Genomic DNA, 57,671 nt, shown 5'->3' on the forward strand with positions numbered 1-57,671 from the left:
ACTTAGTGAATCGGACGTTGAATCACTGTCTGAGATTGAATCACTTAGTGAGTCAGACGTTGAGTCACTATCCGAGATTGAGTCACTCATTGAATCGGATGTTGAATCACTATCCGAGATTGAATCACTTAATGAATCGGACGTTGAGTCGGAATCGCTGATTGAATCACTTAATGAATCTGATGTTGAGTCACTGTCTGAGATTGAATCACTCATTGAATCGGACGTTGAATCGCTGTCGGAGATTGAATCACTTGTTGATTCTGAATCACTTATTACATCTGATGTTGAGTCACTCAATGAGTCGGAGATTGAATCACTTAGTGAATCTGAAATTGAATCACTTGTTGATTCCGAATCACTTATTACATCTGATGTTGAATCACTATCACTGATTGAATCACTCAATGAATCACTGTCTGAAATTGAATCACTCATTGAATCTGATGTTGAGTCACTACCACTGATTGAGTCACTCATTGAATCGGACGTTGAGTCACTATCACTGATTGAATCACTCAACGAGTCGGACACTGAGTCACTATCACTGATTGAGTCACTCATTGAATCCGATATTGAATCACTTAATGAATCTGAGATTGAATCCGATATTGAATCACTTAATGAATCTGAGATTGAATCCGATGTTGAGTCACTGCCTGAATCTGGTAGTGAATCAGACGTTGAATCAGACGTTGAATCAGACATTGATTCACTATCTGACGTCGAGTCCATTTCTCCGTAAACCGCTAACGTACCACTTGCACCTGTTATGTTAGCTCCTTCAATATGATATCGGAACAGATAGTAGACACTGGTATCTGGGAATAATTTAGCTAATGCATCCTTAGATACATGGAATTCTGCAACTGAACCAGCAGGATTGCGTAGATAAGACGATGCATATGTGGTTGAGCCATCATCTTCCATACTAACAGCCGGCGTAATTGAAGCATGTACATCACTACCTACACGGCTAGTAAGCATAATTACGTCACTTGTATCTGATAGAACTCGACCATTCTTAACATTTGAAACAAGTAAGTAGTCTATTGAGCCATCATTATTCTTGGTCATTCCTAGAACTTTATAGCCCTGCTGCTGATAGTTGGATACCATTGTACCTATATCGCCAGGTGATGTTTTAACCGAATTAAAAATATCACTATCATTAATAGTATCTTTAAGAGATTGCGTATCTGCTGGAATCGTTGTTGATTTTTTGGTACTAAGCAGATTTTTGTCCGTTACCTCAACGGACTTACTTTCACTTGCAGTTCCTTGTGCATGTACCACAGTTGGTAGCGCAGCCCCACCACCAAAAATACCAGCCATACTGGTTATAGTTGCATAAATCCACGTTTTATTTGATTTATATGCTTTGTATCTTTGTTTAGGATCAGAACTTTGTAACTGTTTGATTTTATTTTTTTTTGACATCAATTGTTCTCTCTTTTTCTCAATATAATTAAACCATACTCATTACTTCCAAAAGTCTTAACTTTGTTTTTAAACTTATAATCATTAACCTTTATCAGAACTTTCACATTTTTTTGTAAAGATACTAGAATTCAACAATTAAAAAGTCTATTTCTTTACATCAAAGCCCCTTAATTATTACAAGCTATTTATGCTCATTACCTTTTTGAGATGTTCGCTATCCTCAAACTTTTTAATAAATTTTAAATACCGTAATAAATCAAAAGTTATTTGATAAAATATTTGTGAACAACCAATCAAGTGAGCTGAATTTTGCTTGGAATATTTAAAGGACTTATACTGATTTAAAGTTACCACCACAGTACTACGAGTCATCGACAAATGATTTTTCTTTTGCAACCCATTTGTAAACATATGTATCGACATTATTTCATTATTCATAGTCTTAAAAAAGATTTCTGCATTCATTAATACATCACCTACATTGTTATAAGCTGTCATTCCTTATTGGAATTTTAAAACAACATTCTATGTTTATATGTTGCTTTAAGCTGATAAAAAGTTTTAATTTATATAAACAAACAACAGTATCTGATATATAATTAAAACATCTTACCTAATTGTTAATTTTATAACAAATAGCCCAATGTAGTGTCTCAAAAAATTAACTTAAAAAGTTAAAATATAAGCAAGTTTTTATCCAGCAAATTCTTATACAAAGCAATACACTTATGTTTATTTAATAAGATATGGGGAGTATATAATGCTTGAAGAATTGAATGAGAATTTTGGGTCAGAATTATATGATAGAGATTCAAGAAGTATGACAAATATCTGTCGTATTATTTTTGATTATCAAAATCCAATTAGTATTAATTCACTGATGGAAAAAACAAAATTAACGAGGCAAACAATCTACAAATATATTCATGAAATTAATCAAATTTATAGAAATATTGGCCACGCTAATGAAATAATTTCTAATGTAAACGGCCAATATTATTTTAAAGGCAACAGTTTTGATTATGCTGAATTATTTTTAAGAATAATTTCTAATACCGTTCTTACAAAATTAGCAATTGCTCTTATAAATAATCCTTCTGTTGATTTCAAAGAGTTTTGTTTCGAAAATTTCATATCGCAAAGCACCGTAAGACGTTTAATTACAAATATAAATAACCGTATTAATACGTTTAACCTGGCGATAACCATTAAAAATAATTCAATTTCAGTTGTTGGCAGTGAAAATAAGATTAGATATGTCTTTGCGAGCTATTTTTGGCGTACTTTTCGTGGCTTATACTGGCCTTTCACTGCCGTAGATAAAGATAATATAATTAACCTCATTGACACACTCGGAAAAAAACTGCATTTTACAATAAAATCCGGACAAAAAATTGAATTAGCTTACATATTTGCCGTTAATATTTGTCGAGCAAAAAATAACCATTCGATTGGTCATATCACTCCGTTTGATAGTTTCCTCGTAACCAAACTTTTTTCACAATTAGCAGACAATTTTGAACAAGTTTCAAAAGAATTCTTTGCAATTGCTGAAATAGATATAAGATTCATATTCCTATGGCTAAGCACTTTACCGCAGTTTTATTCAATAACAGATACGAAAACACTTTTTCTTCAGACCCTAAAAGACAAAAAAATTCGAAATGAATCTACTAAATTCATTGAAATAATTACCAAAGCTGACCCTGAATCATTAAAGCTGATCCCAACACAATATAATCAGTTACTATTAGACTTAATTTGTGGCCGCCTTTCAGTTGAATTATTTGGTAACCTGCCCTTTACTGTTTCTGATTTAAACCTTAATAAATATACAAATATTTTAGCGCCTAGCTATATAAAACGAATAAGCATGATTATTTTAAAAACCCATCCTTCTATCAAGACTTCCGATATCAAGGCGCTTGCTATCAGGTATGGTTGGGCTTTAGCTTTATTTATGCCAATTCATAAATTTGAACGAACCATCAATATCTATCTTGATACTGATATTTTAATTGATCTTGAAAGTCAGATGAAAAATCAACTCAGAAATATTTTATGTAATTTCTTCAATATTGAAATTGAAACAGATATTAATAGGTTAAATCAGGCTGATCTAATTTTAACTACTAGTCTTCTAACTGATTATCTACCCTTAAGTACTCCCAAAATTCAAATTCATCCTCAATTAAGTTCAAAAGAACTAAACGTCATTATTAAGTTTTGTGAGGATTTAATTAAAGTTTAACTTACAGCCTTTTTAAAGATACACGAATATAAAGTCAAGTCTAAGGTACATCCTGAAAGTTAGTAACTTTCAGGATTTTATTATGCTTAAAATTTCAAAACAAATGAAATATTTATCCAAACAACTTAGCCTATTACTTATAACACAAGCATTATGCTTTTAATGTCGTCCTTGCCTTAACAACGATTGCATTCGATTTTCATATAAAATAACCCACTAGCCGCAAGCAAATCAACTACTACTTTTATCTATCGTAGTAATTAATTAGGCTATAATTTTAAAAGGATTCAACAACAAGCCCAAATTTAATTCAGTTATAGGGAGCCTAATAGGCTAAGGCCACCTGAAGTAATCAGTATATTTAAAGATAATCGTCAGTAGGCATAAATACTGATTTTCTTAAACAATTCCACCATCAGGTGTACAAAAAAACCGTTTGAAAAAAATTTCAAACGGTTAAATTATATTTAACTATTAAGATAAATATTAAGCTCGAATTAGCAAAATATAATCCTTTATTTTAGTTATTGGCCATTACAACGACAAGGGTTTGATCACTCTTTTCACCAGTACTATTGCTTTCAATAACCTGAATAATGTCATTTGGAGCCATAAATCCAGTAGGTACATTAAATGCCCATGATAAATCTTTTTGAACAACAGTTATACCACTTTTACCTGTCGTATAATTTGTGACTGTAATGATGTCACCTTCCTTAAAGCCAGTTCCTTTAATTGTTGTATCTTTAGCTAACACAGGTTGACTAACAACTGGCTTTGGAATCTGAACACCTTCATGTAGAACAGTTGTTGTTGCAGCTTCACTTTCACCAACTCCAGTATTTTGTGTAACTGAAATTGTTACACCTGCATTTTGTGCTGGAATTTTAATTTTGTATCCGCCACTCTGGTCAACTTTACCGTTACCAATGATTGTACCAGCTCCATTTTTAATGGTAATTTCAGCACCAGGCGTACCCTTTCCTGAAACTTCAGTAGCAGTATCGTAAACTGGTGTCTCAATCGTTGGCTTTACATTCAAAAGATCATAGCCTGGATCCAATTGTGCAACAGGAATCGTAGTTGTTCCTTCTGTATTACCTACAGCATGCCAATCAATCAATTCATCCTTTGTTGCAATTGTTGCACCTAGATGATATGCAGATCCGTCAGCCGCATTTGGAATTCGGATACCTGTCGCTGTTACCATTTGTCCCAAATCCATGGTCAACTTAACATCCATTGTTGAAGATAATCCAATACCGCTAATTGCTGGATTAGTTAATTCTAGAAGATAGTTATCACCATCTCTTACCACCTTCATGTCATCCTTAGTATAATTATACTCTTTACTAGTTAATCCAATTTGGTATGAAAATTGTGATGACGTAATGTAGTCTGGGAGCTTGCCGCTTGCTGCTAGTGCATTGAATTCTGAAGGTAATTTAATAACTGCAGTTGTATGATCGTTAAAGTCGACAGAAAGGAACGACTTAACCTTATAATCCAAATCCAGTGTACCGTAAGTTACGGTATTATTCGCTTCCAACTTTAAGCCGCTAATTGCTGAACCACTAGTTGTAAGCTTACCTTGTGTTTGAAAATCAGCACCTTTTGGTGTCACCTTTGAGTTAGCAGTTTGAGCATTGTTACCATTACCAACTGCTGCAGCTGATGCAGAAGCAATTCCAGTGCCACCAACAAGCCCTAAAATCATTGATGACATCAAAAGAACATTTCCCAGTTTAATAGACTTTCTCATAATAAACCCCACTCTTTTTGAAAAGTTTTTTAGAAAGGTCGGCCAACATTTCTAAATTCATAATAGCTTCACAATCTTCAAATGTAAAGCAATATGAATTAGATTTTTTTATTTGGTTTATGTATACTTTTTGCCTAGTAATATAAAAATATTAGCAATTCAACATTCTAATTCAGATTAGTTTGTAACGCTTACAATGCTTTAAACAAAGGGAATGCCCTTTTTATAACTATTCATTTACTAATTTCAATAAATGTTTGACCATTTCTAACCTATTAATAATTTATTGAAAATTTCTTTGCTCAAAATTTATTAAAATTTCCAATTTTAGTAAATTCATCTAAATTATCTTGGCAAAAATTAGCGATTTGCTTATATTTTAATAGTGTTCCAATACTTTATTTTATCTGAAGCAAATTTTTTAAATACATTCTATCAGGGGTTCATAATGACAATTCGCTAAGCGTTCTCTTAATATGGATGTGAGCTTAATAAATTATTTCAATTAGCAAATATAAAAGACGTATTATTAGTCCCAATATATTAAAGTAAAATAATACTTTCCTCATTTACTTATAATTCAATTTTTTATAAGCTATAAAATAAAAAAGATGGAGTTTTGGCTATGGCCAGATTCCATCTTTTTCTAAATTAGTGTTAAATTAAAGATTTTTATTATCCTTTATCAAAACATCATCAAAACCTAAATTAATATAACGTAACATTGCCATTAGTGAGCGCTTAACAAAAAATCCCCCACTAACTGCCGTCTGCCAAGGCTTAATTGCCTGCAACATTGCATCATAATCGGCTGGACTTACTTGAGCCAAAACTTGGTCAATCTCGTTCAAATCATCAACAACTAACCCAATGCCTGCTTTTTTAATCCATTCAGCATGAGCCGTCTTACTAGCAATAATCACTGGTAAACCAGCCGCTATATATAGGGAAAGCTTTGTTGGGTTATTGAATTGATTATAGTAAACGAAATTCATATTTGATTTTTCTTTAATGTTATCAGAAACAACCAAGCCAAATCCACCAGTTAGGTTTGCCACAATCATGTCACTAGGAAGTCGCCCTAAATAATTTACACTTGGATTTTTTTTAACATCTTCGCTCACCTCTCGCCCATAAAAGTTTATCGGCGTTGAAGCTACATAATCAAAATTAATTATATTGCGTCCTGCAACATAATATAGCTGTTTACGATAAGTTTTCTCTAAAAGCTGGCCATCATAAAAGTAGTCCCAAATATGCATCGCAATCATTGGAACATGCACGCCATCTTCCTGTAATTTCGCTCCAACTTTTTCATTGGCAACTAAAAGCAAATCAAATCTACGCAGTTGGCCAAGCCAAAAATCATTCTCACGGTCATAATTATCGTGTTCATCAGTAAACATCCAAGTAGGTACATCGTGTAGTAAGCCAACTATCTTAATGTCTTGAATCCTTTTAAGGTAATCGATAAATTCAGCCTGAAAGTTCATATTTGTCCAAAGTGGATACTGTACAACCACTAAATCATCTGGCTGTATTGGTCCTAAAAGAGCTTTTAAAAGCTGACTACGTCTACTAGGATTATTATCAAGGTTTGAATATGGTGAAAGATTTATTTCTTTAAAGCCTAATTGTTGAGCTGACCTAGCAACATTCTTACTCACAATATAAATTGCATCGTACTTTTGTGAGTAATCACTAGCATTAAAACGTACAATCCATTTTGTCATCTTCTACTCCTCCACATTAACTAGGCGATCCGTGAACCCAAGCTCTAAATACCGAACCGTCTCAATTGCTGCTTGCTTTGAGAAGAATCCTTGCGTTACAGCCATTTGCCATGGCTTAATATTTTCAAGCATTTGCTCATAATCTGTTTCCGTAAGTGCATCAATCTTCGCATCAATCTCCGCCAAAGAATTAACCACTATGCCCACTCCACGCTGTGCAATCCATTCTGCATGAGCTGAGTTGGCCATTACGATAACTGGCAACCCCGATGCTAAGTATAATGACAACTTCATTGGATTATTGTATTCACCATAATGATGCATCCCTTTATAGCCACTACCCTTAGCATAGTAAAGCAACCCAAATCCTCCCTCAAGCTGACTTGGAATATCTATGCTCTTCATTGGTCCTAATAATTTAATATAATCTGGAACTGCTTCTTTTTGATGTGGTCCAATGAAATTAATTGGTACTTTCGATGCATATTCAGCTAAAATTGCCGGATCAATTCCAGTTGCCACATAATAGAGCTCCTTAATGAATCGTTTCTCTTTTAATGGACCCTGATAAACAAAATCGGTTAAATCCATCGAAATTAAGGGCTTATTTACCCCGCCTTCACTAGCTAATCTACGAGCCATTTTAGGATTAGCAGCAATTACTAAATCATATCTATTTAGCATCCATAATGATGCATCACCGGTGTAGTCTCGCTCTCGATTATCATGAATCCACGATAAAATATCCCAAACCATCGCTACAATCTTAGCTTTTCGTACTGTAGACAAATAATCAATAAATTCTACTTCAAATTCCGTGTAATTAGTCCACAAGGGATATTGCACAATAACAATATCACCTGGTAAGACTGCAGATAATAGAGATTCCAATCTAACTTGCCGTGCTTCTTTGCCTTCTGTTCTCAATTCTTCAGCATACATTCGTGGATAATGTAAAATTCGAAAACCAATTTCATTAACCGATTCAGCTGCCATTCGATTTGCAATAATTCCAGACGCATGATTATTTGCATATTCATTATCATCAACTTCTGTAATCCAATAAGTCATATTTACCTCTTTCAATACTCTTCCAAATTCAATTTTCTTTAATTTAGTGAGTACTATCAGCTTCACTTGTCAGTCATTCGTGAATATAATTCTTCACGTAAATCAGTTGGAAAATATTCAAAATTTTTCCCAGGTAAAATTGACAAAGTACTTCCTGACTGATTTAAAAATTTATTTCCTAATTTATTCATCAACTCTAAAAAGTCTGGCCGATTCCCATCACTATAAGCAAATATTCTATTAATTTCCGAGTCATTAAAATTAAGCTCAGTCAATTGACCAAACGAAAAATTAACCACATATTTATTCGAATCTGGTTGGTTAGTCGAATCATTGACTGTTACCCAACCACTGTGCCGACTAAAATTTATATCAAGTTTATCTATCTTCGAGCTGTCGCTAAGAATTAAATATTTAAACTTAATCCACTGATGCTTAAGATTAAGCAAACTAATATCATAAGACACTGCTTCATTTGGTAACACGAAATCGACTTCTAAATCGGCAAAATTATCTGTTTCAATTAAATTGCCTCTTACATCAAAATATTTAATTTCCAATTGAACTGCCAGTGCCTGATCTGCTTCTAAAATAGCCGATAAATGATACTCACTATTTGCCTCTAATAACGGTAAACTAGGTGCACCACCAGACAACATATAATCAGTCTTTGAGTGCCAAGTACAAATCGGCATTCCAGGTGAAAAAAATACGTTTGAAAAATAGGTTGTACCATCTGGTAATAATTGAATTGTTGAGCCATGAACTGACACATCACTTAAATCATTTGGCCAACGAACAAAATAAACATTAGTCATCATCTACCTCCAATAAATCGAAGAAATCTGTCTTCTGATCATCATCTTGAAAATATTTACGATCAAAATCGGTCTGTAACAATGCCTTACATTGCTTTGTGAACCAAAGAACAATCCCTAAACCATCATCATTGTGTCGCCCTTCAAGTCCCTTGTGTAAAACTTTTGTCTTGGGATACTTTTCTTTCAAATAATTGAAAATTTTCTTAAAAGGGAGATCTGTATCTTGCAGCATATGCACAATATTAAAAGTAGTTTTAGAAAAATCCGCAGCAAAAAAACGCTCCCAGAATTCTTTATCTAATCTTTTAGCAGTATCTTTGGTTAGCTCCCCTGTCAAATCTATAATCGTATCTAAGGTCAAATCTCCATTATAAGGATCAAATATTCGCGAATTAAATGCTAGGCCACCAAGATTTGCCAAAGGCTTTCCTACTATAATTGCATGAGGTTCCAATACAGCACCATAGTAAAATGCTGCATAAGTTCCCATTGATATTCCAGATAAAATCAAATCATCTTTAGTAAAGCCTAATTGATCCAAGCAACCTTGAATTGCTTCAATAAGCTGCTTCTCTAAATTGTCCCCTCGATAAAACGAACCACCAACAATTCGTGGATCCTGAATCAACATAAAGGGTGCACCCATACTTCCCATCATCCAACGACCTTCATAATTTTCCGCCGCTCGATATCCTGAAAAATAAACATTTAGCGGTGGCTTTAAATCACCTGCATTGAAGTAATAGGCTAATTCTTGATCACGATGATCTTTATCAAGTAATCTTTTACCGCCCATAGCTAAGAAATTATCCGGTTCCAAATAAGAACGTAAATGTACATCACCAAGTTCAATTTGACCTTTTCCCTTAGCCATTACAGCAATATTAATCGCAAAATCCGGAAACCCAATGTCCCGGAACACCTTGTTGGCTTCTATATCACTTTTCGTAAAATCCCATGTCTTAGCAACTCCAGCCTGAATATAATATGCTCTAAAGAAATAATCGATATCATCGCCCTGAGCAGCGCTTTCCACATGAATTCTAATTTTTCCAGTTGGTACCCATCGATTTTTCCACAACAAAACTTGTTGGTAGTCAGTTCCAAAATCACCTGCTAAGCTCAAATAAGCAGCCCCTTTTTTTGTAACCGTCCCCGCAAAATTTTTTGAAATCTCAACCATACTATTATCAATGCTTGTTCCCCAGGAACCAGTATAATTTTCATTTATAAAAGCAATAAATTCACTGCCCCCATCAATTAAATTAACTTTTTTTGCACCCTTTAGCTTAAGAATTCTTTCCTGCTCGGGCGTGAGCGTGGCATAACCCTCATAAAAAATTTGATAGCTGGGGAATTTTGTTAAATCAAAATTTGTTAGATTATCCATTGCTTCAAAGCTAAACAAAAAAATATTTCCAGAATTATTTGGGTTTTCTACAGGTATCGCAGCCAAATCACTTAACTTTTGCGTTAAACTCTCATCCATCGGCAAATGATAATAACCATAATTCTCACTTAATAACTCAATATTGTTTAACTTTTTTCCACCAATATGAAAAATTTTGCTTTTTTCAGCCATATAAAACCTCCTGCCATCTTTCGATTGCTTGCGCTAGACCATTGATTTCAATCTGTTTGACTGATTCTACTAAAGCTTTATTCCAATTATTTTGCCCATTTAAATAAAAATCTAAGGCTGATAATAAATCAGTAGCTTTGCTTAAGTGTTTCCCATTAAGGTTATCAACAAAATAAATCGATGAATATTCACTAAGAATTGGTACACCGCTACTTAACACCATTGATTGCATAAAGGAATTAGTATCATTTCTAAAATTGACATAAAGTCGTAACTGCTTAAGGTCATTTTGGAAAGTCTCAGTATCTGGCTTAATTCGATATTGAATCACATGATAAAATTCATAGCTACGTTTAATTTCCTCAAATTTTTCACCAGAAGCTTTAAGTAATTCGAATTCTTCTTGCAAAGCTGCCGTTATCTGACCTCTTGCCATCGCTGTATAATACTTATCAAAAAGTTTATAATCTTCCGATTCAACATCAATATGTGAATTTTGCCAAATAAAGGTCGCCAGAATATCCTTCAAGCGAGTAATCTCATTTGCATCAGGTGTATCAATAATCAATCTAATCTTTGCTTCTTTTGACAAATAACTTAACACTTGCTTGTATAGTTGCTCAAATTCTGTATCAACCCGATTAATCCGCCAATAAATAAACTGTTCGGCAACCGTATTACTAGCACCCAAATTCAATTGACTTGTAAAAATCGGAATAACTTTACCCTTTAAAGCCAATAAGGGATTTAACAATTTTAATTGTTGATATTTGACTAAACTATCGGTTACCAGTGCCTTACCTGCTAATAAGCGTTCATAGTCAATTGCTTTTAGTTCAGTTAGCTGCGAATGATTATCCACGTAACTATAAACAATTGCTTCCTGATAAGGAAACGTTTGACTAACCTTCATCATTTGTCGACTATTACCATCCACAATTAATCGGTCGCTACGTGGATCAAAATGCTTTAAGTTTTTAAGGAGAAATTCACTATAAATGTCTTCCATATTTGCATAGAAAAGACGATTGAATTTATCCTGGTTAACTGCGTCAACACGAATACCATTGGAATTTTCTGTTAATACTACTTGACCCTTTTCATCAAAATAATCTCGTTCAATTAACTCGTTTGTTTGGTCTAAATACGTTGAGCTTAAGATAAATCCAAAATCTGAAAATAAATCTTTTTGGACATACTCACCTTTAAAATAATGAACTTCTTTAACATATCCAAAACGATTAAAATAAACTTCACCAAAACGTTGACCATTTTGTAACAATAAAACTTGATCACGCCCGTAAACCTTTTCAACATCACTTGGTAAGTTAAGATCATCCATTACCATTGGAATAACGTTAGCATCACTAATGTTTTGAATCTGCTTGTAAAATTTAATGAAATTATCATCTGCACTTTGCCTAAACTCAGCCAATAAATACCGTAAAAAAGGTACAAAATTTGGAACTAATACTCGCCATTCAAAGTTGCTTTGTTCAAAAGCTTCTATCATTTTAAGGGTTGAATCAGTTTCCAAATTCGTAATTTCAGGTTGCCAACCAGCTAATATATAAATCATTGTTTCCTCCGTCTTTGCTTACCAAAGAGGTTATAGTTATCTTTATAGAATAAAAAGTCGACATCTTCCCGTACCGTTTCGAAAATTGCGATTAATACGAATAGCATTGCGAAATAATTCGAAAAATTACTATAGGCAACCTTACCAGTCCAGCGGCCAACCAATAATGGTACAGTTACTACAACTGCTAATAGCAAACTACCAGTAAGCGCAAAAAATAGTACGCGTTTCGTAATATAGCGATGGGTTGCTTTTCCAGGTTCGACATTTAAAATGTAATCATTAGATTCTTGCAAACTTTTAGCAATTTGATCAGGCATAATATTAACAAAAGAGAATAAAACACCAAGAATATAAATAATCGCACCGTAGACTATAATTCCACGATAATAATGCATGTTAAACATCGATAATACCAGATCATTTCTCCTATTCGTTAATTGCATAACATAGGCCGGTAAATACATAAATGTATTAGCAAACATTAGGGGTAACGTTCCGGCAATCAGAATCTTAAAAGCAATATAAGCATCCTTTGATCGCCGATCAATACCAATTCTCTGTACGTCCAGATGATACTCCGCAGAATATAACGCACTAACTATAAATACAAAAAGAACAGTGACTAATATTAAAATTAATAGGCGCTCCAAATGCATAACCACTACTGCGTAGTTAGCTAATAAGCTACGTGTTAATCCACTAATAAGCCCTGGCACAATCATTATAAATGGTCCACCCAAACCAAAAATTGCATTTAAACTTGCTATCCAACTAATTAACATCGCTCCAGTAATAAGCGTCAATACAGTAATTAGAAATAGAGTAAATTCACTTATATTTTTTGCCGCTGGAGCAATTGAACTTTTAACACCAAAAGCAAGCAAAGTTGCTTGTAAGGTCGCCAAGATAAAAGTTGATTGCACTTGTATATTTCCACGCTGCCTTTTAGAAAGACCGGCAGCATTATCTGGATTAGCAAACGTTATAATTGATAGAATAATTGAGACTGTCATATATGGTCCCATTCCCAAAGAAAATAGGGTTGGACTAGAAAACACACCACCAGTCATTAGAGCCAATAAATTCTGGACACTCTCAACGCCATTCATCTGAAAATTCATGATGTGGCCGGGGATTGGTATGCTCTGCCCAAATGTATAGACTAATAGCAAGCCAATTGTACATAATCCTTTTTGAATTAAATCCTTATATTTTTTTATCATCGATTAATTCTTCTCTATCCATTTTTATATTTTGAACTTAAATTTTTTAGGGGAAAATCAAATTAATTGAGCCGTCTGGCTTCTTTTCAATTTCTGTTAGAACAATATTTTTAAATATATTCAGCCAAATTTGATCTTCCATTTCAAAAAAACTTCTACGAGCTTCTCGACCAAATTCATTAATTGGCTTACGCTGTGCAGTCCCACGTCCATCAACAACGGCTCTTAACTGTTGCAAGTAATCTAACTGATCAATCCATCCCATATCAATTGACTTTAAAATCACCAATTTCTTAAAATGGGCCAGTTGTTTTTCACTTTTAAAACGATTTAAGGCTGCTTCTAATAATTCTCCAGCCATTGTAGTTAAAAAGTGTTGAACATTTTTACTTGAATAATCATTATCCAAAGCCTGTTCAAGATCTTTCATTTGATATTGACTATCCATATTATTAAAAATAAAATCAGCAATCTCGTGTAGGCCAATTTCTTTCCGTTTACCAATAAAAGGACCCACTACTTTATATTGAGTATCCGCAATAATTTCATCTAAATATTTTTGATTTTCTGCTAATACTTTATCTCGAGCTTGATAAATTTTATCGCGTTGCCCGCCCAACACTAGTTCAAAAGCCAATGTTGTCTTACGACCTTCTTCTTGTTTATTTTCAGCCCGCTTTTGAGCTTTATCCATCAAACGCTTAGCACGAAAACTAGTTAGTTGTTTAGTAAATGCTACCTTGCCGCTCTCGGCTCGCTTTAACAACCGATTTCGATATTTTCGGATTCGGTCAGTTGAATTTTCAACAATAACTTTATCTTCTAGCGAAACAAAGAATTGACTTGAGCCTGGCTCACCTTGGCGTCCAGCACGGCCACGCAATTGATTATCAATTCGCTTACTAGTCATTCGCTCAGTTCCAACTACTAACAACCCCCCATTAGCTTTAGCAGTATCGGTCAATTTTATATCAGTTCCACGCCCAGCCATCGAAGTTGCTAAAGTCACTGAAATACTTGTACCAGCTTCTTTGATAATTTCTTTCTCTCGAGCTGCCGTTGTTGCATTCAATAAATTATGCGGAATTCCATGCTTTAACAACAATAATGAGTACAAATTCGACAGGGTAACTGAGCCAGTTTCAATTAAAACAGGCCGGTTATCATTAATACCTGCTTCAACCAATTTAAGTGAGCTTTCAAGCTTACTTTGGTTATCCAAATAGATTTGATCAGGTAAATCAATGCGTCGTACTGGTTCATTCGTTGGAATTTGAATTACTTCTAAATGATATGTATCAATAAACTCTTTCTCATCAGTTTTCGCAGTTCCGGTCATTCCAGATAATCGCTTGAATTTTTTAAACAAACTTTGGTAACTAATTGTTCCCAATGTCTTTGATTCTGTTGTAATTTCTACGCCTTCTTTTGCTTCAATTGCTTGATGGATACCACCACTTAATTTGACACCCTGCATTGCACGTCCGTTGACCTCATCCAACAAAACTACTTTTCCATCTTCAACTACGTAGTCTCGTCCCCTTTGCTTTAAATACTTTGCTTGTAAGGCCAAAATTAAGTGCCGATAGAGGTTAAAATATTTTGCTGATAAAATCTTTTCAATATCAAAATAATTTCGAATTTTATCTAGTCCATCTTTAGTAAACCAAACTTTCAACTCATCATCGCTTAGCTCATAATCATCAGGTGTTAGACCGTTTATGAACCATTGACTAATTTGAAAAAAGTTGGATTGAACCTTTGGCGCTCCAGAAATAACCAAAGCAGTTTGAGCACCATCAAGTAACACAGAATCGATTTCATCAATAATTGCAAAATTAAAACGTGTAACCATCTTATTTGCTATGTCGGAACCTAAATTATCAAATAAGTAATCAAAACCCAATTTAGAATGAGTGGAATATATAATATCTGAGGTATATAACACTTTCTCTTCAGCTTCATCCATATTACTTACACCAATTCCAACTGTTAGACCCAACCACTGATAGACACGCCCCATGTCATGACCATCTCGATCAGCCAAATAATCATTAGCTGTAATTAAGAAGTTTCCTTTATTGCCTAGCAATGCCCTAGCATAAAGTGGCATTGTTGCCACCAGAGTCTTTCCCTCACCAGTTTTTAATTCTGCAATATTACCATAAAACAAAGCCACTCCACCCAGAATCTGAACTTCATATGGTTCCATTCCTAAAACACGTCGGTCGGCCTCAATTACAACCGCAAAAACTGCTGGCAAAATGTGTTCAATTCTCTGTCCTGTTGCTAAAGCTTGTTTGAAAACCTGTGTCTGTTTTTGTAATTCGATATCTGACATTGCTTGATAAGTCGGTAAAACTTGATAAATTTGCTTAACAATTCGTCGATATTTTTTCACTCTCAACATCTTAACTCCCCTGTCCTAATGATTAAGAAAATACGCAATTACATCTTGCAACTTAGTAAATAAAGCAATCAATGTAACTATTAAAAGTATTAAAAATAAGGATGGTCGTAAATATTGCCACTTCGAAGCGGCACTCTTTTTAGTGTAAAGATGTTTTTGACTTTCAGCTTTAAACCCATCTTTGATTAATTTATCTAACCGGTTATCTTTATCTTCTTGGTCTGGCATCTACCTTCCCCCCTCTTACAAGTTAAAGCAAAAAGCGGCCTAACTAGGCCTCAATTTCAACCTTCGTTAAAGCCTGCTGATAATCAGCCACTGTTGATTGCTTTCCCCCTTGCTCAATTAATTGCTTGAGCATCTTACGCCAGTCTGCTTGCTTGTTTAATGCACTGGCAATCGCATCACAAATTGTTTTTGTGTCCTCAAAAACAAGGCTGCGATAATTATTTTGCTTAACTTTAGCCAATGATAGAATTAACATTTGAGATTGGTATGCTCGCTTCAAAATATCACCGACTTTATTTCCAGCATTAATGTCCAAATAAATATCAGCTTTTTCAAGTTCCTTTGTCAAATGTGCATCACTAATCGACGGAATTAAGTGTAAATTAGTGTATTTTTCACCAATATTCAACAACTTCTCACTCATATTTGTTTGCGCCGCCACCGTAACCATTAGCTCAGGGAACGTTGATAAGATTGTTTCCAAACCTGGCATATTATCACTATTAGTTAACACAAAAGCATTCTTACGATAAGCAGTCTGTCGCTTAAACACACCAATTGGTGACAAATAAGCTAATTCAATCGTAGTATCAGGATAAAGGCCCGTTACTTTTTCCAAATAGGCTTGCTTGTCAAAAACAATCTGTCGCAAAGCTCTAGGTTGCTTCAACTCATTTGCCATATTTCCAGGTACATTCTCACCCATTGGTTCTTGCCAAAATAGGGTTGCGTTAGGCTTCTGGGCAATTGCTTCGCTAATGAAAAGTGGATATGACAAAGAGTTAATATAGCTGCTGGTCACCGTAATATCTGCTGCTTTTAGAAAATATAGGAAAAATTGAGTCAAATTATCAAAAAAGTGAAGCTGATTTTGATAATTTAACTGAATCGTTTGTGTCTGCAAATTTTCAACAATTACAGCCACGCCATCGCGATAATATTCGGTGACATAGGCCTGACCAGCGTTATAAAAAGTAGTTGCATAGTGATCACCAGCGATGTTATACAGATCCTTTTTAATAAGTTCTTTATTATCAGGCTTACTATACCAATCAACGCTATCAACCAATCTGTAGCCTTTACGTCGATAATTAATCCGACCAACGGTTTGCCTTAAAAACTCAATGCTTGCCCCAAGGCCATCTGCATGTCGAATTTCATAAAACGTTGGGATGGTTACTTGGTTAAAGAACCGTCCTAACCGATTACTTTCACTTATTCCAGTAAAGTAAGTAAACGGATTCAGTGCGCCATCCGGTAACTCACCTCGATAATGCACAAACAATGAACTACGCTCTAAATTCGCCGTCTTCAAAGATTGAAGTAGTGTTTGTGTCTGTTCATTATAAAAATCAAAAATATTAACCTTCATCAGTTGCAACTCCCTTACCAAGCATTAATTCTTCCCAAACTTTAGCGACATTTTCTTTTAAGTATTTACGTGCCTGCCTACGTACAATTGGACGGGCTGTTTCAACCATATTTGTCGCATAGAAAGTTAGTAAGGCCTGTTCTAAGGAATTTACCATTTGGCTAAAATCACCTCGTGGATATAATAAGCCACTTTTACCATCAACGATAAACTCACGATTACCATAATCAACATCAGCACCAATAATCGGCAAAGATTCAGCCGTTGCTTCTAACAAAGACAAGCCAAATCCTTCTGAGGTGGAAGCCGATACGTATGCACCATATTGCTTATATACAGAAGTTAGCTTATGATGCCCCTTTAATTTAATGTAATCAGTAGCTTTCAATTCATTAATCAATTGCTCTAACTTACCACGTTCACCACCCTCACCATAAATATCAAGCTTAAGCTCTGGTATTTTACTTTTGGCAGCCACAACTGCTTTAATGATGATATCAATATGTTTTTCACTAGCTAAGCGACTGGCTGTTATCAAACTAAACGGTTGGTAATTAGTGCTTTCTACAATCTTTTCGATATAACCAACTGGAATCACAACAATTTTAGTTGGCTTTGCTAATTGAGCTTTCAAAACTTCTTTTTGTCGCTCAGTTGAAACAATAATAGCTTCAAAATAATTGGCATTATCAAAAACGTACTCATAATTGTTATTCCACAAAATATGGGTACCCGTAGAAAGATTTTCATTGTAATGTTCAGCATGTACAACAGAAAATAGACGAACTTTGCCAACTAAATCTGGTAACAAAATTTCTGCGGCATCAAGTGAACGATCAATAATTACCGCATCGTCGGCCTTTAAACCAAGCTTCTGCATAAAATAGGTAAAAAAGCCTGTGAGTCCATACAAAATTTGATTATCAATTAAAGTTACTGTAATTTCGCCATTTTCATAAAATTGTTCAAAAGCTTTCTCACCATTTAATTTAAAGAACACCCGTCGTGCTAGCTTACCTGCTTGATACTCTTCAAAATTATTTAATGAATGATCAAAATGCAGAATTTGTACAAGTTTATTTTTTTCGAATTGCCTAACAATGTTAAGCTTATCCGTATTTATTTTTGTGAGCTCATACCGCACATCCTCATGCTCTAATTGAACAGTTAAACGCTTATCGTCTTCAAATGTCACTTTATAGGGTGCAGCTAATGCATTTAAAAATTTTTCAATCGGATAATCAGAATCCTGTGCTGGTCGCCCACTTAAAACGTTATAAATCCAAAGTACTTGTTTACGTTCAAAATTCATCAAGTCGGTATAAATTGAGACGTTAGTTGATATATAATTCAAAAAAATATAATAATCATCAACTGGTCCAGCTTCAAATAATTCTTTTCGATATTTTTGGGCATACTCGACACCACTCGAAGCATAACCAATCCCTTTGTTAACATTAAAAACTCGCAAATTTCTATCTCCCCATCGTTCATTTATATCTGCACAATAAAAGATATAGTCATAATTTTGGTCATTAAAACTATTGTGTAAATATTTTCACTAATATAATTCTACACTACATATTCAAAAAAATGTGAACTTTTTGTGAAAGATAATTCCAAAAAAATAACTTCAACCGACTATTTCTTAGCCTATTTTAAAGTTACCAATCAAACAGAATAATTTATTTTCTTACCCATTCAAGCTACTTTCAGATAATTACTTAAAAACATTTCGATCAACTTTTAAAGCCAGTATTACAATATTGATTCATTATTCAAAAAAGTTTTAAGTACTCATAATTAAACTTTTAAAAAACACTTTCTTTTTTCTTTGCACACAGCATTTTCTTTAATAAATTCTATTGTTGGCAATCGATTTCACCCTACTGATTTGACCTTAACAAAATAAAACGGCCAATAATTGATATAATATCAATCATTAACCGTTTATTTGGATAAATATTTCACCAAAAATTCAACCCTTATTCTCTTCTAATTACTTACGAATCGCTCCCTTAGTCGCACCCGTTAACTTTATATAATAAACTATCGTTATTACGTAATAGATAAAATAGATTCCATACATACTAATCATGGCACTTAAGAGTCCTGCATATGGTTGATGCAAAATTAATTCGAACATCTTTAAACCAAATAATACATCTATCGTACCTATTAACAGCGGGATCATGAATAAGATACCAATATCTGTGGCAATTGTTCTTCTAATCACCTGTTTATTTGCACCAATCATTCTAAGAATCTCATAGCGATGTTTATCAGTTGAGACAGACGATAGAATTTTAAACATCAATGTCGAAGCCAACATCGCTAAGAATCCAATGCCTAAGAAAAAGCCCATAAACTCTAGACCACCACTGAAACTCTTTAACATATTAAAGGTAGAATAGTTACCCGCCATCACTTGGTCGTTTACGCCAGTTGCTTTAATTTCAATTGCCTGGTTTTTCTTTAATATATCTTGATTATTTATTAAATTATTAACCCTAATTAAAGTAACAGTTTTAACATCTCCTTGTTGACCTAAAGCCAGGTCGTCTGGTAAAAGTTTAGCCTTAAAGTCTGTATAAGTAGTTGGTGAATACTTAACTAATTGCCCAGCTACATCTCTCAAAGTATGTTCAGTCCCTGGATTTTCTAACATAGCATCCCCTGAGAGCCACTTGGTTCTTGGGTGATCACTTTCTGGGTTAATAATAGTTGGAACTTTATGTGTATTAATCTCTTTGACATTAAAATAAACAACATTATTACGAATTACATAGTGATATTCGTTTGACCAAGTTAGATCGTTAAGCTTCGACAAATCGACATTTTTACTAGTATAAGCTGCCGTAATAGGACTGCTTCCTTGCGCTTGTTGCGGTATAAGCACCTGAAAAGCTTGCCCGACCGAAACTGCACCCAAGGCTAATGCGAAAATCACTGAAATTGCTGTTAAGATTTTTTGGTAATCGCTTAACCTAAACAAAGTCTGTCCATTTATAAATGGGCGTAATGACTTTTTGATGAAGTTCGTTTCACGCAGCTTAAGCAATACTAACTTTAAAGTCCGACTAAGAAATAGATAGGTTCCCCAGATATTTAAAATAATAATTGTAACGAAGACAGCAAGATAAACCGAGCCAAAATCATTAATTTTTATCATGAGTACAAAACTCAAACTAAGAATTATCAACCCAAGGAGGCCAACTATAATGTCACTAAGCGGCTTAACTTTCGGTTGCTTAGCTGTATGATTTGCATTTAATAAGGTAATTGTGTCCACCCGACGCAATTTAACAGTATTAATAAAGCCATTTAAAATAAATAAGGCTATAAAGAAGAGACTTGTGTCTATTAGTGCTCCTAATGAAAATGAACTCCAATGTTGTACCTGAATATCCAAAAGGCCGAGTAAGAATGTGCTGCTAAGAGCTGTCAACCCAAGACCAAATGCCAACCCAATTACTAAGGCCACTAAGCCTAGCAAAATTGTTTCAATAAACAGTAGAGCTCCAATCTGAGATTTACGTGCCCCTAACATTGAAATTAGACCATATTCACTCTGCCGTATTTGCAACAAAAAGCTGTTCGCAAAATTCAGATAAACAAAAGTAATCACACCCAATAAAAACTCACCAACCGTAAAAACTGGTCCTAGCAAAGAAATTGATGAATTAGCATGTAAAAAGCTCTCATTGGTTGCTAAAGCTGTAAACATATAGAAGATGGCAATTGCTAATACTAATCCAACAAATAAGACCGTAAAATCTCGCCATCTTGATTTCAACGATTTTATCGCAACATTAAACATTTCATTTCCCCCTAATCGTTGAATGTACCCAATTGATTCAAAATATTCCGATAAAATGTCTCACGATCAGCTGAGCCCCGCTCTAAAGTATTGATAATTTCACCATCACTTAAAAATAGAATTCTTGAAGCAAATGAGGCTGAAAAAGCATCGTGCGTAACCATGACAATCGAAATTTCCTCATCAAGATTTATTTTACGTAAGTAGTACAACATTTCACGTGCATTTTCTGAATCCAAGGCACCGGTTGGTTCATCTCCAAAAATCAACGAAGGCTTATGTACTAAAGCACGGGCAACACCAACTCGCTGTTGCTGACCACCGGAAAGTTCTGCTGGGTATTTATTTAATAACGTTTCGATTCCCAATAATTTAACCACCATTTTCACGGCCTCTGCTATTTTAATTGGCTTAATTTTTTGTAAGGTTAATGGTAATTCAATATTTTCCCTGACGGTCAAACTATCGATCAAATTATAATTTTGAAAAATAAAGCCCATATCATGCCCACGAAAATCAGCAATCTGCCGATCATTCATTTTTAAAATATCTTTATTGTTGATTAAAACTTGCCCACTTGTTGGCTGCATTAATGTTGAAAGAATATTCAAAAGTGTTGATTTTCCTGAACCAGAAGGCCCCATAATTGCAACAAATTCACCTTGTGCAACTGCCAATGATAAATTTTTCAACACTTCCTGCTTAACGCCTTGTGAACTTTCATAAGTTTTGTTGATATGTTGTGCATCCAAAATTAATTCTGCTTTTGTCATAATTCCCCCCACTAAACGGCTCTATTTAATTTATTATCATAAGTTTACTGTATTTTTTTACGATGCTCTCTTACATTTATGTAAGGTTTATTTCTGCCCCACTTTTACGCTTATAAGCAAAGTAAAAAGACGCCCCTTTAATTAAGGAACGTCCTGATCTAATTAAAATTAATGTTTAATCAAACGGTCGACAAACTTGTCTAAAGTAAATTTGAATACCTTGGGATGATTACGTGCAGCCCACACCGCTAAACGGTCTCCGCTAGCATGGAAGTAGCGTCGCTTTGGTTTGCTTGCATTTGCAGCCCGATAAAAAAGCTGTGCCAATTGTTCACTAGTTGCACCAGGCATCCGATCACTAGTTAATAGGTTGCTAACAGCTGTCACTAGTGTCTTATATGGTGAATTATCATGCAAATTCTTCTTAGCATTATCCATAGCAATTTGCGCCCAAGCTGATGCTGTTCCTCCAGGTTGGATAACAATTGAATGCAGACCGAACTGACGAATTTCAGTATCTAAAACATCACTCCACTGTTGTAAGGCGGCTTTAGAAGCATGATAATGTGCCCCTAATGGCATATATAAATCTCCACCAATTGAAGAGATATTTACAATTAAGCCGGTCCCTTGTTGACGCATCGTTGGCAGAACTTGGTTGGCCAAATCAACCGCTGCAAAATAGTTTACGTCAAATTGATACTTCGCCTTATCCACGGTAATTTCTTCGGTTGGACCAAATTCACCATAACCGGCATTATTAATTAATACATCAATACGCCCATACTTTGCGATAGCCTGGTCAACTAAATTTTTATTCTGCTCACTATCAGTTACATCAACTTTGATGGCTAAGATATTTGACCCGGATGGAATTTTTTCGACACGGCGAGCGCCCGCAATTACCTGCCAACCTTCTTTAGCAAATAATTCAGTCGCTGCATAGCCCATACCGTTTGATGCACCTGTAATAATAACTACCTTATTCATATTCTAATACGCTCCTTCTCAACGTTACGCTTGTAACCCTCTGCTGAAAATAATAAAATTAATGTAGTAAAAAAACAAGCTGCAAAAAAGCATAAGTAACAAAGCAGCTAATTTGTAACAGACTCGAGGTCTTTATTATGGCTAAAACCGCATTTTCACTTGCCCAGCAAGTAGATAGTCAAAACTTTATCACTGAGGCCGTCTTAAATCTTTTAGAAACCAAACCATACGATAAATTAACCATCACAGATGTCGTAAAAAAAGCTGGTACATCACGGATGGCTTTTTATCGTAACTTTGCATCCTTAGATGACGTTTTGATTCAGTACTACTATAATTTATTTCAAGAATTTTTTATTAAAAAAGAAAAAGAAGCTAATTTCGACCAACAAATTGCAGTCCTAACTGAATTTTTAACTGCGACTCGTGAAGAATTATTAAGGGCCTTCAACCAAGGTTATGAACAACCAATTTTTGTTGCCTTTAGTCGTCAAGTACTTGAATTTATGAATCCGCAATCCAAACTAGAAAATTATCAAGTAAAATTTATTGCTGCTGGTACGTTTGCTGTTTGGAAAGAATGGTTAATTTCAAAAGATGATAGTTCTGCCGCTGAAATTAATGCTATGCTTCATGCCTTCGCCTGCTGAAATTCACTTTAACTTTCTTGCAAACCAATTAAACTTCTCATTCAAAAAGAGCGTTTAGCTAAATTCTGCTAAACGCTCTACACTTAGGATAGCTCAACGTTTGAACTTCCTTTTACTTAACCCGTTCATTATCGTCATCGGTCACTTTATCTTTTGCAGCTTCATAACCTTGACTTGTCTTTTCCTTGATTGTTTGACCAGCATCAGCTGCTCGATCTTGTAAAGACGTTTGGTTTTTATCATATTCATCACTACTTTGAATATCTACAACCTTAACATTCATCTCCACCAAATCTAGCCCAGTCATTTTAGCAACTTGTTCGCTAACTATTTTTTTAACATCGGCATAAATATCACGAGCATCTTTACCATATTCGGTAATAATATCCAAATCTACAGCAACTTGTTCTTTCCCAACTTCAACAGAAACGCCCTCAGTTGGATCATCACTATTAACAAGTTTATTTTTTACGTTGGCGATAAAGCCTGCATCGACACCGAGCAAACCATCAATTTTCTCAATTGAATAGCCAACAATTTTTTGAATAACTTTATCATCAAATGACAATTGACCTTTAATGTCCTTTTGATTAGCCTTCTTATCTGTAGTTGTATTAGTATTCCAAGTTGTATCCATAATTCAATCTCCTATTCTGTAATTACTTACTGAAAATTCGCTTGATCTTATCAAAAGATATATTCCATACCTGTATTGCCCAACCAATCAGCCAGCCAACGCCTGCAAATATAATAACTAATAACGTTTGCCAAAAGCCAAAGGTAAGCAGCAGGATTGCTAGTAATAAGCCAATTATTAGCCCCATCACTTGCGGTTCTAAATTGAATTTAGGCATCCATCAGTCCCCCCTACTAGACAACTCTCGTCCGCTTCTTACTTTGATTAGCTTGATCAACAATTAACTTCGTTTCAATTCTAGCAACGCCAGTATCTTTTAACAAAGCTTGCAAGCCATCTTCCAACTGCATTTTAATTGTGCCTAAATTTGCTAACATCGCTTGCTGGTAAGGCGTCTTTGCTCGAACAATTAAGTTGACTTTCCTACGATGATTTTTTATTTTAACGTCAATATCAGTTAAACCGCTCCCTGATAAGGAACGCTTTACAAAACCAGTAATTCCACGATTATCTAATGTTAAGCTACCAGTTTTATCGCGAATTAGGGTTACATCATCTTTTTTAGTTGGCCAAAATAGAATTATGATTGCCCCAATTACTAAGAGGAGTGCTAACACAATCGCATAATAGTACGCTATATTAGCAACACTTAAATTGTTCAACCCAATTTTCTTTAGCCCTATATTTAGCTGATGGATAACAATTCGACTTTCTGGTCGCCAAATAATCACGAGGAATGGCAAAACATAGAGCAAGGTTAATACCAAGATTACCAATTTATGCCATATTCTCATAAGAATACCTGCCTATTTTCTGCGACTTAAAACGGCTGAAACTACTAAAACTAGAATAATCGCCCCGATTAGCGATGGTATTAGAGCCATTCCTGCCAACGAAGGTCCCCACGACCCAAGTAGCATTTCACCTAGCCATGACCCAATGATTCCGGCTAAAATATTGCTAATCCAGCCCATTGCACCGCCATTCTTCGTAATCGCTCCAGCGGCCGCACCAATAATGGCTCCTACAATTAACACCCAAATTAAATGCATATCGTACCTCCATTTTCATACAACAATGTTCTAACAATGTCTACACTTATATTGTACAAATTTATAAATTTAACAGCAAGAAATATGCCTAAATAATAGCATACACTAGGCAATTATTAGAAAAAACAATTCTATTGGCGCTAACTTGGAAATTGATAATGCTCTCACCTAAATTAAAATATAATGCCCATCAAGTGCTCTATCCTAATTTTTGTTAACTTAACATTCATCCAAACTGCCTAAAGAAAAAGTGTTACTAGTATTTAACTAGTAACACTTTTCTTTGTATAAAAAATCAATGATTCTCATCACCACGTTGCCTAATTGTGTACATAAGTAAGCACAAGATTGGTAAAGCATAAATCATTCCCAAAGAATATCGTACTGAAGCATTTAAAGGTGAAATTACTGCTGCCAATAATTGGATATAAAATGGGGATAGAAAAATTAGTGATTCCCAACCAAATAATTTGTTTATAATCGCCATTAGGATTAATCCTAGAACGATGTATAGGGCACCGGAATTTAGTAAGCCTATTATTCCACTATCTTTGCTGATTTTTTCAGCAATTTGCTTACGCCATTTATGATTGTTTTTACTGCTCTTATCTAAGTTATCACCCTTTAATTGGAAATTAGGATAATCTACCGTCATATCACGGTACTGTGGAGCCATAATATCAAAGTAACCATAAAACTTCATAAGTGCTGCTCTTAAGAAAACTCCTGGATGCTTAGTAAGCATTTGCAACCAAATTTTGTTAAAGTTACGCCAGTCAGCTTTTTTAATTGTATTATAACGATAACTGTCTTTTTCAAAGTATCCAGATGATTTAACTGGATCAACGTTTCCAGGCTGATAAACAGTCGCCATTTCCCCTAAATTAAAGATCCGTTGTAAATTATCTCGCTCAAAAGCAGTCAAATCATTCGGATACTCCTGTACATATAATGCAACTTGTTGAATTTGGATTCCTTTCGCTTCTATCGGATCATCTGGAACAACAACCCCTGTTGCAAAGAGCATCGCCATAGATATCTTAAACATTAATAACGGTATCAATAAGGTTGTTAGAGCTATCTTCCTTAGCTTTGGAATAAATAATAAGAATACAAACTCTAAAAAGATTACCAGCCAACCATATTTTACGCTGATTAAAATAATAAGGGTCGTAAATGTTAACAATATATAGGCAAGGCGTTGATTAATTTTTTGATATATTAATCCAGCTAAAATACCTACTAATAAAATCGTAGCTGCTGCAAAAGACGGATTTTTTACTAAGGACCAAGCCGAAATTGGAATCATAAAAGTTGACATTGTCAAAAGTAAGGCGATTAACTTCGCCCAATAGTTTTGTACCAATGATCCTATCACTTTTAGCGTAAAGGCAAAGGCAAAAACGGTTAATATAAATTGGCTTGTTGCCAACAAAGCTAACCCCGGCGTAAAGGACTTAAAAATAATTAAGCTATATTTTAAAATGCCACCATAAATAAATGTTAGATAAAAATTATGTTGGTTAGTTATTAATCCACTACCATGTTTTACTAAATAATCAGCAATTGGATAAACTTGAGCTGGTGCCATAAGATGATGTGTAACTACATATGCTTTGCTTTCAATAATTTCTTGGGCTTGCATTGCCAAATCCCAACCAGCTGAGCCAGGAAAGATAATAATTGAAAATGGTAACCAAACAATCGCTAATAATATAAAAAGCCGATGTGTTCGTTGGTATAGGTAACCAACAAAGGATTGAAGCCAACTTGGTCCAAGTTTATCTCGTGTAATAATAACCAAACGTTTTAAATAGTAAATTATTATTCCTAATATTAATACGATTAGGAAAAAATAAGCTAAACTTAATAGTGAATTTTTTTCAATTAATCGTAGCGTCAAGTGGTAGTTCTTTGTGTATAAGCCAAAAGTCATACTACCCGCAATTAGGCCAAGTATGATAAATAAATAAAGTGTACGATATACCTTAAGTATTTGCTTAGGCCAATTTTTTACCTTATTATTCATTTTTTTCTCCGCTAATTTAAATTCATATTCCCAAAAAACTTGTCATCAAATTATCCATGTTAATTTCCACCATCATTCACCTTTAAGGTGTTAGTCCCCGACAATAACATAATGGTCATCGGGATAGTTAGCATTACTGGTAGTACATAACGTAAATACCCGTCAACTGGTGATAGGAACCCTACGGCAATGGTTGAAAGAGCCATTATACTAAAAGCTAACGCAAATTTATTTTTTAACGCAAAAGAAATGAAGGTCAACAAGACAGTGGTTAATCCCCAAAAACCAGTAGTTAGCAATATATTAGTTGGTACAAAATTTTGTAAATTAAGCATGAAAGTTGCTAAACGCTTTTGACCTTCAGTTGGTAAGTTATTGAAATCTGCAAACAACTTTGAATCCTCATACGGAACAAAACCAGCTCCTGCAAAGCCAAGGTCAAAATTAATTCGCCTATCACCAAAATATTGATAATGATAATAATTTCTAATGAAAGCATTGATATACATACTTGGTGCGTTCTTCAAACCTTCAAGCCAAATTGACCAAAACCATGCTTTATGTGCATTAATCGGAGCAGCCTTAATCATCGCCATTCTTTGTGTATAGGATTTTCCTGCCACAAAAAAACCATCGGGATAATAGTAATAGGTATGCTTTATTGGATCATAAGCACCATTAGTATAGCTCATTGTCATAAGTTTAAGATCAGCCAATTTGGCCAACTTATGCTTAGACTGTGCTGAAAAAGCTTCAGGTTTATGCTTCAACGTATAAACGATTTGTTGACTCGGTAGCGCCAAAGCCTCAACACTCTCTGTTGGTTCAACATGCAACGCTGGTAATAATACTTTAGACCAAATAGCAAAAACAAATAATGCTGTTGCAAAAGTTGCTAGTAATTGTTTCAGCGGAAGCCTAAAAATCAGAAAAACAAATATTGCCGTAAATAACAGTAAGAAAGAATCATTTCTGACTAAGACCAAACATACTCCCGAAACTAACAAAATTAGCTGATCAGAAAATTTGCTTTGTTTAAGCATTAAACGTATCAATGCGCCAAAGAAAAAGACCAAAGTAATCAAAAAAATTGCTGTTTTATTTACATTCACTACTAAGATTGGAAAAATCGGAAATAAACCAAAAAACGAAATTACAAACCAACCGCTCCGTTTACCTAGTGTACTAATCGTTGACACTAAATAAGCCAAGGCTGTACCTAATAAAAGGGCCTGTACTAATGTTATTATTGCGACACCAAAATATGCTGATTTTAATCCAACATAGCCCAACCAATATAAGCCACCCAAAAAAAGGCTCGTCAATAGCGGATGATGATTTGTTAAATAAAATTGCTGATGCGCATAATTAAACACGGTGCCGTAGAAGTGAATATTCTGAGCAGGCATATTACTCCTAAAAATACCGTTCAATTGATCGGCGCCGTCCCAGCCTATTACTCCCGGAAAAGCTAATACAATATATGGTAACCATAGCAAGATGATTACACCTAGATAGGTTAACCATTGATAAGTATGCTTACTATCTCTTAATTTAATTGCCTTAGCCCGTAAAAAGATTAATGACAGGACCATTTCAATTATAAAGAAAATAATAAAACTTATAATCCCTAGGCCTATATTGCCTAACCCATCAACAAAAGTAAATGGATTACCATGTGTAACCATTGAATGGCCAATTAGCCACACTAAAGTTGCGTATGCCGCAAAAACAATTCCCGAAAATATTATTCTTCGTGAGCGAAGCTGGAACAATATTTGCATTTTATAAATTCCTTTCAGTGACCCTAAGCAATTACCTAATAAAGTTTTAAGACAATAGCTATTGATGTTGTCTAACCACCTTCAAAATGGTCATTATCAATCCTCATTAATTATAATCAAAAGTAGTTTGTTTTCAAAATTCCCCTTTATAGAGAAAGTTCACCCAATGACTAAACGCCACTGGGTGAACTACTTAAAACTCTTTAAACTTTAAGGCAATTGTAAGTCTTGTTCTAAAACATGTTCATTAACTTCCCCATTTGGGTATTTAATATAGTACTCATAATGCGAACTAGCTGCATTTTTTATCAATCGCGTTTTAACAGTTCCAACCCAGCCACGGTGATTTACTAAACTATAACCATTGGATTCGGCTGTAGCTACGTTTTTTATCTTCACTTGCTGACCTACTGCAAATTTGGGTTCAACGGCGGAAGTTAAATCTTGTTCCAACACGTGCATACTTTGCTGCCCGTCACCATAATCAACGTAATATTCATAATGGGAGCCATACATATTTTTTACACTATTTGATTTAATTGTTCCAACCCAACCACGTCGATTGGTCAAATCATAGCCATTTGATTCAATATTAGCACTATTTTTGATTTGTACTGTCTGCCCATTAGTAAACTTTGGCGTTGTAGGTATCTGTAAATCCTGTTCTAATACATGCATACTTTGCTGTCCGTCACCATAATCAACATAATATTCATAATGCGAACCATACATATTCATAGGAGTATATGACTTAACTGTTCCAATCCACTTTCTTCGACTACTCAAATCGTAGCCATTCGATTCGATGTTAGCGGTATTTTTAATTTCAACCGTTTGTCCAACCTTAAATGTTGATTGAGGTGCAAGATCCAAGTCTTGTTCTAAGACATGTTCACTTCTAATTCCGTTTCCATAATCAATGTAATATTCATAGTGTGAATTATACATGTTCATTACATTAACTACTTTAACTGTTCCAACCCAACCACGTCGATTGGTCAAATCGTAACCATTTGATTCGACATTAGCACTGTTCTTAATTTGAACTGTCTGTCCTGGACTAAACACTGGCGGAACTAGTGATAAATCCTGTTCCAAAATTTGCTGATTGGAACTACCATCATTGTATTTCACATTATAAGAATAGTGTGACGAACTTACATTGTTAATCGAAACAGATTGAACAACACCAGACCAACCTTGATGATTAGTTAAGTCTGCACCATTAGCCTCATTCGTTGCAAAGTTAGCCACTCTTACATAATTTCCTACTTTATACTGGGCTACCGGTGCTGGCTGCAAATCTTGCTCTAGCACGTGCATGCTTTGTTGCCCATTACCATAGTCGATATAATACTCATAATTTGAGCTAGCCATATTTTGTGGTGTAACTGATTTAACTATCCCTACCCAATTCTGCTTGGTAGTTAAATCATAACCATTTGATTCGCTAAGCGCAAAGGGAGCAATTTGTACAGTTTCACCAACCGTGTACTTAGGATCAGCCAAAGTATCAAAACGTTCCAAATCATATTGTTGAATTAAAGCAATTAACTTATTCGGATAATTTGGATCAGTAGCATAACCACCTGTACTCAAACCTTTTGCTGCATCTTGATAGGTAGGTGCATTTTCACGCCATACATCTGAGTAGCGTGCATTATTTCGCAAAAGGCTAGCATTATCAAGCATTGACGTATAAACTGACGGATATTTTTTAAAAGCTGCAACAGTATTATACCATTGGCCCGTATCACTATCATATTCAGCAGTAGTCACATCATATGATTGGCCATTATAAGCACCTTTAACACCAAAATAGTTACTAGCATTTGTTGCAAGCTCACTTTTTCCCCAACCACTTTCGAGAATCGCTTGAGCCATCTGAATTGAAGTGTATAATCCATTTTCACGAGTGGCCTGCTGAGAACCAGGTGCAATTTGATTTATAAAGTCTTGCTGTGCATCCGCATGAACGGGTGTATTATTCTGGGCAAAATATAAGCCTCCCATCAAGCCAAACATGACCAAAACATACTGCCATATTTTTTTGTATTTCAAATCATCCTCCAACTCAAGTTTCCAACTTTAATTACTAGCTGAGCTCTGTAAATCCTGTTCTAAGACATGCATATTACATTCGCCATTTGGATATTCCACATAGTATTCATAATGTGAACTAGCGGCATTTTCTATGGCATATGATTTTATGATACCTTGCCAACCACGATGATTGGTTAGATTATAGCCATTGGCCTCACTGATTGCGCTATTTGTTATTTGCACACTTTGCCCAATATTAAACTTTGGCGTAGCTGCCTTTGCTAAATCTTGCTCTAACACGTGCATACTCTGGATTCCATTGCCATAATCAACATAGTATTCATAATGTGAGCCATACATATTCATAACTGCCGTCGATTTAATTGTACCAATCCAACCGCGACGATTACTTAAATCGTAACCATTTGATTCAATATTAGCACTATTCTTAATTTGTACCGTTTGTCCAACTTTATAAGTTGGCGAACTTGGATTTTGCAAATCCTGTTCTAATACGTGCATACTTTGAACACCATTACCATAGTCAACATAATATTCATAATGTGAGCCATACATATTCATAACTGCCGTCGATTTAATTGTACCAATCCAGCCGCGACGATTACTTAAATCATAACCATTTGATTCAATGTTAGCACTATTCTTAATTTGTACCGTTTGTCCAACTTTATAAACTGACGCTACCGGCTTAGCCAAATCTTGTTCTAAGACATTTGTCGATGTTGTCCCATTCCCCCAGTCAATCGTGTATTGATATTTTGAGGTACTTTGCGCAAGTACTGCAACTTGAACAACTGTTCCAATCCAACCTTGCTTTGAAACTAAGCTTGTCCCGTCACTTGTTGCCGTTGCGGTTTGTTTAAGTTGTACTTGTTGTCCAACTTGAAAGGCACAATCATTTGATAAGCTTACATCTTGCTCTAACACATGTTCATTACGACTGCCATCAGCATAGACTAAATAATAAGCATAATGTGATGAAGCTGTATTATTAATTTCAAATGATTTCACAGTCCCAGTCCAACCACGATGATTAGTTAAGTCATACCCATTAGCTTCATTTGTAGCATAGTCAGCTACCTTTAATAATGAACCGACCTTGTAGGCAGGAGCTGGTGCAGCTTGTAAATCTTGTTCTAAGACATACATACTTTGGACACCATTATTATAATCAATGTCATATTCATAGTGTGAACTTCCCGCACTAGTTGGTGTCACAGATTTTATTGTACCAACCCAGCCACGCCGATTTGTCAAATCATACCCATTGGCTTCGCATATTGCACCAGAAGTAATTTGAACCGTATCGCCCACCTTATATTTGGCGGGTGTCAACTGATTATAGACCTGCTCAAGCAACCATTCATAATCATTCATCGTATAGGTCGTTCCATAAAAGCGAGCGGCCATATCTGCCCAATAACCATTCGGATCTGTATGGTTGGTTTCATTAAACAAAGAACTGGTCATTGCATGGCTAAAGACGGTAGTCCCTAATTGAGGCTTTAACCCATATTCTTTAAGGTACCGTGCCTGCATCGTTGCTAAATTATATAACTCCCCCGCAAAGGCATCTTTACCTTCAACTTCAACTTGCTCTGTTTGAATATAGCGTGAATTTGCGGTAGGTCCTGCTCCCCATGCTAAATAGTTTGGGTCAGCAATTTCAACTCGATTCGTTGAGTCAACGAAAGAATGAACAAATGCCGAACTATAGTTATTCAACATATAGTTAATTTCATTCCAAATTGCATTGCTGCTTAATTTATCACTTGAATTAGCTGTTTCATGAACAATCACACCTTCAGGCTTACCAACGCCATTTCGGTAGGCATACTTAGGTAGGGCATTCGAAATATCATTGGTATTTGCTGACGGGGTCCACCCCTTACCCATAATATAGTCATTGACCGCATTTGCACTGGCAGTTTGTTGACTACCTAGCAAGCCCATGGTGACCGTACCAAATAATAAAAAGAACGCAATAATACACTTTGCTTTAACTGACTTCATCTTTATCCTCACAATCTAAAACTAGTTTTTAAAAAAAGCGGGATAAAGCGCCTTAATTGCCGTGGCATAGTCAATGCTATCTGAGTTAGCTTTATTAATTACCTTTGCAATATCTAAGTCTGAAAAGGAGCCTGTATTAATCCCTTGTTCTTGCAACTGGTTACGTGCTTCAGAAACCATGTCACTTGTAATTGGTGCACCTGTACTAGCCGACATTATACTTGAGTACTGTGACGCTGCCTCACCCATCTCACCGCTTGGTTGACTCGCATTTGAACCTGAATTTTGATTACTTACACTACTTGTTGAGGATTGCGCAGTATTTGTCTGCACCTTTTTTTCACTTGATTGTTTAGATTCAGTTGCCTTTTTTTTACTAGTTGTTGTTTTGGTTGTTGCTACCTGACTGTCTGTATGCTTTTGAATGGCAAAGATTGAAAGGCCACCAATAATTAGTAAAATTATTATGCCACTAATCCAATAAATTTTTTTCATATTATCGCCCCTAAAAGCTTTTGATTATTTAATTATAATACAAATACAAAAATAATAGCTTAATCTCGACTTAAAAGCCCGTTTAAATCTTCGTACTTACTTTTTTAAATCGTGCATACGATTATCAGCTTTAATTAATTCAAGCTCAAAATTACGCTTCTCATTTACTTGAATTGCATTAAGAATGGCTCCGGCAAAGAAAGCAAGCACGGCAATTACTAACAAAATCATTGATACAACCAAAGTTGGCATGTTAGCAACAATCCCAGTATGGCTGAATGGTAACCATACTCGTGAAATGAACATAATCATTGAAATAGCAAATGTTATCAATGCCAAGAGACCATAAAAGGCGAAGGGATGGTAGCTACGATATAAATTAACTACTGCCTTCATTACCCGAATTCCATCACCATAAGTATCTAGCTTTGATTCAGAACCTTCAGGCCGATCACGATACTCAATCACTTGATTTTCAACTAACATCTTCTTTTCGGTTGCATGAATTGACATTTCTGTTTCAATTTCAAAGCCGCGTGAAAGCACTGGGAAAGTCTTAACAAAACGGAAACTAAAAGCTCGATAACCGGTTAAAATATCCTTAATATCAGTCTTGAATAAAAAGTTAATTAGTCCACGAACAGAGCTATTCCCAATGTTATGAAATGGCCGCGTATTTTGTTCAAAATAAGTTGATGAAAGTCGGTCGCCAACAACCATGTCCACACCACGACTAACAATCTTTTGATACATTTCAGGAATAGCCTCAACTGGATAGGTATCATCGGCATCAATCATGATATAGGCTTCTGCATCAATTTCACGGAACATGCGCCGAATTACTGCCCCTTTTCCTTGTGCATATTCATGCCGAACTACTGCACCTACCGCCAATGCCAACTCACTCGTCTTATCCTTTGAGTTATTGTCATAAACATACACAACCGTTCCTGAGATGTTTTCAGTTGCTGAAAGTACATCCTTTACAACTTTTTCAATTGTTTGTTCTTCATTATATGCTGGAATTAAAACTGCTAGCTTATCCATCTTTAAGTTCCTATCATTTTAAAATTTAACGTACATTTAAGTATACTGTAATTTACCTAGCTCAAACAAGGCTCAGTATAATATTTAATTTATCTGTGCAATGCTATTAACTTTTAAATAATTGCTCTACATTTACTGGATTAGGTAGCTTACCAACTTTTTAATTATGAAAAACAAAAAGCCGAGTATTAATTCGGCTTTTCAATAACTTTATTTTATTAACGTTCAAACTTCTTTTTAGCTCTAAAGATAACCATCTTACTTAAGATATAATTAGTCAAAATTACAAAGATATTTTGGATAATATTCCATACCATATCATTTTGCTTTAATAGGCTGACACCAAACCACATCATAGCTGAACCGATAACTCCGGTAGCAAAACGGGCCAGATAGAATTTTACAATTTCTGAAAAATAATCTGAAAATGTTTCCGCCTGACTGTTGAAAACCCATTTACGATTTGTTAGATACGCCACCAAAACCGTAATAAACCAGGCCAACCAGTAAGATAATTGCACTGGCATGTTTGTTAAACGTAACCCGGCATAAATTAAAATATTAATAACGGTTGTCACTCCACCGAAAAAGAGGTACAGCAACTGTGATCTAAATTTAACAATAATATCCTTTATGAGTTCCAACATGGTACCTCTCCAATAGCTTTATTCACCGCATTTTAACATATTTTACGATTTTAATTCTTTAAAAACCAACAAAATACTGTCTTAAAAGACTAACACACTTTTTTAAACATCGTATAATTTTTTAAAATTTTAAATTAAAAATTATCTTTATCCTCCACAGACAGCGACGTTTCTTAATCAATTGCTTAATTAAGTTCAATTTGCACTATTTTCTTTGTATTAGGTTACTGGTCCTTAGAAATTTTTTCAATTTCCGCCAAATTCTATTGTAAAGCTTCAATATCTACTTTGACTTAATATTGTTGAAATTCTAATAAGTTCAATCGGTCAACAATTGTATCGAGTCCGGCTGCTATTAACTTGGTCGACCCCTTTGTAGCTCCGGCTAACAAAATTATTTGTATAATACTTTCTTCCATATAAAATATCCATAGTTTAACCCTTCGACTTGACGCTAAGAAAAGTCCTAATTTACCAATAATTTCAATAACCCAGTATCTTTTTTTAATCAGTTTGCTGCTGTGTTAAATAGCTATCGATTTTTTCAAAACCGGATAGAAAATTTACTTTCTCTACATCGGTTAATTTTGCTAAAGCAGCCTCCATAATTGCCAAGCGAGCAGTACTGAGCGCCTGATTAACCGATATACCCAAAGGTGACAACACAATGCGCCGGACTCTACTGTCTTCTGAATTAAGCTTTGAATTAACTAGTCCAGCTCGCTCCAAGCGGTCAACTTGCCGGCTAATTGTTGACACTGGTCGATTAAATAATTTAGCCAAGCTACCAATCTGGGTTGGTGCTATATTAGCAATTGCCACGAAGAGCGGAAACAATTTACTGTCTAAATCTACCCCTGCCGCTTTTAATAAAGTTTGGTCATTTTTAGGGTCATCAAAAAAACGGACAATCTTAAATAAATGCTGATAAACTTGCTGATAATATTCTTTTTCCATAGCTATCATGATAACAAAAAAACTTGCATTTTGCACATATTGTGTTACTGTATTTTATGTGCAATATGCAAATAAAATACAAACAATTAAGGTGGTTATATTATGCAAGCCGCAATTATTAAAGAACAAGGTCAAACACCAATCCTTGGTGAGTTCCCTGAACCAAAAGCACAAGAAGGAAAATTATTGATTAACGTCAGCGCTGTTGCTTTAAGTAATGTCGCTAAAGCCCGCTCAATGGGTACCCACTATTCAAGCGCTGGTAGTTTCCCTCGCGTAGCTGGAATGGACGGTGTTGGTACTTTAACTAATGGTCAACGTGTCTATTTTATTAACTCCGTCACCGGTTCGCTTGCCAAACAAGCTTTAGTCGCACCCGAAGTCCTTATTCCTATTCCTGATGGTCTGGATAATCAAACAGCAGCAAGTATTGCCAATCCTGGTATGAGTTCTTACGCTGCCCTCGTATACCGTGCAAAGATTCAACCTGGTGATGTGGTCCTAATTAATGGGGCAAGCGGGACTGCCGGTAGTTTGGCTGTAAAGATGGCCTATGCGCTAGGTGCCAAACAAGTGATTGTGACCGGCCGTGGTAACGCAGCACTTACAGCTACCGGCGCGGATGCTATCTTAGCTACCGACACATTTGATTTAAATGAATCAACGGGTCAAAAAGCCTATGCAACAGAATTAGCAGCTATTATTCCAGCTGTTACAATTGTCCTAGATTATCTGTACGGTAATACCGCAACAATCATTATCAACACACTTGCACAAACGATTGGTGCTAATCATACCATCCGCTATGTTCAAATTGGTTCCATTGCTGGTGTTGAAACGCCAATTCCAGCTGCAGCACTCCGTTCATCAAAGCTGATACTAATGGGATCTGGTTTTCGCTCAGTTGATGACACAGACATTCTCACCAGTATTGAACGTACCTTCCAATTAGCCCTTGAAAATCATTGGACAGTGCCTATCCAAAATTTCACTTTGGATGAAATTGAAAAAGCATGGCAAGCTTCAAGTAACCCTCGCCCTATTATCACAATTAATTAAATTTAGCTGATAGCAAGCCCAACAGGCTTGCTTTTTTATACTAAAATCCGAAAATAACCTCTTCTTTTGGATAGAAATTTTTTATTTTCTCCTATTAATCAATTTGATACTGTGCTAAGTTATAAGTATAAATTAAAATCATTATAAATTAGAGGCGGGTTTCATGAAGAAAGAAAGTACACACAAAAAACTTAACCTTTCACAAAGGAATAACCTGGTACGGGCAGCTGTTATGGGAGCCAACGATGGTATTCTATCAATTTCCGGCATTGTCATTGGTGTTGCCGCTGCAACATCTGCAACATTTACAATCTTTATTGCTGGTTTTGCTGGCATATTAGCAGGTACTGTTTCAATGGCGATGGGCGAATATGTTTCAGTGCATTCACAAAATGATGCTCAAGTTCGTGCGGAGGCCGAACAACGTTACGCTTTGACTAACGATTATCCAACAGAATTTAATTTTGTCTATGAAAAATATGTTGCCCAAGGCGTCCCATCTGAACTAGCTGATAAAGCGACTAAAGAGATGATGGCTAAAGATGCCCTTGGAACTACCGTCCGTGAACGTCATGGTTTCACTCTCCATCACGAGGTCTCAGCAATTGGTGCAGCTCTGGCTTCCATGCTCTCCTTTCCAAGTGGCTCACTTTTACCAATGCTATCAATTACCCTCTTTCCTAGTCACATTCGAATCTTTGCTACCGGTCTGGCAGTTGCCTTGGCTTTAGCCATAACTGGTTTTTCTGCGGCAAAACTTTCTGGTGCAAATCTTGTCCGAGCAACTTTAAGAAATGTAATTGCTGGTATTTTTACAATGATTATTACCTTTACTATCGGTAGCCTAATTGGAGCATAAAATGTCTAAAACAAATAACACACAAAATACTGCCACCATGGAAGAACGCCTAAATACGATTCGTGCAGGGGTGCTCGGTTCAAACGATGGTATCCTAACAGTTGTCGGGGTCCTCTTTTCAGTTGCTGCGGCTACAACTAATCAATTCACAATTATCATTGCCGGTATTGCTGACTTACTAGCCTGCGCCTTATCAATGGCATCAGGTGAATATGCATCAGTTAGTGCTCAATCAGATGCTGAAAAGGTGGCCGTAAAAAAAGAGGCCTGGCGTGTCAAAAATACCCCTATAGAAGTTGAACAAGACATTGTCGACTTCTACTATCAACGTGGCGTTACATTATCAACATCAAAAAAAATTGCTGCTGCTTTGATGCAAAAGCAGCCTTTGGAAACAATTTTAAGTTGTAAATATAATATCCGCCTTGAACACTATGTGAATCCCTGGGCAGCAGCCTTCTCATCAGCTATTTCTGCTTCTTTGGGTGGACTTTTCCCCTTGCTTGCGCTTGTTTACAGCCCCATTCACATCCAATTACTCATGACAATTTTGGCTACAGTCCTTGCCGTTGCTCTAACTGGTGCGCTGAGTGCCCGTTTTGGTCATGCTTATATGAAAAAATCAATTATCCGAAATGTTATAATTGGGTTGCTTACCATTGCAATTCACTATGGGATTGGTCGGCTATTCTAAGCAAAAAATCTTGGAGGTAGACTTAACAATCAATGACAGAACTAGATGAAGCACTCACAATTTTACAAAACCGTGGGTTTAAAAAGACTCCTCAACGGATTAATATCCTTGAATATTTAATTCAGCATCGCATTCATCCAAGCGCTATGAAAATTGCTGATAGCTTGGCAATGAATTTAACAACCGTCTACAATACTTTAGATGTCTTAATTGCCAGTAAGTTAGTCTATCCAATTGATAACAATCAAGATGGTAAAAAGCATTACGACTATTTTGTACATCCGCATTATCATGTAATTTGCCGTAATTGTGGCAGGATTGTTGACGGCAAAAATATTGATTTACAAAATTTCCCTACCTTGGCCCGCCAAGCCAGCGGCTACTTAATTGAGCAAACTAGCTTGGAATTTACCGGGTTATGCCCTGCATGTCAAAAACTGCTAGATATAAACTAAAACATAAAAAAGACTCCATCACAGATGAATTACTCCATAATTATTAGACAAAAAGTTGATAATTATGAGGCACTTAAATTTGTTGATGGAGTCTTTTTTATACTGATAGTTGTTACTTACTAGCCATGTAGCGGTCAATAACCTGCTGACAAGCAGCAATTATGTCAGCCCTAGCTGGCATATCTTTATAAAATACGGGTGTGTATTTTGGATCACGCGCCTTAAATTTATTAACGCCATAGGCAATACTATTGCTTGGAACATCCTTAGTAATAATTGCACCAGTACCAATAATTGTATTGTCGCCGATTACTACTGGTCCAACAATTTTGGCGCCATCAGCAATGACCACATTTTCACCAATTACTGGATTACCCAGATTCTCCCATTGGTGACTTTCATTGTTATACGTTTGATTAGCACCAATCGTTACATTTTGGAGAATTACTACATTATCTGATATTTTAGCTGCAGAAATCGTGCAACCCTTACCATTGTGGCCAAAGGAAACTGATTTTGACATCTCAACACAGTTAATTTCAAAATTATAATCCTTTTGCAATAAATCTGCTGCTAATTGACGTTCCTCATTTATTTCGGAAAAACATTGCATATTCAATAAAGTTTCAAAGGTATTCATTAGTTCATACGTCCTTAGTTAAATTACTTGATGCAAAGTGTAATCGCTAAAATTTTTTCTGTCAATCAATTCTTATGATTTATTCCATCAATTTTAGGCATTAACGCCTTATCTAAGATCTCCCTTTTAACTTAAAGAACTAATTTTTGCCAAACTTCAGCATATTTTTCTGCATTAACCAATAAAATTACTTCATCACCTATATGCAAGATAAAATCACCATTTGCAACATATGATTTACTATCCCGAACGATTTTTTCAATCAAAACACCCTTTGGCAACTCTAATTGACGAACCTCTTTGTTTTCGAGCGGACCTGTCGGTGCAACAATAATCCGTAGCTCCTCAATATGGCCACTGAGTGAGGCCAAAGCACTCGGTAGCTTAAGTTTAGCTCTTAACGCTTCATAAATAGGTTCGCCACCCAAAACGTCAACTATTAAATATGCAATTAATGCCACCAAAGCCATTGGCACCAAGTGCTCCATTGAACCAACCATCTCAGCAATTAAAATGATGGCGGTAAACGGCGCTTTTGAAACACAAGCAAAATAGCCAACCATTCCTAAAACCAGCATATTGGGTAAAGCCGCCGCCGAAATCAATTGCCAATGTAACAAAGTTGCACCGAAAAGCTCGCCACTAATTGCACCCAACGTCAAAATTGGTAAAAAGATTCCACCAGGAACGCCTGACCCAAAAGCTAGTGCAGAGCCAACAAAACGAATAATCAAAATCAAGCCTAATATTTGTAGACTATTTTGATATTGGCTTAACTTAGTAATTATTAAAGAGCCGCCGCCTAAAAGCTGTGGCCAATAGAGCCCTATTGGTAGTAAAGTTAAAAATACTAATCCAAAATGATACTGCCGCGGTAACCACCAGAATAGACGATAAAAATTGCTAGCCCGCAACGTAACTTGTTGATAAATATACCCCGCTAGCCCCAAAAATAGCCCCAATATAATTAACCAACCATACTGGTTGAGCGGTAAAGTGTAGGTTATTTTAATATTTAAGACAGGCTGTAGGCCAAAAACATAACTACTGACAATATCTGACATAATCGCACTTGCTAAAGAACCTAACCAGACTAATAGTGAAAATGAACGGTAGACTTCTTCCAAAACAAAAAGCGTTCCCGCAATCGGTGCACCAAAAGCAGCTGATAGACCAGCTGCTGAACCCATAGCAATTAGCAATTTTTTATCTTGACCAGTCAGGCGCCGCCTTAAACTGAAAAGTTCACCGACTGCCGCACCCAGTTGCACAGATGGCCCTTCTCGCCCTAGAAAGGCACCTGACCCAATTGAAATTAGGCCACCTAAATATTTACGCCAAAAAACCGATAAGGGATTAATCGTTAATTGACCGGCTAATTGAGCTTCAACTTGAGGAATCCCCGAACCATTTACATTTGGGTCTTTCTCAATAATTTTACCCAAAATAAAGGTCAAACCAAAAAAAAGCAGTAAGACAGCCCCTAGTGCCAATACTGGATTTGACCCTGACTTAATTGCCTGAAATAAGCTATTCCAACCATGTAAGATATACTCAACCAGCCAGCGAAAACTACTAACAACAATTCCAACTAATAAACCAACGATTATTCCCCTGATAATCGCTAATTGTCGCTCCTTATCAATTTTTACTAATGAACGCATAACCCCTCCAAAATAATTAATCAGCTGTATGAAAAATTGCGACAGAATACTTTAACCCAAACAAAAAGTCCAAACAGCTAAGGCCATCTGGACTGCTAGGTTTAAAAATTATTTATCAGACCAATATTGCTTCTGATAAGCCTTTCTAGGAATCATCATTAAATGTTCACGTAAAGGATTCTTTTTATAAAATTCTTGATGTGCTTCTTCTGCATCATAAAATGGCTTAGCATCTTCAATTGATGTGACAATTGGTGCAGAGAAGCGACCAGATGCTGCTAAAGCCGCTTTAGATGCTTCTGCAACTTGTCTTTGCTCATCATTAGCAACAAAGATAACCGGACGATAACTATCACCACGGTCGGCAAACTGACCAGTTGCATCAGTTGGATCAGCTAGCTGCCAATATAACTCAACCAATTGTTGATAACTAACAATCGTATTATCAAACCAAATCTTTACGGCCTCAGTATGCCCGGTCGTATGAGAAGCGACTTGCTCATAGGTAGGGTTTGCTACCGTTCCACCAGTATAACCTGAACGTACCTTTTCAATTCCAGGTAATGTTTCAAATGGCTCAACCATGCACCAAAAACATCCCCCAGCAAAAATTGCTGTTTCTATTGCCATATTGTTGCTCCCCCTTTTCTCTTATCGAATTGCTAAATGCAAGCCCCTAATTTGCTTAACAAAAAAATCGCTTACATATTAGCAACTAACAATAATTTTAATACTCCCTCCGCCAATGTCAACCGAATTAGCTTACCCAATGTTCAGCCTATTGAGATTCCCTTTTACCTAAGCCCTAAAGAAAAAGGCTAGCCTTATCAGCCAACCTTTTCCTTAAATTTTATCTTTATAACTTGCCATTTAAAAACTGCGCTTCTCCATCACCAAAGCTCCAATCGTCATCGTTGTTACTTACTAAGCTAACAACGACATCACTTGGTGCAATTCCCAAATCAGCTTGAAGTTGTGCTGTCAATTTACGATAGAAAGCCATTTTAGCCTTAGTTGTTCTTGTTCGAGTTACCAAATTAAAAACAACTACATCTTTTGTGCGAGGAATGTTTAAACCAGTATCTAGAATTTGCATTTCAAAGGGCTCATGTTGGGTCAAAATTTGATAGCGATCACCAACTGGTGTACTAAATTCTGACAATTGCACTTCGTATGCAATATCTAATAAGCGTTTTAAGTAAGCTTCATCATGGCCCTTAATTAGGTCAATTCTCATTAATGGCATTTTAATACTCCTGTTTAGTTGTTAAATAAATTAGTCCCAGTCGAAAGGACAACTAATCGCTTATACGTCCTATGCTAAATGTTGGTTTACAAAATCACCAAACTTTTCTCCAGCAGCTTTCAAAAAGGCTTGTGTATCTGAATTAGTGATTTTACCAGCCTCATCAGCTAATTTGCTACTGTTACCAATGTATAGTTCTGGCTGATGCATCAAATTCATATCAAGAAAATCAAGTGAATTGCGCAAAACATGATTAGAAATTGCACCACCAAGTGCAGAAGTTGATTGTGTCAAAACAACTGCTGGCTTTTGCGACCATACATTTTCACCCCAAGGCCGTGATGCAATATCGATTGCATTCTTCAATGCTGCTGGTACACTACGATTATGTTCTGGACTCGCAAAAATGATTGCATCTTGTTCAGCCACTGTTTGTCGGAAAGTAGTATAACTTGCAGGCGAATCAGCATCATAATCTTGATTATAAAGTGGCAAATCAGCAATATTAATAAACTGCACCGTCGCATCTGCTGGTAATCCAGCAATAAAGGCTTCCGCTACCCCCAAAGAATAAGAATTCTTACGTAAAGAACCAACAATAACCCCATATTTAGTCATAAGACCCTCCTGAATTGTATGTATAAAAAGTAAGTATTACTCTATTATTTAACCTCTCTATTCTAATAAATGCAAGTTTTTTTCACTAATACTTACTTCATTTATACAGATTTCTATATTCATCAAGCTTCTTTCATGAAAAGTTGTTATTCAACTAATCATTTTCAAAGCGTTTCAACAGCTTGCTTTCACTCTGTGCCATTAATTCAGCCGGTGTAATATCAAATTTGCTAGATAAGATTAATAATTGATCCATTACATCCGCCATTTCTTCAACCAAATTAGCTTGCCAACCGGCTTGTTCAATTTTTTCACCTGGATGATCTCGACCAATTTCTAAAGCACGCACGGCGCGCGAAAGTTCACCTAATTCTTCAGTCATAAAATTTAACCGAATCAAAGGTGAAAAACGATACCAATTACGCCCCTTATAAAAATCAATTAACCATGCTTGATGTTCTTCAATTTGCATTGCCTATTATCTCCCTATCACTGTTTTAGCTATACTTATTAGGTTTATATTCTTTCATGATAATTCAATTATTAACTACTTGTAAACTTACCAACAAAAAAGCTTCAGGTCAAAGTATTAGATTCCTGAAGCTTTCATAATTAAATTGTTACTACATGGCGGTCAAAAGGATTATCCGAAATTCCTTGGGCTAGAATAATTTCAGCCCAGGCTTTAGCTGAATGTAATGAGTGATCTTTATAGTTACCACATTCTTTGATTGTTGTTGCAGGTACATCTTCCCAAGTTATTTCATCGCGAATACGCACTAATACGCGGGTAAATGCCGCAGCAAGTTCGGTCGTTGTATAAGCTTGCCAGGCAATGACATGAAAGCCAGTCCGACACCCAAACGGTGACATATCAATAATACCATCAAGTTCATCACGTACTAATGATGCAAATAGGTGTTCTAGGGTATGAATACCGGCAGTTTCAATTGCCGTTTCATTTGGCTGCGTTAAACGCAAATCGTAATTTGTAATTGACCCACCAGTTGGACCACTTTGTTCCTCAATTAGCCGAACGTAAGGCGCCTTAACTTTAGTATGATCCAGGGTGAAACTTTCAACTTTAGCCATTACTTTGCCTCCTTTAGATATGCAATTGATTTATTTACTTCAACCTTAGTACCAGCATACTGCTTTGTAATCCACTTTTGAATTTGCGGATTATGGTATAGGCTAAGCAAGGTTTGGTAAGTCTTATTATGTTGATTCTTACTTGCTGTAGCGAGAATATTAATGTTTATCTTGGTTGAAGCATCAACTTTTTCATGAGCAAGCGCATCTTTTAATACATTTAAATGTCCTGCTTGCGCCGTTGAATTTGAAATCAAGACTGCACCAACACTCTTATCATTCTTAAGAACTGATACGCCGGTTGTATCATCAATAGCCTTAAATTGAAAATTATGTGGATTACTCTGAATGTCCTTAATCGTTGATAAATCATTAAAATTACTCTTTAAAGTAATTAATTTCTCAGCAGCTAATAAGCGTAAGCCACGCGCTTGGTTGGCATCATCTGATGATAGCGCAATCGTAGCCCCATCAGGAATCGCCTTGATACTGTGATATTGTGAGAAGAGCCCCATCGGCTCAATATAAGTTGTTCCCAATGCAGCCAATTTTTGTGGACTTGCCTGATTAAAGGCGGTGAAATATCCGTAAGACTGAAAGGCGTTCACATCAATATCACCATTTGCGGTCGACTTATTCAATAAGGCACCATCACTAAAGATTTTTACTTTAATTTTGAGATGATCAGCCTTAGCTTGTGGATTGCTTCTTTTCATATAGCTTACCCCCAAACTTCCTGAGCAACTGACTTAACAAATTTTAGCTTAGCCCATTGCTCAGCATCAGTTAATGTGTTGCCCTCTTCCGTAGAAGCAAATCCACATTGCGTAGAAAGTGCTAATTGCTCCAATGGTACATATTGACTGGCTAGTTCAATCCGTTGGATTATATTCTCGCGTGCTTCGAGCTGAGCTTGTTTTGAGGTTACTAAGCCCAAAACTAACAAAATATTTTTACGATCGTTATAAATTTCAGTCAACGGCTCAAAATCACCTGAGCGAGCGTCATCAAATTCCAAGAAGAAAGTATCATAATTCAGCTGACCAAGGTACTTCGCAATTGGTGCGTAGCCGCCCTCAAAAAGATAGGTTGACTTAAAATTACCACGGCAAATGTGGGTAGATACCCGTAAATCTGCTGGCAAATCTGCTAACACTTGATTCACTAAGTATACAATATCTTCACACTGCTTAACATACTTTGCATAATCGGCATCATGCTCATTCAACCGAGCAATTAGGAATGCCCAAGTTGTGTCATCAAGTTGAATATAACGAGCACCTAAATCGTAAAAGTGCAAAAGCGTTTCATGATAAGCTTTTGCCAAATCATCTAAAAAGGCTTCCCAAGTAGGATAAAATTGTTCCCAACCATCTGAGCGACCATCACGGTTCGGAATTAATGACGGTGATGGAATCGTCACTTTAGCCTCAACACCTTCAGGTAGGACCGACTGCAGATAACTAAAGTCTGCAAAGAATGGATGCTCAGGATTAAAAGCAACCTTATCAACTAAGCGAACATTTGTTGTCCGAGTTTTGGCCCCGTGGAATTTGTAAGATGCTTCTTGTTCATATGCTTCAATCCCGTTCAAGCCCCAGATAAAGTCTAAATGCCACCATGAACGGGCAAACTCGCCATCAGTTACTGCCTTTAAGCCAACGGCTGCTTCTTGGGTTACGAGCTTGGCAATTTCTTCGTGTTGCACTTCAATCAATTGTGCTTTCGTTATTTCGCCAGCAAAGTAAGCTTGTCGTGCTGCTTTGAGTGGCGCAGTCCGTAAAAGTGAGCCGACTTGGTCAAAGTGTGTGTGGGTTAAAGTTGTAGTTGTCTCTGTAGTCATAACAATTTGCTCTCGATTCTGTGGTTACTTGTAATTTTGTTAACTAATCTTTGCTGTAAAGACCACATTCGACTTTGCCCCAAACCTTCGCCAACTAACTGGCTAATATTCTTTATCACTTTCATCAACAGCCGACTCCTTTCTAATTTTTGAAAAGCTTGTATTTATCTGCTTACACAAAAAAACGCCCCGTAGCTATAAATAGCTACGAGACGTTTGCACGTGGTACCACTCGTTTTCAAGTATTAAATCAATACTCCTCTATTCGATACGGCCTAAGATTTAGGCGATATCTAGCGCAATAACGGGCGCAACCGAGCGGTGCTAACTTTTTGAGCTCACAACACTAACACTCCAAGACCATTTTCCAAACTTAATCTCCACTGATTTACACCAACCATCAGCTCTCTGGGCGAGATACCATAAGTACTTCATCTCTTCAAAGCATTTTCAATAGCTTTATATTAAGACTGAAATGATAATTTATAAAGTGTTTTATTATAATTTTCTAATTTAAATGTTAAGTGACCTCGACTTACCCGCTAAATTAGGCTTCGTCCGCCGTAATTACAATTGTATTGTCCTGCAAGTCGGCCTTTAAGTTCTTAGCATCCATATTTTCTAGATAGAAATCAGTCACCTTGTCCCGAATTTGTTGTTCAATTACACGACGTAGTGGACGAGCACCCATTGCCTCATCATAGCCTTCCTCAATCAACCAATCCTTGGCTGCTTGCGTAACCGTCAAAGTAATCTGCTTCTTTGCTAAGGTCTTGTTCACATCATCCAACATCAAATTAACAATTTCTTGTAAGTCAGTCTTAGTCAAATGCGAGAACTCAACAATGGCATTAAACCGGTTCAAGAATTCTGGCCGGAAGTATGGAGCTAACTTTTCCATGACACTCTTTGATTCTGCTGAATCTTCACTTAGACTCTCATTACCAAAGCCGGCATTTGAAGTTGCAATTACAACTGTATTCTTAAAGTTGACTGTATTACCTTGCCCATCTGTCAAACGTCCATCATCCATAACTTGCAAAAGTAAGGTCAAAACTTGTGGGTTAGCCTTTTCAATTTCGTCTAATAGGACGATTGAATATGGCTGACGACGAACCTTTTCTGTTAAGGTATTGCTATTATCTTCATAACCGACATAACCCGCTGTCGCTCCAATCAACTTAGAAACCGCAGTTAAATCTGCATACTCTGACATATCTAAACGAATAACATGCTCTTTTGAACCAAACATGTCCAAGGCTAATTGCTTGGCTAGCTCAGTCTTACCAGTACCAGTTGGCCCGACAAACAAGAAGCTACCAATTGGTCGATTACCCTCATCAAAGCCAGCTCGATTACGACGAATTGCCCGTGATACAGCTTCAACCGCTTCATCTTGGCCAATCACCTTACCACGCAAACGTTCATTAATTCCCTTAAGTCGTTCGATATCTGAAGCACCCATTTGTGCCACTGGTACCCCGGTCAAACGCTCAACACTCTGCGCAATATCATTAACGGTTGCGGTAACCTTTTTAGCTTCACCGGCTTCATCAATTTGCTTTTGCAACTCGTCAATCTTGCTCTTATGCTTTAACGCATCTTCAAAGGCTTCTTTTTCAACTGCGGCACTTTGCAATTCACGTTCTTGCTTGATCTCGTTTTCAAGACTAACAACATCAGTAACTGGGTGATTGGCTGCAATATGTGCAGCTGTCATATCCAATAAGTCAATTGCTTTATCAGGCAATGAACGTTGTGGAATATATTGAATAGAATAATCAACCGCTGCCTTCAAGACCTTATCTGGCAATTCTACATTATGATGTTGCGCATACAAATCACGGATACCTAAGAGAATGTTGAATGAATCTTCGGCATTTGGTGCATTAACAGTAACTTCGTTGAAACGTCGTGCTAATGCGGCATTCTTCAAAATCGTATTACGATATTCATCCTGCGTTGTCGCACCAATTACGGTAAATTCGCCACGACTCAAAGCCGGCTTTAAAATATCCGCCAAGCCCTTTGAACCACTGTCGCCACCCATAGAACCTGTGCCCAAAATTTGATGAATCTCGTCAAAGAAGATAATAATATTACCAGCATCTTTAACTTCCTTAATCAACTTTTGGACATTCTCCTCAAAACTACCACGGTATTGCGTACCAGCTTCAATACTTGATAAGTCAATTGATATAATCTCTTTATCGCGAATTGAAGCGGGCACATCACCAGCAACAATTGCTTGAGCTAGGCCTTCAACAACCGCAGTCTTACCAACTCCGGCATCCCCAACCAAAACCGGATTGTTCTTAGTTCGCCGGCTTAAAATTTCTGCTGTCTCTTGAATTTCTTTGTTACGACCAATCACCGGATCAAGTAGCTCATTACGCGCTTCTTCAGTTAGATTACGTCCCAACTTTGCTAACATACTATCTTTTTGTGGACCTTGTGCATTTTGCTCAATTTCTGCCGCTGCTGGAGCTTCGCCACCTGGCAAACGACCGGTCTGCCGATATTCGGCAAATTGTTCAGGAGTCACTTCACGGCCATTAATTAAATAACGAGAACCTTCTGAATTCAGACCGTTCATCCGACCCATCATCTGATTAAAAATATCATCCATATTATTAAAATCATTGTAGCTTGCCATAAATTATTTCCCTCCAATTAAATTGTTATACTTGTTATTAATCAAACTAAATTCTCAGTATTTACTATAGATATTCTTAGTTATTAAATACTATGAACTAGCAAATTTATTTCATTTGATTTAACCACAACTATATTATAACACGCTAAAGTTATAAGTTGGCGAACATTAATCAACAATTTCGGTAATAATGTATGACTAGCCCATGAATCATATATCAATCAAGATAGGCTCAGTTTAATAAATAGTCACGTATGTGGCTTTTGAAAGTCTTTAATTCTTGACTTGGTGTGTTCTCAACTGTTGCCAAATGGTTATCACCATCATGCCAAATTTCAAGGATACTACTCGTGTATAGCTGTTCTGCATCCACCATGTGAATTCTTAAAGTAATTGTTTTAGCAGTTAATTTCTGAGCATATCGAACAGCTTCGGCGAAATACTCTGTCCGATATTCATGACTACTAGCATGATCGAAAACACTATCAAAATAACTAACTGAATACCATTGGTCCATTTTATCCTAACCTCTATTCAAACTTATTAGGTTTAGGATAACTCATTTCGAACTTTTTTTCAATTTAAACTTAACCAACATAACTTTTATGCAATTTAAATTTAATCAAGTCCCGCTAAACGACGAGCCATCAAATCATATTCGCTCCCTTGAAACTGATACTGTAAAAAATCAGTTTGCCTTTTTTTAGCTGTTTTTCGAGCCCAATTTTGTAATGCGATGGGATTTGGCCCAACTTTTAATAATTGATTCGCTGGTGTTTGATCAACTTGATTAAGCATTCTAGTAATCCGTGATAATGGTTGATTAAAATAACCGTCAAATAAATTGTTAATTACTGACAATTCATGCAATATTGTCTTATCATACTTAAACGGATTTTCTGGTGTACTTAATGCTAACTGATCAGCCTTTTGCCGTAAATGGATTAATTCATCCGTCGAATATTCTTTCTCAAAAATTATTATCCACAAAATAATTAAGTTAATTACTTCCAAATCAGCCAAACTCAATCCATAACTACTAAACGGATTAGTATCAATTACTCGAAGCTCTAAATACTCGATACCCGATTGGAGTAAAGCTTGATAATTACCATGGCCCTTGAACCTGACCGTACCGTAAAACTCACTACTTGCATATAGCATGCCACTTTGTACTGCATTTTCAAGTTGATTAACATGTTGCTCAAAGCTATCATGGTAATTTACATCTAAATCCGGAGAATTAACATACCCATATACACTATTGCGAATGGATCGTGCACAAGGTAAGTCAGCGGGAATTTGGTAATCTGTTTTTGCTATGGCTAAGGGGCTGGCCCCAAAAAGATAAATCAATAACCCCCGATTAGCTTCAAGACCCTGCGCTAATTTAAAATAAAACTTATTTTTAAAACTTATCCAGTCCTCAGCACCTCTTAGCTTAAATAAATTTGATAATAATGCTTCATTAATACCAATATTAATATGCGGTCCACTAATAATGCCATGAACTGAACCATATCGAGCTAGCAAATATTTATGGTAATCCGCTTCCCAATGCTTTTCAAAAAAATTATCGAGCCAAACAACCTTTTCTGGTTCAATAACTGGTGGTAAACTCAACGGCCATAGAGCTTCTTTTTCCGATAGATGGCTTTGTAGTAAATATGTTAAAATGCGTAATTCTTGATGGGCTGCTGCCAATGAATGTCTAACTGGGGTTACTAGTTCCATCATTCCTTCTGTATAATCACTTTGCAAAAACGGGTGTGTTCTACGATCCCCAAACGCTGCTGGATAAGGATGATCACTTAGCTGACCATCATATAAGATCCGATTAACTTCCATTTCTAATCCATAACTACCATTTAATAAAAATTTCCGCCAATTTCGATGCTCAGTAAAGACTTGCAAATAGCTTTTTGACTTTTCAATTAGTTTTGCCATAACGCCCCCCTTGCTACCCAATACTAAATTTGATCTAAGCTTAATAAGGCCCGAATAAAAATAGCCATCGTCCTAGTTAAATTTGCAACTGGTACATACTCATTAGCTTGATGGCTAGTAACTGGTAAATCTGGAAACTGGCCCCCAAATGCAACACCTCGTTTTAATAAGTGAGCATAAGATGCGCCGTTTGATGTTTTAGGTGGCGCATACATCCCAACTTCACTGGCATAAGCCAAAGATAGTACATGAACTAATGGGTCTGCTAATGGTACCAAGTGTGGTTCCATGCCTCCAGACTTAACCGAAATTACAGCATGTAGCTCTCCCAAATGACTTTGGACTTGTTTTTTTACTTGAGTTAGATTCACTCCTTGTGGATAGCGGAAGCCTAAGAATATCTGTCCTTGTCCATTATGATTAAATCGCATGATTGCAACATTTACCGTTAATGCACCCATTTCACTATCATTAAAGTTTAAATCCAGTGACTTGGCTAAAATATCTAGATGTAATTGATCTAGGTAGGTTAAAAAAGCTTTGGCGTCATCTTCAAATGCATATTGATTTAAAAAGTGGGCCAAATACGTACCGGCATTCTCTCCATCTTGAGGATATGCCCCATGTGCCTGACGTCCATATAAAATTAAACGCAAATCACCTTTTTCAAGTTGACTTTTTCCGCGTAAAAAAGGATATTGTGTCAAAAAATTATTAAAATCGGTAATAATTTGTTCGTTATCACTAACTCTAATCCGTGCCCGTGCCTCTCCTGGCACAACGTTACTCCGTTCGCCGGCAATAAATCGCAACAAAATAAACGGACCGCTTGATTCACTTGGAAAGCGTAATTGGATTGTTTGAAAAGCTTTTTCGCCATTGATTACTGGGAAGGCACCATCGGGTGAAAATCCCATGGTTGGCTCACCAAATTGTGCAAAATATCTGGGTAAATCCCGCCAACTATTTTCTTCATCTGTACCGATAATTAACCGAACTTTGCGTTTTAAAAGTGTCTTTTGGTCCTTTAAATACTTAAGGGCATAATAAGCTGTCATTACATCCGATTTCATATCTGCCGCACCACGTCCGTATAGCTTACCAGCTACAATAGTTGCCTGAAATGGGGGTGTGTCCCACCCTTTTCCAGCTGGGACAACATCAATATGAACCAATATTCCAACAGTTTCTTCAGCATCGGTTGGCCCATATTCAATCCAAGTAACCCGATTTTCAAAACGACCAAATAAAAAACCATCGCGCCGTGCAAACTCTTCCATCTTGCTTAAAGCACGGACCGTTTCAATGCCAAAAGGCGTTTGCGGTGTTTGCGTTTTTTCATCTAAAACTGATGGGATGCGCATGATTTCTGCCAGATCCTTTAATAGAGCATCTTCATACTTTTGACTTGCTTCGTGTAAAGTCATCATTTTTACCTCAACTTTCGATAAAGCGTGCTTTTCACCAATCATTTCAACTGAGCCTATTGCTTTAAGCCTAACAAAACAAATTCGTCTTTTAATGAATGAACTTTGCCCTTTTCTTGAGTATCCTGTATTTATTTTTAAATTAGCATTATCAACAAAAAAACCGAAAGTCATCCGACTTTCGGCTTTATTATTTTAATTCAATTAATTTTTAACAAAGTCTACAAATTTCGATCCACTATTTTGGCAAAGGTCATTGCTAAAGCGACACTTAGCCCTAATGGTAAAAGCGCTGAATAATCTAAATGGCAAACTTCAAACAACATGAATAGCGCCATTAGTGGAGCTTTTTGGGAAGCCGCCAAAACAGCACAAGCCCCAAGTAAAGCGCCTTGGCCAAGCGTAGCACTAGGAACGAGTAGTACATAGGCTGTAGCGCTAATTGCGCCAAAAGCTGCACCAACAGCGATTGAAGGTGTTAGTGTTCCACCCCAAGCACCACCTTTAATTGTCAGGGTCGTCACTAAGGCCTTAGCGACCATACCAAAAGCCAGTACATAAACTAAAGTATGACTATTTGCCGTAATCGCTAACTCAGCCGTCCCACGGCCATTCCCCATTATTTCTGGATAAAACATAGCGATTATCCCAGTCAACAAAGCTGCTAATGGTAACTGCCATAAAATTTGTTCATATTTAGCTTTATGTTGGTCAGCCCAAGTAAAGCCGCGCCTTAAGTAAGCGCCAATCATACCGCCTAAAGGGCCTACCAGCAGAATGAATGGTAGTAAAGCTAGCGAGAATTTGGTGTCAGCTAGAAGATAGTATGGATGAAAGCCTTTGATCGTTGCCCCCACAAGAGTCGCAATTATGGACATTACCAAACTAACACTAACTGTGCGTGCTGAAAGTTTTTTTAGTAGAATTTCTGTTGAGAACATCAATCCCGTAATTGGTGCAATGTAAACACCAGCAAAACCAGCTCCAGCTGCAGCCGCAATCAAAAGCTTACGATCAGCTGCTTCTAAATCACGTAAGCCCAAACGATCAAGCAAAGTCACCCATTGCTGAGCTAACATTGATCCCGCCTCACGCGGAGCCAATTCGCGACCAATTGATCCGCCCACACCAACATAAAAAATCTGTGTCATAACGTGAATGACCGTAGTAAAAACTGGCATCCGCTCTCCAGCTAGCGCTTTATTAATACTTACATTTCTTTTAAATTTTTTTTGAAGTAAATACCAAATTAAAGCAGCAATTATTCCTCCCAAAAGCAAAGAAAATAACCGCCGTTCTGGCAATACTTTTGAGGCAACCGGTATCAACGAACTTTCTTCAAAGCCCAGGAAAAGGTGCTCGACCGCTTCCAAAAAAAGACTCAATAACAAAGATGATAGGCCGACTATTAATCCCAAAAATATAGTTGATACTGCTAAAACAATGTTTTGTCGAAGTCGCTTAGCCTTATCTTGACCCCAGCTTAGTTCCTCTTTGCTAACTTGCATGTTGCTTTCCGCCCCTCAAAATTCTATGTCACTAACTGAAAAATTATAGCCCTCCGAGCTTTATAGTGTCAATATTTGTTCAGTTGGTTGTCATCACTATTTAAATTCAATTAAAAATCCCAGCAGGTAGCAACATTTACCCACTGAGACTATTTGGTCTATTTTAACTTGGCCAAGACATTAGCTGGAATTTCAGATTCTTTAACACCATTTGGACCCTCTGTAACACGCTTTTGACTTATTTTAGCCTCTACATATGAGTTTGGTACCAATGGTTTTACTTCATCAGCTTCACCACTAATGAGTACGTGCCGGTTTTCAATTTTGCCTTCTTTTGTAACAAATTTTAATATGTAGCTGTACCCTTTAAGCCCTACAATCTTTTTACCCGAATCGTCAAGCACATCGTTTGCTTCTGGAATATTCGAAGGTGCTTTAGCATAAACAGTTTGGCTAGCATACACACTTTGATAATATTCATATCCCATAAAGCCAGCAAAGCCAAGCAGAATCACCAGTAATAAAGTTATAAATGATTTCATTGAAATTACCCCCTATAAGCCGTGTTTAATTAGGACCTATCCTTATATTTAAATGATAATTTAATTTTTAAAGTTTAGCCTTACACTTTTGTAATAATAAGCAAGCCTTTTATTCAAACGAATATCAGTCAACTAAGCATGCTAGTCCATGCTATAAAAATCATTACAATTTAAAGAAGCAAATAATGTAGAACCTAAAATGTTTGCTTCAATAATTCTACAAAGTTCAATTTCAAAAAAAGTGCCGCTCTAATATAGTAATTAACTACTTAGAACGACACTTTTCAATTATCCTGCTTTTTCAAATCTGCATCTTGATTTTTTAACAATACTTCGTAATCGTTCCTCAGCTTAGCAAGTTCTTTTTTAGCTGCTTTCACCCGCTCATTATGCCATTCTAATTGTTGCCTGGACTCTCGACAAACCATTTCATCATCAGCAATGCCAAGTTTCTGAATGGTTGCCTGGATTTGATTAAATTGAGCTTCAAATTTCTTTTTGTAATCTACAAACTCATCAGTAAATTTTTCAATTTCTCGCCTGGCTTTATCACGGGCTAATCGTTGCTCAGCTTCTAAATCTTTCATTTGATTGAATTTACCCCAGCTTTAAATTTTGACTCAGCATGAATCTTCCCAATTGCCTCTGTTGCTTTATCGCCAGCCTTACCTTTAAGATTTTCTTCGATTAAGTGTTCTTTATTTGCGAGCTTGCTCAAAAATGCTTGTTCATCAAACATAACCTTGGCTTCATTGATTGCCTTCAAACCAACGTAGCCCACTCTTAATGCACTTGGCAACATCACTCTAGCCAGGCGCTTTCCCATATCCTGTAGCTCTTTTTCAAACATCTTTAAAAACCATAGCCCTTTCCAAAAGCAACCGCCCATTTTTTGTCGTTCATGACTGCGTTATTACCAGTATTTTTTAATCCTTGCGCAACCACTTTTAAATGTGCTTTTTGGGTTTGAATAGCTTTATGAGTCTGGATAATCGCATTTTGATCTACATGCTTTTCAACAGTGCTATTCGTTTCGTAAACAATCTGATTGAGGTCTGCCATAGTAACCCCCATGCCATCAAAAGTATGAAAGAGAGTGGATTTAACCTCTTTAAAAATCTTATCCATATCAGTCATAATACTTTGATTAACCCGATCAATGTTATCTAAATGTTCATTCAAGCTTAATAACACATTCGCTACCATATCTAATTGAGCCTTATCAGCTGCAACTTTGCCACCTGTAGCAGCACTTGCTGTAACACCGAATAGCCCCGATAAAAGCAACTTGCCGGTCTTTTCAAAGAGTTTAGCCCCCTTTTTGTACCAACTAGTACCTTTCGCCATAATATCAGCTTCAAGTCCAAAAATTACAATCGAGATTCCTAAGCGGTTAGTGATTTGTTTGACGATATTATTCGTCCAAGCATAAAGTAAGATATCTGAAACACCTGCATTATCTGCTTTAAAATTTTCTGTGTAAGAACCTAACAGATGCGTTGAAAGTAAATCCAAAATGGGGGTTCTTGAATTTGACTTCGCAAATACCGTTGTTCCATATGCCTGCATTGCTGTCCATTGTGCAATTACATCGTTATAGTGGACAATATTTATGACCTTTTGCTTGCCGCCAATCAACAACCACTGCTTTTCTTTAGTCGTTAGTTGTTTTGATACATCGGCACTAGAAAAAGTCATTGCTGAAACATGATGTGTTGCCGCAACTTTTTGAGCCAACGCACCACCCAATGAATGACCAGTAATCTGGGTTACTTTACCTTTTTTTGCAACTTCACTATAAAATTCTTCAGCTGAACTAAATTGACTACTTTTTGATTGCAAACCACCAACAACATTCCCACCATCTGCAACCATACCGTCTGCTATGGTCTCATTGTCAAAATCAGTGCCGGCAAAAGCAATTGTTATATGGGAGTAATCAGGTTGCCCATTTACAATTGGTGCAACTGCTAAACCTTGAAAGCCGTTATTTGAGAATGCAGTTTCTTTTTGACCATTTACTATATCATTATTTGCAACTCCTATAACAATATAATCTTGCTTCGTAGAAGGATTGCTTAATCTTTGCCCTATAGATATATGACTTGTTCCCTTTTAAAAAAAAGAAGTATTGTAAGACTTATCACTTAAAAATTCATCATTTTGATATTGAGTATTTGAAATTTTATAAACCATTATTCCTTCACTACCTCTCCATCACTTAGACTTACATTAATTTTTTGTACTGTCTTTCCATAAACGAGTTTACCTTTTTGAGGGTCGTATGAACCACCAGAATTAATATTATCCTCGCCAAAATACGACACCCCGTTAAGTTCAAAGTGTGAATCATTCAATTCTACATCATATGAAATTGCTCCACTTCCCATTTTAACGCCTTGATTTTTAAATTTTATACTCAATAAATTTGCATAATTATTTTTAATTTCCCTTGCTACAGAAATTTGTCTAGTCTTTTCTTGTTGCCAATCGTAGTCTTTCTTGTAATCCATGCCAAATTTTCCCCCAACCAATAATATAACTACCCCTATAACTACCACCCATGGTAGCCATTTACGCCTTTTAATCATATATTTCACCAAAATAATTATTCAATATCATAAATCGAAATAACTGAGTTATTTTTTTAATGCCTCTAACTTTATTAGAATTTAGCTTTAAATCGCTATATACTTTTTCGTTTAAACCACGTCTGTTCAATATCATCACCATTATTCTGTAATTCTCTCTCTGTTACTTAAAAAAACAGAGATGGCTTTTTCGATATGTCCGTTTAACGCCAATGATGAGTACCCATCCCAAATTTCTCCATTTAGATTTACAATTATGCCTATTACAACAACATTTGATCCATTTTGTTCAACAGTAATTACGTAATTAAATGTATCTGATGCATACTCACCTTTACCTTAAAAAAAATTTCAGTAATACCTTTAACTTTACTTTTAGTAAATTTTGCTACGG

53 protein-coding genes and 1 other annotated feature are annotated in these 57,671 nt (G+C 36.2%); of the genes, 6 read left to right on the top strand and 47 right to left on the bottom strand.

Features of this window, described 5'->3' with window-relative positions; translation table 11 throughout:
• A partial coding sequence (locus tag TT13_RS06220) for a KxYKxGKxW signal peptide domain-containing protein (protein ID WP_190279637.1) occupies positions 1-1,440 on the bottom strand: 1,440 nt, incomplete at its 3' end.
• 177 nt (positions 1,441-1,617) lie between these two features.
• Positions 1,618-1,908 carry a hypothetical protein gene (locus TT13_RS06225; protein ID WP_027699184.1) on the bottom strand — a complete coding sequence of 97 codons (291 nt, stop codon included), beginning with the start codon at positions 1,906-1,908 and terminating at the stop codon, positions 1,618-1,620.
• Positions 1,909-2,203: 295 nt separating this feature from the next.
• Between TT13_RS06225 and TT13_RS06230 the strand changes: the two genes are divergently transcribed.
• On the top strand, positions 2,204-3,694 hold the full coding sequence (locus TT13_RS06230; protein WP_027699185.1) for a helix-turn-helix domain-containing protein: 1,491 nt from the start codon (positions 2,204-2,206) through the stop codon (positions 3,692-3,694).
• 520 nt (positions 3,695-4,214) lie between these two features.
• Here TT13_RS06230 and TT13_RS06235 read toward each other — a convergent pair.
• From TT13_RS06235 to TT13_RS06300, 14 genes are all read right to left on the bottom strand, one after another.
• Entirely contained in the window at positions 4,215-5,456 is a 1,242-nt protein-coding gene (locus TT13_RS06235; protein WP_052348567.1) for an Ig-like domain-containing protein, read from the bottom strand.
• Positions 5,457-6,118: 662 nt separating this feature from the next.
• Entirely contained in the window at positions 6,119-7,189 is a 1,071-nt protein-coding gene (locus TT13_RS06240) for a glycosyltransferase (protein WP_027699186.1), read from the bottom strand.
• A gap of 3 nt (positions 7,190-7,192) precedes the next feature.
• Positions 7,193-8,260 (bottom strand): glycosyltransferase, encoded by a 1,068-nt coding sequence (locus tag TT13_RS06245; protein ID WP_027699187.1) that lies wholly within the window; start codon positions 8,258-8,260, stop codon positions 7,193-7,195.
• A 62-nt stretch (positions 8,261-8,322) separates the two neighbouring features.
• Positions 8,323-9,078: an accessory Sec system protein Asp3 gene (gene asp3 / locus TT13_RS06250; RefSeq protein WP_052348568.1), complete on the bottom strand. Its 756-nt coding sequence runs from the start codon at positions 9,076-9,078 to the stop codon at positions 8,323-8,325.
• Positions 9,071-10,663 (bottom strand): accessory Sec system protein Asp2, encoded by a 1,593-nt coding sequence (gene asp2 / locus TT13_RS06255; protein WP_027699188.1) that lies wholly within the window; start codon positions 10,661-10,663, stop codon positions 9,071-9,073. The genes asp3 and asp2 overlap by 8 nt, the downstream gene beginning before the upstream one ends.
• Complete coding sequence (asp1, locus tag TT13_RS06260) at positions 10,656-12,242, bottom strand: accessory Sec system protein Asp1 (RefSeq protein ID WP_027699189.1); 1,587 nt, start codon at positions 12,240-12,242, stop codon at positions 10,656-10,658. Before asp1 ends, asp2 begins: the two co-directional genes overlap by 8 nt.
• A complete protein-coding gene (locus TT13_RS06265) occupies positions 12,239-13,468 on the bottom strand; it encodes a preprotein translocase subunit SecY (RefSeq protein ID WP_242868525.1) in 1,230 nt (409 codons plus the stop codon). The genes asp1 and TT13_RS06265 overlap by 4 nt, the downstream gene beginning before the upstream one ends.
• A gap of 46 nt (positions 13,469-13,514) precedes the next feature.
• Positions 13,515-15,878 carry a preprotein translocase subunit SecA gene (gene secA / locus TT13_RS06270; protein WP_027699191.1) on the bottom strand — a complete coding sequence of 788 codons (2,364 nt, stop codon included), beginning with the start codon at positions 15,876-15,878 and terminating at the stop codon, positions 13,515-13,517.
• A 15-nt stretch (positions 15,879-15,893) separates the two neighbouring features.
• Complete coding sequence (locus TT13_RS06275; RefSeq protein ID WP_027699192.1) at positions 15,894-16,106, bottom strand: hypothetical protein; 213 nt, start codon at positions 16,104-16,106, stop codon at positions 15,894-15,896.
• Between the two features lie 43 nt (positions 16,107-16,149).
• The gene (locus TT13_RS06280) at positions 16,150-17,478 is read right to left on the bottom strand and encodes a glycosyltransferase family protein (protein WP_027699193.1); all 1,329 of its coding nucleotides are present in this window, start codon (positions 17,476-17,478) and stop codon (positions 16,150-16,152) included.
• Complete coding sequence (locus TT13_RS06285) at positions 17,468-18,949, bottom strand: glycosyltransferase (RefSeq protein WP_027699194.1); 1,482 nt, start codon at positions 18,947-18,949, stop codon at positions 17,468-17,470. The genes TT13_RS06280 and TT13_RS06285 overlap by 11 nt, the downstream gene beginning before the upstream one ends.
• Before the next feature lie 528 nt (positions 18,950-19,477).
• On the bottom strand, positions 19,478-21,298 hold the full coding sequence (locus TT13_RS06290; protein ID WP_027699195.1) for an ABC transporter permease: 1,821 nt from the start codon (positions 21,296-21,298) through the stop codon (positions 19,478-19,480).
• A gap of 11 nt (positions 21,299-21,309) precedes the next feature.
• Positions 21,310-22,071, bottom strand: coding sequence for an ABC transporter ATP-binding protein (locus TT13_RS06295; RefSeq protein WP_045476834.1), 762 nt, complete (start codon positions 22,069-22,071; stop codon positions 21,310-21,312).
• A 168-nt stretch (positions 22,072-22,239) separates the two neighbouring features.
• The gene (locus tag TT13_RS06300; RefSeq protein ID WP_027699197.1) at positions 22,240-23,061 is read right to left on the bottom strand and encodes an SDR family NAD(P)-dependent oxidoreductase; all 822 of its coding nucleotides are present in this window, start codon (positions 23,059-23,061) and stop codon (positions 22,240-22,242) included.
• Between the two features lie 137 nt (positions 23,062-23,198).
• Here TT13_RS06300 and TT13_RS06305 point away from each other — a divergent pair, with 137 nt between their 5' ends.
• On the top strand, positions 23,199-23,711 hold the full coding sequence (locus TT13_RS06305; RefSeq protein WP_027699198.1) for a TetR/AcrR family transcriptional regulator: 513 nt from the start codon (positions 23,199-23,201) through the stop codon (positions 23,709-23,711).
• Positions 23,712-23,823: 112 nt separating this feature from the next.
• Here TT13_RS06305 and TT13_RS06310 read toward each other — a convergent pair whose 3' ends face one another.
• The 12 genes from TT13_RS06310 to TT13_RS06365 form a co-directional block, all read right to left on the bottom strand.
• A complete protein-coding gene (locus TT13_RS06310; RefSeq protein ID WP_027699199.1) occupies positions 23,824-24,348 on the bottom strand; it encodes an Asp23/Gls24 family envelope stress response protein in 525 nt (174 codons plus the stop codon).
• A 22-nt stretch (positions 24,349-24,370) separates the two neighbouring features.
• Positions 24,371-24,565 carry a DUF2273 domain-containing protein gene (locus TT13_RS06315; RefSeq protein WP_027699200.1) on the bottom strand — a complete coding sequence of 65 codons (195 nt, stop codon included), beginning with the start codon at positions 24,563-24,565 and terminating at the stop codon, positions 24,371-24,373.
• 16 nt (positions 24,566-24,581) lie between these two features.
• Positions 24,582-25,142, bottom strand: a complete 561-nt coding sequence (amaP, locus tag TT13_RS06320; RefSeq protein ID WP_027699201.1) for an alkaline shock response membrane anchor protein AmaP — start codon at positions 25,140-25,142, stop codon at positions 24,582-24,584.
• 12 nt (positions 25,143-25,154) lie between these two features.
• Positions 25,155-25,400: a GlsB/YeaQ/YmgE family stress response membrane protein gene (locus tag TT13_RS06325; RefSeq protein WP_027699202.1), complete on the bottom strand. Its 246-nt coding sequence runs from the start codon at positions 25,398-25,400 to the stop codon at positions 25,155-25,157.
• Between the two features lie 295 nt (positions 25,401-25,695).
• Entirely contained in the window at positions 25,696-27,429 is a 1,734-nt protein-coding gene (locus TT13_RS06330) for a DUF6020 family protein (RefSeq protein WP_027699203.1), read from the bottom strand.
• Positions 27,430-27,488: 59 nt separating this feature from the next.
• A complete protein-coding gene (locus TT13_RS06335; protein WP_027699204.1) occupies positions 27,489-29,213 on the bottom strand; it encodes a DUF6020 family protein in 1,725 nt (574 codons plus the stop codon).
• A 210-nt stretch (positions 29,214-29,423) separates the two neighbouring features.
• The gene (locus TT13_RS06340; protein ID WP_052348569.1) at positions 29,424-31,274 is read right to left on the bottom strand and encodes a glycoside hydrolase family 73 protein; all 1,851 of its coding nucleotides are present in this window, start codon (positions 31,272-31,274) and stop codon (positions 29,424-29,426) included.
• Positions 31,275-31,301: 27 nt separating this feature from the next.
• Positions 31,302-33,290 carry a peptidoglycan recognition protein family protein gene (locus TT13_RS06345; protein ID WP_052348570.1) on the bottom strand — a complete coding sequence of 663 codons (1,989 nt, stop codon included), beginning with the start codon at positions 33,288-33,290 and terminating at the stop codon, positions 31,302-31,304.
• A gap of 21 nt (positions 33,291-33,311) precedes the next feature.
• Positions 33,312-33,785 (bottom strand): hypothetical protein, encoded by a 474-nt coding sequence (locus TT13_RS06350; protein ID WP_027699205.1) that lies wholly within the window; start codon positions 33,783-33,785, stop codon positions 33,312-33,314.
• Between the two features lie 96 nt (positions 33,786-33,881).
• Entirely contained in the window at positions 33,882-34,832 is a 951-nt protein-coding gene (locus tag TT13_RS06355; RefSeq protein ID WP_027699206.1) for a glycosyltransferase family 2 protein, read from the bottom strand.
• A gap of 218 nt (positions 34,833-35,050) precedes the next feature.
• Complete coding sequence (locus tag TT13_RS06360; protein ID WP_045476836.1) at positions 35,051-35,479, bottom strand: GtrA family protein; 429 nt, start codon at positions 35,477-35,479, stop codon at positions 35,051-35,053.
• A gap of 504 nt (positions 35,480-35,983) precedes the next feature.
• Entirely contained in the window at positions 35,984-36,436 is a 453-nt protein-coding gene (locus tag TT13_RS06365; protein WP_027699208.1) for a MarR family winged helix-turn-helix transcriptional regulator, read from the bottom strand.
• 102 nt (positions 36,437-36,538) lie between these two features.
• Between TT13_RS06365 and TT13_RS06370 the strand changes: the two genes are divergently transcribed.
• The 4 genes from TT13_RS06370 to TT13_RS06385 all read left to right on the top strand — a co-directional run bounded on the left by TT13_RS06370 (position 36,539) and on the right by TT13_RS06385 (position 39,503).
• Complete coding sequence (locus TT13_RS06370) at positions 36,539-37,495, top strand: quinone oxidoreductase family protein (RefSeq protein ID WP_027699209.1); 957 nt, start codon at positions 36,539-36,541, stop codon at positions 37,493-37,495.
• 163 nt (positions 37,496-37,658) lie between these two features.
• Entirely contained in the window at positions 37,659-38,354 is a 696-nt protein-coding gene (locus TT13_RS06375) for a VIT1/CCC1 transporter family protein (protein WP_027699210.1), read from the top strand.
• Position 38,355: 1 nt separating this feature from the next.
• On the top strand, positions 38,356-39,048 hold the full coding sequence (locus TT13_RS06380; RefSeq protein ID WP_027699211.1) for a VIT1/CCC1 transporter family protein: 693 nt from the start codon (positions 38,356-38,358) through the stop codon (positions 39,046-39,048).
• 32 nt (positions 39,049-39,080) lie between these two features.
• Complete coding sequence (locus TT13_RS06385; protein ID WP_027699212.1) at positions 39,081-39,503, top strand: Fur family transcriptional regulator; 423 nt, start codon at positions 39,081-39,083, stop codon at positions 39,501-39,503.
• Between the two features lie 112 nt (positions 39,504-39,615).
• Here TT13_RS06385 and TT13_RS06390 read toward each other — a convergent pair whose 3' ends face one another.
• The 19 genes from TT13_RS06390 to TT13_RS06480 all read right to left on the bottom strand — a co-directional run bounded on the left by TT13_RS06390 (position 39,616) and on the right by TT13_RS06480 (position 57,199).
• Positions 39,616-40,143, bottom strand: coding sequence for an LbetaH domain-containing protein (locus TT13_RS06390; protein WP_027699213.1), 528 nt, complete (start codon positions 40,141-40,143; stop codon positions 39,616-39,618).
• Between the two features lie 131 nt (positions 40,144-40,274).
• Entirely contained in the window at positions 40,275-41,807 is a 1,533-nt protein-coding gene (locus TT13_RS06395; protein WP_027699214.1) for a ClC family H(+)/Cl(-) exchange transporter, read from the bottom strand.
• A gap of 108 nt (positions 41,808-41,915) precedes the next feature.
• Positions 41,916-42,437 carry a peptide-methionine (S)-S-oxide reductase MsrA gene (gene msrA / locus TT13_RS06400; RefSeq protein ID WP_027699215.1) on the bottom strand — a complete coding sequence of 174 codons (522 nt, stop codon included), beginning with the start codon at positions 42,435-42,437 and terminating at the stop codon, positions 41,916-41,918.
• A 226-nt stretch (positions 42,438-42,663) separates the two neighbouring features.
• Positions 42,664-43,053, bottom strand: a complete 390-nt coding sequence (locus TT13_RS06405) for a tautomerase family protein (RefSeq protein ID WP_027699216.1) — start codon at positions 43,051-43,053, stop codon at positions 42,664-42,666.
• Positions 43,054-43,122: 69 nt separating this feature from the next.
• The gene (locus TT13_RS06410) at positions 43,123-43,671 is read right to left on the bottom strand and encodes an NADPH-dependent FMN reductase (RefSeq protein ID WP_027699217.1); all 549 of its coding nucleotides are present in this window, start codon (positions 43,669-43,671) and stop codon (positions 43,123-43,125) included.
• Positions 43,672-43,825: 154 nt separating this feature from the next.
• The gene (locus tag TT13_RS06415) at positions 43,826-44,143 is read right to left on the bottom strand and encodes a MazG nucleotide pyrophosphohydrolase domain-containing protein (protein WP_027699218.1); all 318 of its coding nucleotides are present in this window, start codon (positions 44,141-44,143) and stop codon (positions 43,826-43,828) included.
• Positions 44,144-44,283: 140 nt separating this feature from the next.
• The gene (locus TT13_RS06420) at positions 44,284-44,763 is read right to left on the bottom strand and encodes an S-ribosylhomocysteine lyase (RefSeq protein ID WP_027699219.1); all 480 of its coding nucleotides are present in this window, start codon (positions 44,761-44,763) and stop codon (positions 44,284-44,286) included.
• A complete protein-coding gene (locus TT13_RS06425) occupies positions 44,763-45,479 on the bottom strand; it encodes a MetQ/NlpA family ABC transporter substrate-binding protein (RefSeq protein ID WP_052348571.1) in 717 nt (238 codons plus the stop codon). Before TT13_RS06425 ends, TT13_RS06420 begins: the two co-directional genes overlap by 1 nt.
• A 5-nt stretch (positions 45,480-45,484) precedes the next feature.
• Entirely contained in the window at positions 45,485-46,606 is a 1,122-nt protein-coding gene (locus tag TT13_RS06430; RefSeq protein WP_027699220.1) for a vitamin B12 independent methionine synthase, read from the bottom strand.
• Between the two features lie 205 nt (positions 46,607-46,811).
• Positions 46,812-47,058 (bottom strand) — a binding site (T-box leader).
• A 95-nt stretch (positions 47,059-47,153) separates the two neighbouring features.
• Entirely contained in the window at positions 47,154-49,262 is a 2,109-nt protein-coding gene (locus TT13_RS06435; protein WP_027699221.1) for an AAA family ATPase, read from the bottom strand.
• Positions 49,263-49,494: 232 nt separating this feature from the next.
• Entirely contained in the window at positions 49,495-49,779 is a 285-nt protein-coding gene (locus TT13_RS06440; protein WP_027699222.1) for a hypothetical protein, read from the bottom strand.
• Between the two features lie 101 nt (positions 49,780-49,880).
• Positions 49,881-51,209, bottom strand: coding sequence for a hypothetical protein (locus TT13_RS06445; RefSeq protein WP_027699223.1), 1,329 nt, complete (start codon positions 51,207-51,209; stop codon positions 49,881-49,883).
• 23 nt (positions 51,210-51,232) lie between these two features.
• Positions 51,233-52,810: a dipeptidase PepV gene (gene pepV / locus TT13_RS06450; protein ID WP_242868526.1), complete on the bottom strand. Its 1,578-nt coding sequence runs from the start codon at positions 52,808-52,810 to the stop codon at positions 51,233-51,235.
• Positions 52,811-52,857: 47 nt separating this feature from the next.
• A complete protein-coding gene (locus tag TT13_RS06455) occupies positions 52,858-54,144 on the bottom strand; it encodes a chloride channel protein (RefSeq protein WP_045476838.1) in 1,287 nt (428 codons plus the stop codon).
• 158 nt (positions 54,145-54,302) lie between these two features.
• Positions 54,303-54,686, bottom strand: coding sequence for a DUF1093 domain-containing protein (locus TT13_RS06460; RefSeq protein WP_027699226.1), 384 nt, complete (start codon positions 54,684-54,686; stop codon positions 54,303-54,305).
• A gap of 284 nt (positions 54,687-54,970) precedes the next feature.
• The gene (locus TT13_RS06465; RefSeq protein ID WP_027699227.1) at positions 54,971-55,273 is read right to left on the bottom strand and encodes a hypothetical protein; all 303 of its coding nucleotides are present in this window, start codon (positions 55,271-55,273) and stop codon (positions 54,971-54,973) included.
• Positions 55,270-55,536: a hypothetical protein gene (locus tag TT13_RS06470; protein ID WP_045476840.1), complete on the bottom strand. Its 267-nt coding sequence runs from the start codon at positions 55,534-55,536 to the stop codon at positions 55,270-55,272. Before TT13_RS06470 ends, TT13_RS06465 begins: the two co-directional genes overlap by 4 nt.
• Positions 55,537-55,538: 2 nt before the next feature.
• Positions 55,539-56,786, bottom strand: a complete 1,248-nt coding sequence (locus tag TT13_RS06475; RefSeq protein WP_479714997.1) for a Tle-like phospholipase domain-containing protein — start codon at positions 56,784-56,786, stop codon at positions 55,539-55,541.
• Positions 56,787-56,881: 95 nt separating this feature from the next.
• On the bottom strand, positions 56,882-57,199 hold the full coding sequence (locus TT13_RS06480) for a hypothetical protein (RefSeq protein WP_145912361.1): 318 nt from the start codon (positions 57,197-57,199) through the stop codon (positions 56,882-56,884).
• Positions 57,200-57,671 lie beyond the last annotated feature (472 nt).

The organism is Weissella oryzae SG25, from assembly GCF_000691805.2.
GTDB classification, from domain to species: domain Bacteria; phylum Bacillota; class Bacilli; order Lactobacillales; family Lactobacillaceae; genus Weissella; species Weissella oryzae.

What these genes read in the sequence shown, in the direction of transcription:
- TT13_RS06330 (WP_027699203.1), bottom strand. Translation starts at nt 27,429, where the DNA reads ATGAATAATAAGGTAAAAAATTGGCCTAAGCAAATACTTAAGGTATAT.
- TT13_RS06225 (WP_027699184.1), bottom strand. Translation starts at nt 1,908, where the DNA reads ATGAATGCAGAAATCTTTTTTAAGACTATGAATAATGAAATAATGTCG.
- TT13_RS06240 (WP_027699186.1), bottom strand. Translation starts at nt 7,189, where the DNA reads ATGACAAAATGGATTGTACGTTTTAATGCTAGTGATTACTCACAAAAG.
- TT13_RS06360 (WP_045476836.1), bottom strand. Translation starts at nt 35,479, where the DNA reads ATGTTGGAACTCATAAAGGATATTATTGTTAAATTTAGATCACAGTTG.
- TT13_RS06405 (WP_027699216.1), bottom strand. Translation starts at nt 43,053, where the DNA reads ATGCCATTAATGAGAATTGACCTAATTAAGGGCCATGATGAAGCTTAC.
- TT13_RS06325 (WP_027699202.1), bottom strand. Translation starts at nt 25,400, where the DNA reads ATGCATTTAATTTGGGTGTTAATTGTAGGAGCCATTATTGGTGCGGCC.
- TT13_RS06470 (WP_045476840.1), bottom strand. Translation starts at nt 55,536, where the DNA reads ATGTTTGAAAAAGAGCTACAGGATATGGGAAAGCGCCTGGCTAGAGTG.
- TT13_RS06305 (WP_027699198.1), top strand. Translation starts at nt 23,199, where the DNA reads ATGGCTAAAACCGCATTTTCACTTGCCCAGCAAGTAGATAGTCAAAAC.
- asp1 (WP_027699189.1), bottom strand. Translation starts at nt 12,242, where the DNA reads ATGATTTATATATTAGCTGGTTGGCAACCTGAAATTACGAATTTGGAA.
- amaP (WP_027699201.1), bottom strand. Translation starts at nt 25,142, where the DNA reads ATGAGAATATGGCATAAATTGGTAATCTTGGTATTAACCTTGCTCTAT.
- msrA (WP_027699215.1), bottom strand. Translation starts at nt 42,437, where the DNA reads ATGGCAATAGAAACAGCAATTTTTGCTGGGGGATGTTTTTGGTGCATG.
- TT13_RS06315 (WP_027699200.1), bottom strand. Translation starts at nt 24,565, where the DNA reads ATGCCTAAATTCAATTTAGAACCGCAAGTGATGGGGCTAATAATTGGC.
- secA (WP_027699191.1), bottom strand. Translation starts at nt 15,878, where the DNA reads ATGTTGAGAGTGAAAAAATATCGACGAATTGTTAAGCAAATTTATCAA.
- TT13_RS06280 (WP_027699193.1), bottom strand. Translation starts at nt 17,478, where the DNA reads ATGAAGGTTAATATTTTTGATTTTTATAATGAACAGACACAAACACTA.
- TT13_RS06430 (WP_027699220.1), bottom strand. Translation starts at nt 46,606, where the DNA reads ATGACTACAGAGACAACTACAACTTTAACCCACACACACTTTGACCAA.
- asp2 (WP_027699188.1), bottom strand. Translation starts at nt 10,663, where the DNA reads ATGGCTGAAAAAAGCAAAATTTTTCATATTGGTGGAAAAAAGTTAAAC.
- TT13_RS06230 (WP_027699185.1), top strand. Translation starts at nt 2,204, where the DNA reads ATGCTTGAAGAATTGAATGAGAATTTTGGGTCAGAATTATATGATAGA.
- TT13_RS06460 (WP_027699226.1), bottom strand. Translation starts at nt 54,686, where the DNA reads ATGAAATCATTTATAACTTTATTACTGGTGATTCTGCTTGGCTTTGCT.
- TT13_RS06415 (WP_027699218.1), bottom strand. Translation starts at nt 44,143, where the DNA reads ATGCAAATTGAAGAACATCAAGCATGGTTAATTGATTTTTATAAGGGG.
- TT13_RS06445 (WP_027699223.1), bottom strand. Translation starts at nt 51,209, where the DNA reads ATGGCAAAACTAATTGAAAAGTCAAAAAGCTATTTGCAAGTCTTTACT.
- TT13_RS06425 (WP_052348571.1), bottom strand. Translation starts at nt 45,479, where the DNA reads ATGAAAAGAAGCAATCCACAAGCTAAGGCTGATCATCTCAAAATTAAA.
- TT13_RS06345 (WP_052348570.1), bottom strand. Translation starts at nt 33,290, where the DNA reads ATGAAGTCAGTTAAAGCAAAGTGTATTATTGCGTTCTTTTTATTATTT.
- TT13_RS06365 (WP_027699208.1), bottom strand. Translation starts at nt 36,436, where the DNA reads ATGGAAAAAGAATATTATCAGCAAGTTTATCAGCATTTATTTAAGATT.
- TT13_RS06355 (WP_027699206.1), bottom strand. Translation starts at nt 34,832, where the DNA reads ATGGATAAGCTAGCAGTTTTAATTCCAGCATATAATGAAGAACAAACA.
- TT13_RS06350 (WP_027699205.1), bottom strand. Translation starts at nt 33,785, where the DNA reads ATGAAAAAAATTTATTGGATTAGTGGCATAATAATTTTACTAATTATT.
- pepV (WP_242868526.1), bottom strand. Translation starts at nt 52,810, where the DNA reads ATGACTTTCGGTTTTTTTGTTGATAATGCTAATTTAAAAATAAATACA.
- TT13_RS06295 (WP_045476834.1), bottom strand. Translation starts at nt 22,071, where the DNA reads ATGACAAAAGCAGAATTAATTTTGGATGCACAACATATCAACAAAACT.
- TT13_RS06420 (WP_027699219.1), bottom strand. Translation starts at nt 44,763, where the DNA reads ATGGCTAAAGTTGAAAGTTTCACCCTGGATCATACTAAAGTTAAGGCG.
- TT13_RS06265 (WP_242868525.1), bottom strand. Translation starts at nt 13,468, where the DNA reads ATGATAAAAAAATATAAGGATTTAATTCAAAAAGGATTATGTACAATT.
- TT13_RS06385 (WP_027699212.1), top strand. Translation starts at nt 39,081, where the DNA reads ATGACAGAACTAGATGAAGCACTCACAATTTTACAAAACCGTGGGTTT.
- TT13_RS06480 (WP_145912361.1), bottom strand. Translation starts at nt 57,199, where the DNA reads ATGGATTACAAGAAAGACTACGATTGGCAACAAGAAAAGACTAGACAA.
- TT13_RS06275 (WP_027699192.1), bottom strand. Translation starts at nt 16,106, where the DNA reads ATGCCAGACCAAGAAGATAAAGATAACCGGTTAGATAAATTAATCAAA.
- TT13_RS06245 (WP_027699187.1), bottom strand. Translation starts at nt 8,260, where the DNA reads ATGACTTATTGGATTACAGAAGTTGATGATAATGAATATGCAAATAAT.
- asp3 (WP_052348568.1), bottom strand. Translation starts at nt 9,078, where the DNA reads ATGACTAATGTTTATTTTGTTCGTTGGCCAAATGATTTAAGTGATGTG.
- TT13_RS06375 (WP_027699210.1), top strand. Translation starts at nt 37,659, where the DNA reads ATGAAGAAAGAAAGTACACACAAAAAACTTAACCTTTCACAAAGGAAT.
- TT13_RS06380 (WP_027699211.1), top strand. Translation starts at nt 38,356, where the DNA reads ATGTCTAAAACAAATAACACACAAAATACTGCCACCATGGAAGAACGC.
- TT13_RS06435 (WP_027699221.1), bottom strand. Translation starts at nt 49,262, where the DNA reads ATGGCAAGCTACAATGATTTTAATAATATGGATGATATTTTTAATCAG.
- TT13_RS06395 (WP_027699214.1), bottom strand. Translation starts at nt 41,807, where the DNA reads ATGCGTTCATTAGTAAAAATTGATAAGGAGCGACAATTAGCGATTATC.
- TT13_RS06310 (WP_027699199.1), bottom strand. Translation starts at nt 24,348, where the DNA reads ATGGATACAACTTGGAATACTAATACAACTACAGATAAGAAGGCTAAT.
- TT13_RS06455 (WP_045476838.1), bottom strand. Translation starts at nt 54,144, where the DNA reads ATGCAAGTTAGCAAAGAGGAACTAAGCTGGGGTCAAGATAAGGCTAAG.
- TT13_RS06440 (WP_027699222.1), bottom strand. Translation starts at nt 49,779, where the DNA reads ATGGACCAATGGTATTCAGTTAGTTATTTTGATAGTGTTTTCGATCAT.
- TT13_RS06235 (WP_052348567.1), bottom strand. Translation starts at nt 5,456, where the DNA reads ATGAGAAAGTCTATTAAACTGGGAAATGTTCTTTTGATGTCATCAATG.
- TT13_RS06410 (WP_027699217.1), bottom strand. Translation starts at nt 43,671, where the DNA reads ATGACTAAATATGGGGTTATTGTTGGTTCTTTACGTAAGAATTCTTAT.
- TT13_RS06300 (WP_027699197.1), bottom strand. Translation starts at nt 23,061, where the DNA reads ATGAATAAGGTAGTTATTATTACAGGTGCATCAAACGGTATGGGCTAT.
- TT13_RS06465 (WP_027699227.1), bottom strand. Translation starts at nt 55,273, where the DNA reads ATGAAAGATTTAGAAGCTGAGCAACGATTAGCCCGTGATAAAGCCAGG.
- TT13_RS06370 (WP_027699209.1), top strand. Translation starts at nt 36,539, where the DNA reads ATGCAAGCCGCAATTATTAAAGAACAAGGTCAAACACCAATCCTTGGT.
- TT13_RS06390 (WP_027699213.1), bottom strand. Translation starts at nt 40,143, where the DNA reads ATGAATACCTTTGAAACTTTATTGAATATGCAATGTTTTTCCGAAATA.
- TT13_RS06335 (WP_027699204.1), bottom strand. Translation starts at nt 29,213, where the DNA reads ATGCAAATATTGTTCCAGCTTCGCTCACGAAGAATAATATTTTCGGGA.
- TT13_RS06290 (WP_027699195.1), bottom strand. Translation starts at nt 21,298, where the DNA reads ATGTTTAATGTTGCGATAAAATCGTTGAAATCAAGATGGCGAGATTTT.